General features: G+C 74.3%; 24 protein-coding genes and 37 pseudogenes. 38 read left to right on the top strand and 23 right to left on the bottom strand.

The features are described from left to right. Positions 1-1,174: 1,174 nt before the first annotated feature. From FF86_RS41545 to FF86_RS41620, 21 genes and pseudogenes are all read left to right on the top strand, one after another. Positions 1,175-1,382: pseudogene (locus FF86_RS41545) on the top strand (ABC transporter iron(III)/siderophore-binding protein); the annotation flags it as partial. Positions 1,383-1,415: 33 nt separating this feature from the next. Further along, positions 1,416-2,014: pseudogene (locus FF86_RS41555) on the top strand (ABC transporter substrate-binding protein); the annotation flags it as partial. Next, complete coding sequence (locus FF86_RS06080) at positions 2,004-3,068, top strand: iron ABC transporter permease (protein WP_044884074.1); 1,065 nt, start codon at positions 2,004-2,006, stop codon at positions 3,066-3,068. The pseudogene FF86_RS41555 and the gene FF86_RS06080, both read left to right, overlap by 11 nt. After that, the coding region (locus FF86_RS06085) for an ABC transporter ATP-binding protein (RefSeq protein ID WP_242418263.1) at positions 3,068-3,604 on the top strand (537 nt) is incomplete at its 3' end. The genes FF86_RS06080 and FF86_RS06085, both read left to right, overlap by 1 nt. 354 nt (positions 3,605-3,958) lie before the next feature. Beyond that, positions 3,959-4,894, top strand: a complete 936-nt coding sequence (locus FF86_RS06090; RefSeq protein WP_044884160.1) for a proline dehydrogenase family protein — start codon at positions 3,959-3,961, stop codon at positions 4,892-4,894. Between the two features lie 38 nt (positions 4,895-4,932). Then, on the top strand, positions 4,933-5,406 hold a 474-nt coding region (locus FF86_RS41560; protein WP_242418265.1), incomplete at its 3' end, for an aldehyde dehydrogenase family protein. Between the two features lies 1 nt (position 5,407). Continuing rightward, positions 5,408-6,738 (top strand): annotated as a pseudogene (locus FF86_RS06095) (aldehyde dehydrogenase family protein); the annotation flags it as partial. Between the two features lie 122 nt (positions 6,739-6,860). Next, positions 6,861-7,090: pseudogene (locus tag FF86_RS65420) on the top strand (hypothetical protein); the annotation flags it as partial. 63 nt (positions 7,091-7,153) lie between these two features. After that, positions 7,154-7,807 carry a DUF5134 domain-containing protein gene (locus FF86_RS06105; RefSeq protein WP_199865341.1) on the top strand — a complete coding sequence of 218 codons (654 nt, stop codon included), beginning with the start codon at positions 7,154-7,156 and terminating at the stop codon, positions 7,805-7,807. A 744-nt stretch (positions 7,808-8,551) separates the two neighbouring features. After that, positions 8,552-9,235 (top strand): AIM24 family protein, encoded by a 684-nt coding sequence (locus tag FF86_RS06115; RefSeq protein ID WP_044884070.1) that lies wholly within the window; start codon positions 8,552-8,554, stop codon positions 9,233-9,235. 979 nt (positions 9,236-10,214) lie between these two features. After that, positions 10,215-11,021 (top strand): CoA transferase, encoded by an 807-nt coding sequence (locus FF86_RS41565; protein ID WP_242418283.1) that lies wholly within the window; start codon positions 10,215-10,217, stop codon positions 11,019-11,021. Between the two features lie 1,806 nt (positions 11,022-12,827). Beyond that, positions 12,828-13,259, top strand: coding sequence for a response regulator (locus FF86_RS06130; RefSeq protein WP_044884069.1), 432 nt, complete (start codon positions 12,828-12,830; stop codon positions 13,257-13,259). Between the two features lie 402 nt (positions 13,260-13,661). Then, positions 13,662-13,752: pseudogene (locus tag FF86_RS41570) on the top strand (bacterioferritin); the annotation flags it as partial. Between the two features lies 1 nt (position 13,753). Then, a pseudogene (locus tag FF86_RS41575) lies at positions 13,754-13,955 on the top strand (ferritin-like domain-containing protein); the annotation flags it as partial. Between the two features lies 1 nt (position 13,956). After that, positions 13,957-14,144 (top strand): annotated as a pseudogene (locus tag FF86_RS41580) (ferritin-like domain-containing protein); the annotation flags it as partial. 828 nt (positions 14,145-14,972) lie between these two features. Beyond that, positions 14,973-15,082 (top strand): annotated as a pseudogene (locus tag FF86_RS41585) (superoxide dismutase); the annotation flags it as partial. 41 nt (positions 15,083-15,123) lie between these two features. Then, positions 15,124-15,242, top strand: a pseudogene (locus tag FF86_RS41595) (superoxide dismutase); the annotation flags it as partial. Position 15,243: 1 nt separating this feature from the next. Continuing rightward, positions 15,244-15,431 (top strand): annotated as a pseudogene (locus tag FF86_RS41600) (Fe-Mn family superoxide dismutase); the annotation flags it as partial. Between the two features lies 1 nt (position 15,432). After that, a pseudogene (locus FF86_RS41605) lies at positions 15,433-15,584 on the top strand (Fe-Mn family superoxide dismutase); the annotation flags it as partial. Positions 15,585-16,714: 1,130 nt separating this feature from the next. Continuing rightward, positions 16,715-16,802, top strand: a pseudogene (locus FF86_RS41615) (alpha/beta hydrolase); the annotation flags it as partial. 1 nt (position 16,803) lies between these two features. After that, positions 16,804-17,002: pseudogene (locus tag FF86_RS41620) on the top strand (alpha/beta hydrolase); the annotation flags it as partial. Between the two features lie 1,558 nt (positions 17,003-18,560). Here FF86_RS41620 and FF86_RS06155 read toward each other — a convergent pair. Further along, a complete protein-coding gene (locus tag FF86_RS06155) occupies positions 18,561-19,220 on the bottom strand; it encodes an HD domain-containing protein (RefSeq protein ID WP_082121718.1) in 660 nt (219 codons plus the stop codon). A 2,343-nt stretch (positions 19,221-21,563) separates the two neighbouring features. Between FF86_RS06155 and FF86_RS61920 the strand changes: the two are divergent. Further along, positions 21,564-21,745: pseudogene (locus tag FF86_RS61920) on the top strand (ABC transporter substrate-binding protein); the annotation flags it as partial. Position 21,746: 1 nt separating this feature from the next. After that, positions 21,747-22,364 (top strand): annotated as a pseudogene (locus FF86_RS06165) (transporter substrate-binding domain-containing protein); the annotation flags it as partial. Positions 22,365-22,425: 61 nt separating this feature from the next. Here FF86_RS06165 and FF86_RS41630 read toward each other — a convergent pair. The 7 genes and pseudogenes from FF86_RS41630 to FF86_RS61925 form a co-directional block, all read right to left on the bottom strand. Further along, a complete protein-coding gene (locus FF86_RS41630; protein ID WP_242418284.1) occupies positions 22,426-23,349 on the bottom strand; it encodes a tetratricopeptide repeat protein in 924 nt (307 codons plus the stop codon). A gap of 80 nt (positions 23,350-23,429) precedes the next feature. Continuing rightward, positions 23,430-24,231, bottom strand: a pseudogene (locus FF86_RS41635) (serine/threonine-protein kinase); the annotation flags it as partial. A gap of 30 nt (positions 24,232-24,261) precedes the next feature. Next, positions 24,262-24,762: serine/threonine protein kinase (locus tag FF86_RS41640; RefSeq protein ID WP_304438099.1), on the bottom strand; the 501-nt coding region annotated here is incomplete at its 3' end. Between the two features lie 573 nt (positions 24,763-25,335). Next, positions 25,336-25,593: a GlsB/YeaQ/YmgE family stress response membrane protein gene (locus FF86_RS06175; protein ID WP_041940742.1), complete on the bottom strand. Its 258-nt coding sequence runs from the start codon at positions 25,591-25,593 to the stop codon at positions 25,336-25,338. Positions 25,594-25,780: 187 nt separating this feature from the next. Continuing rightward, positions 25,781-26,632 carry an ABC transporter ATP-binding protein gene (locus tag FF86_RS06180; protein WP_370657254.1) on the bottom strand — a complete coding sequence of 284 codons (852 nt, stop codon included), beginning with the start codon at positions 26,630-26,632 and terminating at the stop codon, positions 25,781-25,783. Between the two features lie 107 nt (positions 26,633-26,739). Beyond that, the coding region (locus tag FF86_RS06185; RefSeq protein ID WP_242418267.1) for a siderophore-interacting protein at positions 26,740-27,447 on the bottom strand (708 nt) is incomplete at its 5' end. 1 nt (position 27,448) lies between these two features. After that, a pseudogene (locus FF86_RS61925) lies at positions 27,449-27,720 on the bottom strand (siderophore-interacting protein); the annotation flags it as partial. Positions 27,721-27,991: 271 nt separating this feature from the next. On the opposite strand from FF86_RS61925, the gene ddaH reads away from it, so the two are divergent. Then, positions 27,992-28,819: a dimethylargininase gene (ddaH, locus tag FF86_RS06190; protein WP_044884062.1), complete on the top strand. Its 828-nt coding sequence runs from the start codon at positions 27,992-27,994 to the stop codon at positions 28,817-28,819. 83 nt (positions 28,820-28,902) lie between these two features. Here ddaH and FF86_RS06195 read toward each other — a convergent pair. Then, positions 28,903-29,960, bottom strand: a 1,058-nt coding sequence (locus FF86_RS06195) for a PLP-dependent aminotransferase family protein (protein WP_396229783.1), incomplete at its 5' end; no start/stop codon positions are given. Between the two features lies 1 nt (position 29,961). Further along, positions 29,962-30,108: pseudogene (locus FF86_RS65425) on the bottom strand (PLP-dependent aminotransferase family protein); the annotation flags it as partial. Between the two features lie 623 nt (positions 30,109-30,731). Between FF86_RS65425 and FF86_RS31615 the strand changes: the two are divergent. The 3 genes and pseudogenes from FF86_RS31615 to FF86_RS41655 form a co-directional block, all read left to right on the top strand. Continuing rightward, positions 30,732-30,944, top strand: a complete 213-nt coding sequence (locus FF86_RS31615) for a keywimysin-related RiPP (RefSeq protein ID WP_082121717.1) — start codon at positions 30,732-30,734, stop codon at positions 30,942-30,944. Between the two features lie 242 nt (positions 30,945-31,186). Beyond that, a pseudogene (locus tag FF86_RS65430) lies at positions 31,187-31,893 on the top strand (FAD-binding monooxygenase); the annotation flags it as partial. Position 31,894: 1 nt separating this feature from the next. Beyond that, a pseudogene (locus tag FF86_RS41655) lies at positions 31,895-32,464 on the top strand (FAD-dependent monooxygenase); the annotation flags it as partial. Positions 32,465-32,530: 66 nt separating this feature from the next. Here FF86_RS41655 and FF86_RS41660 read toward each other — a convergent pair. From FF86_RS41660 to FF86_RS41670, 4 pseudogenes are all read right to left on the bottom strand, one after another. Then, positions 32,531-33,971 (bottom strand): annotated as a pseudogene (locus tag FF86_RS41660) (FAD-dependent oxidoreductase); the annotation flags it as partial. Between the two features lies 1 nt (position 33,972). After that, positions 33,973-34,214 (bottom strand): annotated as a pseudogene (locus tag FF86_RS41665) (mycofactocin system FadH/OYE family oxidoreductase 2); the annotation flags it as partial. 1 nt (position 34,215) lies between these two features. Further along, positions 34,216-34,546, bottom strand: a pseudogene (locus tag FF86_RS65435) (mycofactocin system FadH/OYE family oxidoreductase 2); the annotation flags it as partial. A gap of 183 nt (positions 34,547-34,729) precedes the next feature. Further along, a pseudogene (locus FF86_RS41670) lies at positions 34,730-36,676 on the bottom strand (mycofactocin system FadH/OYE family oxidoreductase 1); the annotation flags it as partial. Between the two features lie 197 nt (positions 36,677-36,873). Between FF86_RS41670 and FF86_RS41675 the strand changes: the two are divergent. From FF86_RS41675 to FF86_RS41685, 3 genes and pseudogenes are all read left to right on the top strand, one after another. Beyond that, on the top strand, positions 36,874-37,059 hold a 186-nt coding region (locus FF86_RS41675), incomplete at its 3' end, for a TetR family transcriptional regulator (protein ID WP_242418268.1). A 1-nt stretch (position 37,060) separates the two neighbouring features. Next, a pseudogene (locus FF86_RS41680) lies at positions 37,061-37,128 on the top strand (mycofactocin system transcriptional regulator); the annotation flags it as partial. Between the two features lies 1 nt (position 37,129). After that, positions 37,130-37,485: pseudogene (locus FF86_RS41685) on the top strand (mycofactocin system transcriptional regulator); the annotation flags it as partial. Here FF86_RS41685 and FF86_RS06220 read toward each other — a convergent pair. Next, positions 37,385-38,626 carry a hypothetical protein gene (locus FF86_RS06220; protein ID WP_110431422.1) on the bottom strand — a complete coding sequence of 414 codons (1,242 nt, stop codon included), beginning with the start codon at positions 38,624-38,626 and terminating at the stop codon, positions 37,385-37,387. The pseudogene FF86_RS41685 and the gene FF86_RS06220 sit on opposite strands and share 101 nt — an antisense overlap. Positions 38,627-38,645: 19 nt before the next feature. Between FF86_RS06220 and FF86_RS31625 the strand changes: the two genes are divergently transcribed. The 4 genes and pseudogenes from FF86_RS31625 to FF86_RS41700 form a co-directional block, all read left to right on the top strand. Continuing rightward, the gene (locus FF86_RS31625) at positions 38,646-39,212 is read left to right on the top strand and encodes a hypothetical protein (protein WP_242418269.1); all 567 of its coding nucleotides are present in this window, start codon (positions 38,646-38,648) and stop codon (positions 39,210-39,212) included. A gap of 10 nt (positions 39,213-39,222) precedes the next feature. After that, positions 39,223-42,030 (top strand): annotated as a pseudogene (locus FF86_RS41690) (cation-translocating P-type ATPase); the annotation flags it as partial. 1 nt (position 42,031) lies between these two features. Further along, positions 42,032-42,138: pseudogene (locus FF86_RS41695) on the top strand (hypothetical protein); the annotation flags it as partial. 1 nt (position 42,139) lies between these two features. Continuing rightward, positions 42,140-44,370: pseudogene (locus FF86_RS41700) on the top strand (cation-translocating P-type ATPase); the annotation flags it as partial. 462 nt (positions 44,371-44,832) lie between these two features. Here the strand turns inward: FF86_RS41700 and FF86_RS61930 are convergent. Next, positions 44,833-44,961 carry a hypothetical protein gene (locus tag FF86_RS61930; protein WP_255354284.1) on the bottom strand — a complete coding sequence of 43 codons (129 nt, stop codon included), beginning with the start codon at positions 44,959-44,961 and terminating at the stop codon, positions 44,833-44,835. 620 nt (positions 44,962-45,581) lie between these two features. Between FF86_RS61930 and FF86_RS06230 the strand changes: the two genes are divergently transcribed. The 4 genes and pseudogenes from FF86_RS06230 to FF86_RS41715 all read left to right on the top strand — a co-directional run. After that, positions 45,582-46,460: an undecaprenyl-diphosphate phosphatase gene (locus FF86_RS06230; protein WP_044884056.1), complete on the top strand. Its 879-nt coding sequence runs from the start codon at positions 45,582-45,584 to the stop codon at positions 46,458-46,460. A 353-nt stretch (positions 46,461-46,813) separates the two neighbouring features. Continuing rightward, a pseudogene (locus FF86_RS41705) lies at positions 46,814-47,183 on the top strand (cation-translocating P-type ATPase); the annotation flags it as partial. 1 nt (position 47,184) lies between these two features. Beyond that, a pseudogene (locus tag FF86_RS41710) lies at positions 47,185-48,771 on the top strand (HAD-IC family P-type ATPase); the annotation flags it as partial. 1 nt (position 48,772) lies between these two features. Further along, positions 48,773-49,378: pseudogene (locus tag FF86_RS41715) on the top strand (cation-translocating P-type ATPase); the annotation flags it as partial. Positions 49,379-49,943: 565 nt separating this feature from the next. On the opposite strand, the pseudogene FF86_RS65440 reads toward FF86_RS41715, so the two are convergent. The 7 genes and pseudogenes from FF86_RS65440 to FF86_RS06250 form a co-directional block, all read right to left on the bottom strand. Continuing rightward, positions 49,944-50,434 (bottom strand): annotated as a pseudogene (locus FF86_RS65440) (Na+/H+ antiporter NhaA); the annotation flags it as partial. Positions 50,435-50,513: 79 nt separating this feature from the next. Then, a pseudogene (locus FF86_RS41740) lies at positions 50,514-50,973 on the bottom strand (Na+/H+ antiporter NhaA); the annotation flags it as partial. Positions 50,974-50,988: 15 nt separating this feature from the next. Then, positions 50,989-51,155: pseudogene (locus tag FF86_RS65445) on the bottom strand (sodium:proton antiporter); the annotation flags it as partial. A 559-nt stretch (positions 51,156-51,714) separates the two neighbouring features. Continuing rightward, a partial coding sequence (locus FF86_RS41750) for a cytochrome c oxidase assembly protein (RefSeq protein ID WP_242418271.1) occupies positions 51,715-52,284 on the bottom strand: 570 nt, incomplete at its 5' end. Position 52,285: 1 nt separating this feature from the next. Next, positions 52,286-52,440, bottom strand: a pseudogene (locus FF86_RS41755) (cytochrome c oxidase assembly protein); the annotation flags it as partial. Between the two features lies 1 nt (position 52,441). Next, positions 52,442-53,460: pseudogene (locus tag FF86_RS41760) on the bottom strand (cytochrome c oxidase assembly protein); the annotation flags it as partial. Positions 53,461-54,161: 701 nt separating this feature from the next. Continuing rightward, positions 54,162-54,728 (bottom strand): copper resistance CopC family protein, encoded by a 567-nt coding sequence (locus tag FF86_RS06250; protein WP_255355719.1) that lies wholly within the window; start codon positions 54,726-54,728, stop codon positions 54,162-54,164. Positions 54,729-57,671 lie beyond the last annotated feature (2,943 nt).

Raw genomic sequence — 57,671 nt, forward strand, 5'->3', positions numbered from 1 at the left:
GTCCTCCTCCGGGCGCGCCGCGATGGCTCCGCCGGCCGCGCCCGTCGAGCCGAGGCCGGTCCGGGCGAGCTGGGCCGCGACGCCGGTGGGGCGTGGAACCCGCACCGTGGTCGCCGCGGGTCTGGCGGCCGCCCTCGCGGTAGCCGCGCACGTCATCGCCTGCGGCATGGTCCCGTCGATCCCGGTGGCTGCGGTTGGGACGGCCCTGGCCGGCCGCGTCTGCTGGGGATCGACCTCCGAACGTATGTCCCGACGGCGGCTGGTCGGTCTGGTTCTCTCGATCCAGGCCGGCCTGCACTGTGCGTTCAGCGTGTCCACTTCCGCCGGCCATCCGACCCCGGTTTCGCAGGTGCCGGGCATGAGNCATCCGGGAAACGCGGCCTCGATGTCCGAAGGCGCGATGTCCGCGGGGCGCGACCTGCTTCCGGGCGGACCGGCGATGGCCGTGGCACATCTGCTCGCCGCCCTGGTCCTCGCCTGGTGGCTGGCCGCGGGTGAGCGGCTGCTCTGGACAGTCGTACGCCGCACCGCCGCGGTGGCGCGGAGGCTGGCCCGGTGTCTGCGGCGTCGCGGATCGGCACGGGGCCCGATCACCATCACCGGGGTGCAGCCGACGTTTCGTCGAGGGTGCAACCGGCTCCCCAGCCTTCTCCGCCACGTGGTCGTCCACAGAGGTCCGCCGGTCGGCGCACCGGCCTGACCGCCTCCATCACATCGCCTTCGGTACCCGTGCTCGGATCCAGCGGCACGGGGCGATGACCGCTGCCCGGCAGTCATCTCGGTGGTCGGTCAGGTTGACGCGACCGCTACGCCCCGAGGTCGAAGCGGTCGATCCCCTCGCGCCCCGCTCGTCCGCGCGGCGCCATCCCCCGGCGATCTGGTCGCCCCGCGGCCGGTTCGCGGACGTCGTTTGCTCCCCCTGGAGGCACCTGTGAGATCACGCCATCCTTCCCGGCGCGCTGCATCCTGTGTCGTCGCCTTCGCCCTCGTCGCGGTGGTCACCGCCTGCGGGGGCTCGTCGTCGGACCCGGTTCCGGCGGCCAGCGTGGCGTCACCAACCCGGACGACCTTCCCGTTCACGATCGACAACTGCGGTCAGAAGGTCACGTTCACCCGGCCACCCGGGCGGGTGCTCATCCTCAACGGCACGTCCGTGGGTGAGGTGGAGAGCTTCGTGCTGCTGGGCCTGACCGACCGCATCCTGGCCAACGCGCAGTCCTACGGCGTGTCGGACGATCCGACCATGGTGGCAGCCATCCGCCGAATCCGCACGGGTGGGTTGCGGACGAACAACAACTTCGATGTTCCGGCGGAGCAGGTACTCGCCGCCAGACCGGACCTCGTCGTGTCCACCTGGTCCGGCGGTTTCGCGGCCAGAAGCGNCTTCGCGACCCGCGCCCAACTGGCCAAGGCCNGGATCAACTCGCTGGTCAACCCCGTGAACTGCGCATACGGCAAACCGGATGCCTCGCGGGAGGAGAAGGACGCCTACGCGAAACAGTCGATTCGGTCGTCGTTCGAGTTCATCACTCTGCTCGGCCGAATCTTCGACGTCCAGTCCAGGGCCGCGACGCTGGTCGGGCAGCTTCGGACACGCATCGACGCAGTCAGCGCCTCCCAGCCCAGGGCTGCTGGTAAGAAGGTGCTGATCGCCTTCCCGGGTATGTCGATGATGAACGACAACGGCCTGCCCGCGGTGATGACCGGCGGCATCTACGACGACGTGATTCGCGCGGCGGGTGGCGTGAACACCTTCGTAGGCAGGAATGCGGACACGACAGCCACCCTGAACACCGAGCAGCTCGCCGCGGCGTCCGTCGACGTCCTCGTCGTGGGCGCGTTCGAGCCCGGTGAGAATCCCGCCGCCGAGGCCAGGCGGCTGTTCGCGCAGTTCCCGCAGTGGGCGGCGGCACGTACGCACACCTACACCACCGTGTCGGACGGGGCATACCTGGGACCGATGAACGCGTGGGCGGTCGAGAAGATCGCCAAGGCGGTCAACGATGGTGGGTGAGACGCGCGTCGCCCGCTCGCGCGGCCCGCATCTGGTTTCGGGTCACGCGACCGGGGCTCTCCTGCTGAGCCTGATGGTCTCGCTGGTTGTGGCCTGCCTGGTGGCCGTGTCGACCGGTTCGGTGACCCTGCCGCTGACCGCGGTGTGGCGGGTGATCGCGGCCCACGTGAGCGGCCGCGACAGCACCAGCGCGCTTGACGACCAGATCGTGTGGGACATCCGCGCGCCGCGGGTGCTGCTCGCCGCGGTCAGCGGGGCCAGCCTCAGCGTGGCCGGTGTGGTCCTACAAGCGCTGGTCCGCAATCCGTTGGCCGACCCCTACATTCTCGGGGTGTCCTCGGGTGGGTCTCTCGGTGCCGTGCTGGCAGCAGCCCTGGGCACCGGCGCGCTGGGCGGGCTGGGCGTGTCCGGCGCCGCGTTCGTAGCCGCGCTGCTCGCCATCCTCGCCGTGTACCTGCTGGCGCAGCAGGGCGGGCGGCTGCTTGATTCGAGGCTGGTCCTGGCCGGGGTGGCGGTGGGTTACCTCTGTGCCGCGGCCACCAGCTACGTTCAGCTTCAGATCAGCCCGACCGAGCTGCAGGGGATGATGTTCTGGCTGATGGGCAGCGTCGCCGGCGCCACCTGGTCGGATCTCGGGCTGCCGACCGCGGTGATCGCGATGTGCATGAGCTACCTCCTGCTGCAGGCCCGCAACCTCAACACGCTCATGGCCGGCGACGACGCCGCAGCCGGTCTGGGGGTTTCCGTCGCCTCCTTGCGGATCACGCTGCTGGTCGTCGGCTCACTGCTGACGGCCACCGTGGTGAGCGTGGTCGGCGGGGTCGGGTTCGTCGGGCTGATGGTGCCGCACATGGCCCGCTTCGCCGTCGGCGCCGACCACCGCCGGCTGCTGCCGGTGTCGATGCTGCTCGGGGCGGTGTTCCTGGTCCTGGTCGATCTGATCACGAGGACCGTCGACCGGCCCAACGAGCTGCCGGTCGGCATCGTGACCACGGTGCTCGGGGTGCCGTTCTTCCTCTGGCTGCTGCGCCGCCGCGCGGGACGGGGAACCTGATGCGACTCGCCATCGCCGGTGTCCATGTCGAGATCGACGGCTTGCCCATCCTCGGCGACATCGACCTTATCGCGGAGCCGGGCGAGTTCGTCGGACTGATCGGCCCGAACGGCAGCGGGAAGTCCACCCTGCTGCGCACGATCTACCGCTCGCTGCGCCCGATCGCCGGGGTCGTGTCACTCGGCGGCGAGGACCTGTGGAAGATCTCCGCCCGTCGGGCGGCCCGGCACCGTGCCGTCGTGACCCAGCACGGCGGCGTGGACGGCGAGTTCACGGTCAGCGAGATCGTCGCGATGGGGCGCGGGCCCCACAAACGTCTCCTCGACCGGGAAGACGACACCGACCGCGAGATCATCCGAGCCTGCCTGGAGCGGGTGGACATGCTTCCCGCAGCCGAGCGGCTGTTCTCGACCCTCTCCGGCGGCGAACGTCAACGGATACTGATCGCGCGAGCCCTGGCTCAGCAGGCGCCCCTGCTCATCCTCGACGAGCCGACCAACCATCTGGATGTACGGGCTCAGCTCGGCCTGCTGGATNTGGTCCACGATCTCGGCCTGACCCTGCTGGCCGCACTGCACGACCTCAACCACGCGGCTGCCCACTGCGACCGCGTCGTCGTCCTGAGCCAAGGCCGCGTGATCGGCAACGGACCGCCGCTCGTGACGCTGACCCCCGAGTTCATCGAGACGGTGTTCGGAGTCCGGGCGCACATCGGACCGCATCCCATCACCGGACGCCCGCACATCGCCCTCGCCGCAAAGCCGCAATGACCGGTCCCGTTCCACGCCCGGCTCTGAGTCCGCCGCCNGCCGGTTGGACAGGACGCGCGGCCTGAGCAAGGCTACTGACCGTACCTTTGTCATCACCTGTTGTTGGGATCGGGGGTGGGGGTGATGCGCCGTTTCGTTCCCCGGCTGGTCGCCAGTCCGCCGGCGCGCGTCCTGCTCACCCGCGGACCGATCGCCGCCGGCATCGTCGACCGGTTCGTCGCGGGCCCCACGGACGCCGACGCCGTCGCCGCCACCGCGCGGCTGGCCGATCGCGGCCTGCGCGCGTCGGTCGACCTGCTCGGCGAGGGGGTCACCCGGCCGGACGACGCGCTCGCCACGGTCCTGGCCTACCTGCGGCTGCTCGACCTGGCCGACCGGGCGGGCATCGGCGCGGGGCTCGACGTGTCGGTCAAGCTGTCCGCCCTCGGCCAGGCCGTGCCGCGTGACGGCCGCAAGCTGTCCTACGAGAACGCCGCGGAGATCTGCGCCCGGGCGGCGGCGGTGAACGCCACCGTCACCGTCGACATGGAGGACCACACCACCACCGACGCGACGCTCGACACGGTGGTCGAGCTGCGCCGGGACTTCCCGTCGGTCGGCGCGGTGCTGCAGGCCCAGCTCCAGCGCACCGAGGGCGACTGCCGCGACCTGGCCCGGGCCGGTTCGCGGGTCCGGCTGTGCAAGGGGGCCTACCGGGAGCCGGCCGGCACCGTGCATTGCGGGCGGCCGGCCGTCCGTGTCGCCTACGCGCGCTGCCTGGGCATCCTGCTCGCCGGGCCGGGATATCCGATGATCGCCACCCACGACCCGGCGCTGATCGGCGTCGCCGGCCGGCTGGCCGCGCAGCTGCGGCGGGCGCCGGCGACCTACGAGTACCAGCTCCTGCACGGGGTGCGTCCCGGCGAGCAGCGGCGGCTCGCGGCGGGTGGGGCGACGGTGCGGGTGTACCTGCCGTACGGGCCGGACAGCGTGCCCTACCTGACGCGGCGACTCGTGGAGAAGCCCGCCAACCTGCTGCTGGCCGTGCGGGCGCTGGGCAGCCGGCACGGTTCGTGACGCCGCCGCGCCGGGCGGGCGGGGGGAAGGAGACAGCCGTGCTGGCAGGCGTGAGCGCGGGGTCGGTGCCCGTGGCCGACAACGAACCGGTGCGCACCTACGCCCCGGGGTCGGCGCAGCGCGCCGGGCTGCGCCGGGCCCTGCTCCGCCTGGGCGGTGACCACCTCGACCTGACCAACACGATCGGGGGGCATCACCGTCCCGGCGGCGGCCCGCCGCGCGACGTCGTCCAGCCGCACGCGCATCGTCGGGTGCTCGGCACGCTGCGGGAGAGCACCCACGCCGACGCGGCCGCCGCCGTCGCCGCGGCGAAGCAGGCCGCGGGGCCGTGGCGTGAGCTCGGCTTCACCGGTCGGGCCGCGGTGTTCCTGCGTGCGGCCGACGCGCTCGCCGGACCCTGGCGTGACACTGTGAACGCCGCCACCATGCTCGGCCAGTCGAAGACCTGCCAGCAGGCCGAGATCGACGCCGCCTGCGAACTGATCGACTTCTGGCGGTTCAACGTCATGTTCNCCGCCGAGCTGCACGACGCCCAGCCGCGCAGTGCCGCCGGCGAGTGGAACCGGCTCGACCTGCGTCCGCTGGAGGGATTCGTCTACGCGGTCACGCCGTTCAACTTCACCGCCATCGCCGGGAACCTGCCGACCGCGCCCGCGCTGATGGGCAACACGGTCGTCTGGAAGCCGGCGCCGACCCAGGCGTTCGCCGCGCACTTCCTCATGCGGCTGCTGGAGGCGGCCGGCCTGCCGCCCGGGGTCATCAACCTCGTCGGCGGCTCGGGGGAGCCGGTCAGCGACGTCGTGTTCTCCGACCCCGACCTCGCCGGCGTGCACTTCACCGGCTCCGTCGCCGTGTTCACCCGGCTGTGGCGGGCCGTCGCGGACAACCTCGACGGCTACCGTTCCTACCCGCGGATCGTCGGGGAGACCGGGGGCAAGGACTTCGTCGTCGCGCATCCCTCGGCCGACGTCGACGTGCTGCGCACAGCGCTGGTCCGCGGCGCGTTCGAGTACAGCGGGCAGAAGTGCTCGGCGGCGTCGCGGGCGTACGTCCCGGCGAGCCTGTGGCGGCGGATGGACGCCGAGCTCGCCGCGGCCACCGAGGCCCTGTCCGTCGGCGACGTCAACGACTTCGACCACTTCACCGGCGCCGTCATCGACGCCCGGGCCTACGCCCGGCTCGCCGCCGCCTGCACCCGCGCCGCCAGCGACTCCACCGTCACCGTGCTCGCGGGCGCCCAGTGCGATGACGCGGTCGGCTGGTTCGTGCGCCCGACGATCCTCGTCGGCACCGACCCGGGCCGGGAGTGGTTCACCCGCGAGCTGTTCGGCCCGATCCTGTCGGTCCACGTCTACGACGACTCCCGGCCGGGCGCCTGGGACGACGTCCTGCGCCTGGTCGACCGCACGTCCCCCTACGCGCTGACCGGCGCGGTCGTCGCCACCGACCGCGCCGCGATCGCCCGCGCCGAGGACGCGCTGCGCTTCGCCGCCGGCAACTTCTACATCAACGACAAGCCGACCGGGGCGGTCATCGGACGCCAGCCGTTCGGCGGGGCGCGCCGGTCGGGGACCGACGACAAGGCCGGCTCCGCCCAGAACCTCCTGCGCTGGGTCAGCTCCCGAGTGGTCAAGGAGAACCTGTGCCCGCCGGTCGTGCACGACTATCCGCACATGGGCGGCGGTGGTGTCGCCTCGGGTCTCGCGGCGACGGCCCGGGCAGCGGGCCGCGCGGCGGGCGGTGGGTCGAGCGGTGGGTCGGGCGGTGGTGGTGGCGTCGCGGACCGCGCGCCCGGCCCGGACGGCGCCGATCCGCCCGCCGACACGCGCGGCGGCTGTCCATGAGCAAACGTTAGTGAACAAAACGACAACTGCCGGAAACCTGATGAACGTAAGGACAACTGGATCTGTGGATCTCTAAACTGGCGCCATCGCTCCCTCCTCCGATCCAGGAGTCGACATGCCCNCAGTCGAGAACTCCCGCCACGTCCTGACCTTCTGCGGAAAGTGCAGTTGCGGCTGTCCGGAGCTGTTCGTCGACCACACCGCGTCCGCCGAGCGCCGCATCGTGCTGACGGACGACTTCGGGCAGCGGATCCAGATGAGCGTCGAGCAGCTCCAGGTCATCGTCGACGAGGCGCGCGCCGGCCGCATCACCGAGCTCGTCGACGCGGAACTCGCCCTGGGCGTGGGCTGAGATGCCCGGCGGCCTGCCCCGTAGGGGGAGCGGGTGGGTCGCGGGCCGGGGCACCGTCCGGGCATGCGGCCGGGTGTCCGCCACCTGCCGCCCGCCGCGGTGACGCACCATCACCCCGCGGCGCTGTCCTCGCAGCAACTTCCGACGGCCGTGGCGTTCGTCGCCGCTGTCGCGATGGGCATCGTCGCGTTGTTCCACGCCACCCGGATCGTCACCGACGAGGGCCGGGCGCACCACGTCCCGGCGTTCGTCCGCCAGGTGCTGCGGGGCCGGGCGGCCGCGTTCGTGCCGGTGGAGATCGGTCACACGATCGTCGCGGTGGGTATGGCGGTCATGTTCGTCGGCCCGTCCGGAGTGGCGTCCTCGGGGGCCTTCGCCCTGACCTATCTCGCCCTCGCCGGGGTGTTCCTCGTCCTCGTCCTGACGAACCCCGCCTGCTGCGAGCCGGCTCGCTGGTCGTGCTGTTCGATGCTGGTCGTCGAGGCGTTGGCGATGGCGTGCATGGCCCGCGCGGGCCGGTGGCCGGTGGGCGACCTCGGTGACCTCGGTGACCTGTCCGGCTGGTTCGCCGTCGTCTTCGCCGTCGCCGCGGTCGCGGCCGTCGGCGGCCCGCTGCTGCGCCGGGCCCGGCCGGCCTGGGACGCCGCCCCCGCCCCGATCACCCCCGCCGCGTCCCGGCTGATCATGGCCGGCGGGATGCTGCTCATGCTGGTCTGACGACGAGGTCCGCGCTCATCGCGCCGAGGTCGTGCTCAGCTCCGGTTCCGCCATCGGCAGGGTGGGCGGGTCCCCGGCCGTCTCCGGCACTGGCCAACGGGTCGCACCCGCCTGGCCACGCCCCACCGAGCCCCGACCATGGCAGACCCGGCAGCGGCGCCGGTAGGTCTCGCGCCCCACGCCGTAGAAGGCCTGCCCCTCGCCGCGGCAACGCGGGCAGTCCAGCTCGACGGCACCATGATGGCGGCCGGGGATCAGGCGGGCGGCGAGTCCGGCCGCCAGCGCGGCGAGGACGACCACCACCACGTATCCCCACCGACCGTCCGCGGCGGCCGCCCGGCCGACGATCCCGGCCCCGACGAGCAGGACGGTACAGAACGCGGCCACCNCACCCAGAGCTCGCATAGCACACCGTTTCATCGAAGGAACTTGATATCCCGTTTCTCCCCTCGTTCCGGGATGCGCACACCACCGACGCGACTGATTCCGTCGTGTGTAGAGCCGTCGTGTGCTGAGCCGTCGTGTGCTGAGCCGGTGGGCAGCTGCCGGTGCGGATTGCTCGTTGCGGTGCCTTGCACACGGTCTGGGCTCGGTCAACGGTGAGGTGTGGCGCCGCAGCCGGCCCTGGGCGGGGTGGGCACGGTCCCGTCGGCCGAGCCGATGCCGCTCCAGCCGGGGAGGGAAAGGCGTCCGGCATCGGGACGTACCGCCCGAACGGAGGGGGGCGGGGCGTTCAATGGAGGCATGACACACCCGCTGGGACACTTCGCGAACGGCCAGCCCGCGGGCCCACCGTTCGCCCTCGAGGAGGGCGACCGGATGCTGCGGGTCCACCTCGACGGTGGGCAGACGTACGCCAAGCAGGGGTCGATGGTGGCCTACCGGGGGCGGCTCGACTTCGCCTACAAGGGCCAGGGCGTGGGTGGCTTCCTGCGGCGGGCGGTGACCGGCGAGGGCCAGGACCTGATGAAGGTCACCGGCCGCGGGACCGTCTGGTTCGCCGAGTCGGGCAGCCATATCTCGATCTTCACTCTCGACCACGACAGCCTGACGGTCAACGGCCGCAGCCTGCTCGCGCTCGAGTCCGGGGTGCGTTACAAGGTGACCACGACCTCGGGCGGCCTCGGTGCGATGATCGCCGGCGGGGTGTTCAACACCGAGGTCTCGGGCACCGGCGGAGTGGCCGTGCTCTGCCTGGGTTCCCCGCTGGTACTTCCGACGGACGAACCGGTGTGCGTCGACCGGGACGCGGCCGTCGCCTGGACCGCGGGCGTGCGCACCCGGGTCGTGTCCACCTTCAAGATGGGCAACCTCGTGGGTCGCAGCTCCGGGGAGCTCGCGCAGATCGAGTACTCCGGTCGGGGGGGCTTCGTCGTCGTCCAGTGCGGCGAGACTCCGGCGGCCGGCACGACCCAGGAGAGGCACTGACCCGCCTGCCTGTACCGCCGCGCACGCACCGCAGAGTAGGACCGGCGCGCAGGGAATCGTGATTGTGCAGGGAGCCGAGATGTCGTCGCCAGCAACGCCTCCGGCGGGCGCCGCCCTGGCCGGACGAGCCGGATGGCCCGGACGGGGGACTCGCCTGGCGGGCTTCGTCGAATCCGCACCCGGCGTGCTGCTCGACGAGCTGCGATCGATGCTCGCCGGCCAGGGATTGCCGGTCGCCGTCGACNCGCCGGCGCCGAACACCGCCCGAGCCGGGGGGACAGCCGGGTTGCCCGCCGCGCTGGGTTGGGCGGCCAGCGGGCTGATGTGGCTCACGGGGCCGCCCGGACGGCCCCCGCTGGTTCCCGACGGGCCGGTGCTCGGCCGCGCCGAGGCGGCGGCCCGGCTGTTCACGGAGTTGTCCCGGCAGCTCGGCCGGGCCGTCCGGCCCGATGTGGCCACGCTGTTGGGCGGCCGGGCCGCGCTGCTGGGGCTGCACCGCCGCGGCACCTGGTCGGCGAACGGGAGCTGCCGCCTGCTGCCGGCCGCGGACGGCTGGATCGCCGTGAACCTCGCGCGGCCGCACGACGTGGACGCCGTGGACGCCCTTGTCGGTGCGCTCGGGGATCAGATCGGACTCGTGTCGGCCGACCCGTGCCTGCATCCCGTCGAGCAGGCGTGGACGGCACTGAGCGCGGCGGTGGCCGCCCGGCCGGCCGCGGACGTGGTCGACATCGCACGGCTGCTCGCCATCCCGGCCGGTGAGCTGGACGGCCCCCGCCGGCCCAGGCCGGTTCGGACCCTGCCGATACGGGTTTCCCGACCGACGGGGGTTTCCCGGTCGACACGGGATTCCCGGCCGACGGGGGTTTCCCGGCGGACTCGGGCCACCCGGGCTACGTCGTCTGCGCCGACATCGTCCCTGATCGGGGCCGCGGCAGGCGTCGGCGCCGAACCACCGCTGGTCATCGACCTGTCCGCCATGTGGGCGGGTCCGCTGTGCGCGCACCTGCTCGGCGAGGCCGGGATGCGGGTGGTGAAGGTCGAAAGCGTGCATAGACCAGACGGGGCACGCCGCGGCGACCCGGAGTTCTACGACTGGCTGCACGCCGGTCACGAAAGCGTGGCCCTGGACTTCACGACCCCGGGCGGTCGGGCCATGCTGCGTCGCCTGGTGGAGCGCGCCGACGTCGTCATCGAGTCGTCGCGGCCGCGTGCCCTGGCCCAGCTCGGGCTCGACGCCGCGGAGCTCGTCGCCGCCCGACCGGGGCGCACCTGGGTGAGCATCACCGGCTACGGGCGGGCCTACGCCGGCGCCCATCCGGGCCCCGACCCCGTCGCGTTCGGCGACGATGCCGCGGTGGCGGGTGGTCTCGTCGCGTGGGACCGCTCCGGCGGCGACACCGCGAGCCCGGTGTTCTGCGGCGACGCCATCGCCGACCCGCTCACCGGCCTGTTCGCCGCGCTGGCCGCGGCCGCCTCCGTGCTCGGCGGCGGTGGCCATCTGCTCGACGTCGCGATGCGGGACGTGGCCGCCTGGGTGGCCGCACCGCCCGACCAGGGGATGGACCCGCCCGACGGGGAGGTGGACCCGACCGGGCCGGTGCCGTGGACGGTCACCGGTTGCGATCGGGACGGCTGGACCGTGCACCAGGCGGGACGGACACAGCGGGTCCTGCCACCGCGTCCCCCGCAGGTGGGGACCGGCGCGAGGGAGACCGGCCGGGCGCGGGCCGCCGCCTCGGGGACGGACACTCGCGCCGTCGTCGACGCGCTGTGCCTGGGGTGACGGCCACGGGGTTCGCCACGGCCGCCGCCCCGGTCGTCCAGCCCTCTCGCGGCCCTGCCACGCTGGCGGCCGAACGCGGGCACGCACCCTGACCGGTCGCGCCGACAAGACGCCTCATCCTGTGGCCTCTCGGGGGCCTCTCGATCCTGTGGCCTCTCGGGCCGCCACGCCCGTCTCGCCCGTCCCACCCGTCTCGCCCGTCTCGCCCGTCTCGCCCGCCTCGCCCGCCTCGCCGGACCCGCCCTTCTCGCCCGTTCGGGTCCGGCGATCCTGCGGTGTTGATCGGGTGGCCCGGTCGGGGTGCTCGCCGGCGGGCACGTCGACCGCCGGGTCGGTGGGTGCGTCGTCGCCGAGCAGCCGACCCGCCGGCTGGGTGGCGGCGCGCAGCGGTCGGCGGTCGGGGTCGACGATGTCGCCGGCGTGCGCGCGATCAGCCGGGCCGGAGCCGCCGGGATCCTCCCGATGGGTGCCCCCATCGTCCGCCTGGTCCAGGCGGACTCCGTCGCCGTCGACGGCGGGCGGGTCCTCCCAGGAGATCTCGGTGGCCGCGTCGAAGAAGGCGTCGCCGGCCGACCTCGGCTCGCAAAGTCGAGTGTCGTGCCCGGCGACGGCCGCGGCGGGGGTCGGGCCCCCGGCGGGGAGGGCAATCGGGGGCGAGGGGACACCTTCGGGGTAGTGGGCGGCTCGGGCGGGCACGCTGCCGACGGGCAGGCCCGAGACGCCCCCGCCCGGATGGGCCCCGTCGTCACCCCTCCGTTCGGTGGGCGACGCGGGGCCGCCGGCCGCTGCCACCGCGGTCGGGTCCGCCGCGAGCAACCCGGGATCGAGATGCCCGACGGCGACCGCCAGCCCGACGAGCCACAGGTACCACAGAAACTCCCCGACGACGCGCCCGGTGACCGCGGCATCCACCCCGAACGGCAGCAGGACCCCGCCGAGCACACCCCCCGCGGCGAGGCCGCCCCAGCCCGTGAGAGCGATGGCGGCGACTCTCGGCAACGCGGGTCGGGCAGCCGGCCGCCGGATCATGCCGGNCCGCGCCGCGCGCGTCAGCAGGACGACCGTCCAGCTCGCCGTCAGCAGGCAGGCGAGGACCTCACCGATCATCACCCCGAACAGGGTGCGTGCGGTGTCGAAGACGGCGGACGCATGGTCCGCCTGGGCGGGGATCGCCGCGCGCCGGGCCAGCGCCGGCACCGTGATCAGCCAGAACAGCAGGCCGGTGAGGTGCGCGCCGCCGGCCGCCGCCCCCAGCACGGTCAGCAGGGGGCGATGCGGGCCGCGCGGCAGCAGACGGACGATTCCCACGGTGATCGGCAGCAGCAGACCCGCGGCGACGCCGGCAAGCACGACACCGACGCCGATCGCCAGCCAGTGCTCTCGCACCACCGCGAGGGTGTCGGCCGGAGGTGCGCTGAGCACCTCGGGGTAGTCGAGCGTATGGCGCAGCTCGGTGAGGCCGACCGCGCCGCACACCGCGCAGACCAGCAACAGGACGGCGGTGGCGCGCTGGCCCGTGGACATCGAACGCGGCTCCTCCCGACCGGCCCGAGCTGGCGGGGTGGCGGCCGGGCAGGCACCCGCCGCGCGAACCAGCCCCCTCCGCGCGGCGGAGGTCGTGGCGGGATTGTTACACCGCGTGACCTGCGGAGACGGGTGGCCCGCCGCCCGCCCGGGCCAGCCCGGCTATGGCCCGCGGACAGGACCGGTCGAACCGGGCACCCGGCGATATCGTGGGCGAATGCGCGTGAGCGCCGACCCCGCGCCGGTTCACCCGGGCCGACGACTGCCAGGAGAGGCGAACCAGTGCCCGCCACCGCCGTTCGTTCGTTCCGGATCCTGCTCGTCGAGGACGACCCCGGTGACACGCTCATGGTCACCGAGGCGCTGACGGACCGGGGGTTCGACCACGAGCTGCACGTGGCCGCCGACGGCGTCGAGGCGATGCGCTTCCTGCGCGATGCCGCGGCGCCCCGGCCGGACCTGATCCTGCTCGACCTCAACATGCCCCGGATGGACGGCCGGGAGGTCCTCATGTCGGTCAAGGAGGATCCGGCCCTGCTGACCATCCCGGTGGTCGTCCTGACGACCTCGGACGCCCCGACCGACGTGCTGCGCAGCTACAGCCTGCACGCGAACGCGTACGTCACCAAGCCCGTCGACTTCGACGCCTTCATCCTGGCCCTCCACCGGATCGACGACTTCTATCTCGGCCTGGTCCGTCTGCCCGGAAGCTGAGCTCGTCCCATCCTCCGTATTGGTGGGCGCGGCGGGGCATCGCAGGCCGATTCCCGGAGGTCGCCCNGCGGTGAACCCGGCTGTGATTGCGGTGGATCGTCCCCGCCGTGCGCACCACCTACGGGTAGCTTCTCCTAACTTCGGGCAGCCTTACCTGTATCGATGTTCCGATCGTTGTGACGGGTCGGGAGTGTCGGCTCGCTGCGAATTACGCATCCTTGTGATTTGCTGGTGCCTCGAGGTTCGTAAGCCTGCCCGGTCCGGTCGATCTGTGTCCCCGTNGTCGCAGATGGTCGGTGTCCGGTCGCGGGCCGCCGGGGTGACCGGAGCAGCCGCCCCGCCCTGCCCCGGCGCGGTGTGGGACGTCCGGCTGGAAACAGCCGACGGAAAGGTGTGGAACCGATGGCGACGCGTGGCGACACGGAAATCATAGAACTGCTCAACAGTGTGCTGACGAACGAGCTCACAACCATCAACCAGTATTTCCTGCACANCCGGATGCAGCGCAACTGGGGCTATCGGCGGATTGCGGAGCACTACTACCACGAGTCCATCGACGAGATGAAGCACGCCGACCAGCTCATCGAGCGTGTCCTCTACCTCGGCGGTCTGCCGAACCTGCAGCGGCTGCATACGCTGCGCATCGGCGAGACGGTCCCCGAGCAGCTCGAGATCGACCGGTCCGGTGAATTCGAGNCCGTCGACGTGCTGCGTGGCGGCATCGCGCTGAGCCGCGAGCGCGGCGACATCGGCTCGGCGGTCCTGCTGGAGCAGATCCTCGTCTCCGAGGAGGAGCACATCGACTGGCTCGACGCCCAGCTCGAGCTGATCTCCCAGCTTGGCGCGGCCAACTACCTCAGCCAGCAGATCCACGAGGACGACTGACACTCCCGCGGGTCACCCCGCCCGCGGTGCCGAACGCGGCGCCCCGCCACGCCCGGGCATGCGGGGGCGTCGCCGTCGCCCGGGCACCGCGGCGCGGCGGCCGGCAAGGCGTGCGAGGCCGGCAAGGCGTGCGAGGCCGGCAAGGCGTGCGAGGCCGGCAAGGCGTGCGAGGCCGGCAAGGCGTGCGAGGCCGGCAAGGCGTGCGAGGCCGGCAAGGCGTGCGAGGCCGGCAAGGCGTGCGAGGCCGGGAAGGCGTGCGAGGGCGCGGCGCCGAGGATGCCGGCAGGGCNGGTGTCGGCGCTGAGGGCTCACGACGCCGAGCCGGTTGGCTGGGGAGTCCGGGGGGCGGCCCGGCGGCTCCTTATCGCGTCCCGTCCGGCCGAGCCGCGCACGTGCGGGCGGGGCCGGACGGGCGGCACCGAGAATGCGCGGGACGTTCGTACGGGGTGGCACCCCGGCCGGCGCGCTCGACTGTTCGGTGGGTCACCGAATCCCGCCCTCCTCCTCGTTGCCGTCACCGGCTGTTATTGGTCGGAGCTATGGGTGATCCTTCCCGTGTGGCGGTGTCCGGTCTCGCTATGCAGGACCGATCCTTCTGGCGATAGTGTCCAGGCGGGCGTTCGCAGCACCTGACGTCGACGTCCACAGGGTGCCGTCTCGGCGGCTCGCCGGAGGAGGAGAGGGTCGATGGGCATCGCCAGGCCCCGCCGACCCCGGCTGCCCGGCCGGTGGCCGCCGACGTCGCCGGAACCGCCCACCTGAACCGTCGGGAGCCCCCGCGGGGGTGCCCCCGAAAAATCCCTTGCGAATGGAAAGGATCGTGCTCTAGTGGCGACGTACACGCTGCCCGACCTGAAGTACGACTATGGTGCACTGGAACCGTCCATCATCGGACAGATAGTCGAGCTGCACCACGACAAGCACCACGCGACCTACGTNAAGGGTGCGAACGACACCCTTGAGAAGATCGCGGAGGCGNGCGACAAGGGCGACTTCGGCGCCATCGTCGGCCTGGAGAAGACGCTCGCGTTCAACCTCTCCGGGCACATTCTCCACTCGATCTACTGGGAGAACCTCTCTCCGGACGGCGGCGACAAGNCGGACGGCGTGCTCGGCGAGGCCATCACCGCCGACTTCGGGTCCTTCGACGCCTTCAAGGCGCAGCTCAACGCGGCGACCACGACGGTGCAGGGCTCCGGCTGGGGGGTGCTGGCCTACGACGCCACCGGCCAGCGGCTGCTCATCGAGCAGGTGTATGACCACCAGAGCAACATCGGTGTCGGCAACNCCCCGCTGCTGGTGTTCGACGCGTGGGAGCACGCCTGGTACCTGCAGTACAAGAACGTCAAGGCGGACTACGCGGCGGCCCTGTGGAACATCGTCAACTGGGCCGACGTCGCCGAGCGCTTCGCGAAGGCGAAGGCCGCGGCGGCCGCCTGATCGCAGCACCACGCACCGCCCGGGGTCCACGCCCGCCCGAGTCCGGTCCGCCGGGCCCGGGCTGGTGGGGACGCGGGCCGAGGCGCGCGGCGGGGGTGAGCCCCGTCGCGGCGTCGTGGGCGAGTCACGGCAAGGGCATCACCCGCTCGGGTGGTGCCCTTGCCGTCGTTGCGCGCTCCGCCGCCTCGTGATCCGCGGAAGTGATGTAGGGCACAGCAAGAACCAGTTGACGGATGGCGGTACGACTACCAAGGGTAGTAGGCATGTCTGTGGACGCACGTCAGTCCGTTCGACTCGGGCACGAGGTCTCCCCGTCGCCGTCATCCTCCTCATGGCGCTGTCGCTGAGCTGATCCGCCGGGAGCCCTCGCCCGACCTTCGGCCCGTCGCCGAACCCTCATCCGTCGGACGAGGGCGGGCCACCGCCGAGAGACCTACCCGCCTTCCCCCGCGGCCGCGCTCCTCTGGCGTGCCGGCGCCGCTTCGTCCTTCGGCCGGTGAGCTGGTCGTGTCCCGGGAACCGGCGCCGTCGCGTTCGGCGTTGGGACAGGCGGGGGTCAGTCCACCGCCCGGACGCCCACTCGCGCGACCCGCCCGACCGGCCGTGACCCGCCCACCGGCTACCCGACGCACGACCTGCTCCCGCCGCGTCCGCGGCACGCCCGGTCCATCAGGCCGCGGCGATCCGTTTCCTCCAAAGGAGACCAGGCGCCGATGATGTCGCCGTTCCAGCCTCTGTCCCTCGCCGATCGGCAGGCGGGCACGTATCCCGCCGTCGCGGCGCCACGCTCCGTGCGCCCGCTCGTCGCTTCCACCGCGACCCCCGCCCCGCGCAGCCCCGTCGCGACGGCAACGCCCGTGCGGCCGCCCGCCCGCGCCCGCGCCACCGTCGCCCGCCGGGACATCCGGGCCACGATCGCTGCCCTGCCCGGCCGCGGGGAGGACCCGGCGATCTTCGACGCGCTCGCCGACCGACTGGCGCTCGACGGCTACCTGCTCACGGTCGTCCCCGACGGCGGTAACCGGGTGTCCGCCCTGGTCGAGGGACGGGTCCCGGGCACGCCGTTCGTGTTGCTCGGCTCCGACACCGGCGCGCTGGCGGCGCTGGCGATGGTCGGCTCGCCCGCCGTNCGTCCCGATGGCCTGGTTCTGCTCGGCCTGCCGCTGCTGCACCTGCCCGTGGCCGGCCTGCCCGTCGAGGAGCCCTCGCCGCGGGCCCNGCCCGACCTGCCGATCCTGCTGCTGCACGGCGCCGACGACGAGATCAGCCCGCTGCCCCTGGTGCGGATGACGACCCGGACCGCGCCGCGCGCCGAACTCGACGTGGTCCTCGGCGGTCACGACGTGCTCACCGGATCGGGACGGCGCAGCGTCGCGGCGCGCACCGTGCTGTTCCTGGAGTCCCTGCTGGACGCCTGAGCCCGTTCCCACTCCCGGCTCCCCACCGCCGGCTCCCATCCCGCGCCCCCGCTCCGCGCCCCCGTGCGGGGCGGTCCGGTGAGCATGCCGGTCGCGCCGACGCGGTGACGCTGGCCGGTCTCCCAGCGTGAAGGTGCCTGCATATGTCGGGCATACTGAGCGCACATCGGCCCGCCTGCGCCGCGGCGGTCGTCGCGGTGGGGGCCGGGGATCGGGGAGAGGCGGGGGTAGCGGGGTGTCGTCATCGTCGCCGCCACGGCCACGGCAGCGGTCGCGGTCGGCCGCCCTCGTGGCGGTCGGCCTGCTCGGAGCGTCGCTGCTCATCGTCCTGCTCGTACCGGGGCGCGGGAGCTCCCACGATCCGGGGACGCGCTGTCGCAAGGTGAAGATCTACACCGGGCAGGCGAACTCCCCGTACTGGGTCGTCGCCCAGGAGCTGGGCCGCGAGCTCGTCCGGCGCCATCCCGGCTGGGGGCTGACCGTCGACCCGGTCGCCACCGACGGCAGCGCCGACAACCTCTACCGGCTCCAGGGCGACGGGGCTGCGCCGTGCTCCCTCGCGCTGACCCAGCTCAACGTCGCCGTGGACGCCACCTTCGGTATCTACCAGTTCGACTACCAGAGTGNGGCCCGGTTCCGCCGCGGCACCCTGAACCAGGTCAACCGGCTGCGCACGCTCGGACCCGCCTACTTCGACCTCGTGCACGTCATCGTTCGCCGCGGCGAGGTGTCGAGCCTGCGCGACCTGTGCGGCAAGACCGTCTNCGGCGGCCTGGAGCTGTCCGGCTCCCTGCAGATGAACGACGTGCTGTTCGACAACGTGTGCGCGCTCACGCCGCCGGCGCTGCCGCTGCCCCACGTCGTCTACCAGACGCTCGGTGAGGCGATGGATTCGCTGACCGATCCGGCATCGTCCACGGACCCGGTGCGGGCGGTGGTGTGGGTGGCGGCGCCGTCGGGGATCCTCGACGAACGGATCCGCCGGCTCGGCGGCGCCGCCAGCGACCTGCAGCTCCTCCCGATCGACCAGTATCGGGAGGGTTTCGGCACGCACTGGGACCGGTACTACGGGCGGGTCGCCGGCGCCGGATTCGTCGGCCGCGACGGCGCGCCGGGCATCTTCGCCGACCGGACGATCGCCGCCGGCACCTACAGCGGGGTGAACCAGCCGACGGCGACGATCGGCGCTCCCAACGGCCTGGTGGTCCGCGACTCCGTCGACCCCGGGCTCGCCGTCGCCGCGGNGAGGATCATGGCCGACCGGTCGTGGCTCGCGGGCGTGCTGGGCCAGGCGGCACCCGCCGCCGTCGCCCACGCCCACAGCGACGCGCTCGAATCCGACACCGACGCGGGCGGCAGCGAGTACCGCCAGCTCTGGCGCAATCCGGTGTTCTGCCTGGTGCCGGTCCTGCCCGCCGTCGCGACCGCGCTGCGCGAGTACACCTCGCAGCAGCACTGCGGGCTGTCCTGACGGCTGCCTTCAAACGGCCGCCTTCGCATGGCCGCCTTCGCATGGCCGCCTCCGAGCGGGCGGCCCCGCCGTGGCCCGGGTGGGCCGTCAGGCGCGCAGGTACCCGCGGCGCACCGCCTCGTCGATCATGACGCGGACGTACTCCCACAGCGCCGGGGATCCGTCCTCGATCGTCTTCTGGTGGTTCAGCACGTCCGCCCTGGTCACCCCGTGCGGACGCCAGGTGCTCCCGCCGGTGTAGAAGTTCAGTAGCAGCGGCTGCACCCGGTCGAGCGCCCGGGCGAACCGGGCGTCGGGGGTGCGCCGTGCCTCGAACTCCTCCCACAGCGCCCGCAGCTCGTCCGCCTGGTCACCAGGAAGCTGCGGGAACAGCCGATCGGCGGCGGCCCGCTCGCGTTCGGCCTGGCCGGCCGCGGCCTGTGTGTCGTACAGGAACGTGTCGCCCGCGTAGACCTCCACCAGATCGTGGATCAGCAGCATCCGCACGACGCGCGCCTGGTCGACCTCCGCCGCCGCGTACTCGCCGAGGACGACGGCGAGCATCGCCAGATGCCAGGAGTGCTCGGCGTCGTTCTCCCGGCGGGACCGGTCGATCAGGTGGCTCTGCCGCAGCACCGACTTGAGCTGGTCGATCTCCAGCAGGAAGGCGATCTGCCGGGCGAGGCGCGCGTCGGTGATTCCCGGGGGCGGCTCGACCGGCCGTCCCACCGGACCCGCGGGCTCGTCGCGGGAGGGGGATGGGATCATCGACACGTCGCTGCCTGCTCCTCTCCCGGTGCCCCGCCATGGCCGCCGCCCGTCGCGGCGCCGCCCGATCGGGGGTCACGGGCTCGACCCGATCCTCCCAGACGGACGGGACGGGCGGGACGGGCGGCCGGGCATGGCGCCTCGCCGGCTCGGGTCGGGTGAAATCACCGCGCGAGGTAACGGGATCCGTGGGATACATATACGCTCGGTGACCGTGACGGTTGTAGCGTCGCCGCCGCCTGCTCCCAGCGGGGGGCCGGATTCCGGGCGCCGCGGGGGTGTCCGGCGAGGGCGCGAGGGTGGGGCTTGCGGGGCGCCGGTCCCGCCCGGCCCCGGCTGGTTCCGCCGGGCCGCGCGGCTGGCGCGTACCGTCGCCGCGCGCTGCGATGCCGGCGTCCGGCTGGTCGGGCTGCTCGGCGTGCTCGTCGTCGCCCTGGCCCTGTTCGGGCTGACCCTGCGCGGTGTCGTCGCCCACCGTCTCGACGCCACCGACGATCTGGTCACCCGGCAGGGGCGAGCGCTGGCCACGGCCCAGGAGCTGCGTGCCGCGCTGTCCCAGGCGGACGCCGCCGCAGCCGCCGAGTTGTTCGCCCCTGTCGAACTGCTGGTTGACAAGGGTGAGCCGGCGGCGGAGCTGCGGGCCCGCTACGACGGGATCAAGGCCGGTCAGCCCTTCGAGGCAAGCGTGGCCGAGGCGGCCCGCGACGTCCNCGACCTGCGCCGCCTCGACCCGAGGCTGTGCGCCACGGCTCCGGATCCCCGACTCGGCCCCCCCGTCCCCGCTGCGGCCGCTCCCGATCCGGTCGCCGCGGCGGGAGAAGGCGACGGCAGCGACGACGATGACCTTACGACCGCCCCGGACGGGCTGGTCGACGGTTCGGATCAGGCCGGCGGGATGGAACCACCCTGGTCCGCCCCGGGGGGTGCGGATGCGTCCGGTGGTGTGCGTCCGGCGGGCGGGGCGGGCGGCCTCGGCGCCGGGGGAGCCGGGGGAGCCGGGGGCACGCCGGGCGGTTCGTCGGGGGGCGTGGCGTCCGTGGCGTGCCCTCTGGACCTGCTGGCCCAGGGCATCCCCGTCTACAACGGGATGGTGGAGCGGGCCCGGGCGAACAACCGCGCGGGCCTGTCCGTGGGCGAGGCCAATCTGCGGGCCGCCTCGACGATGATGCGCACCGAGATCCTCCCCTCGACCGAGGTCCTCGTCGCCCGCTACGCCGACGCCGTCGACCTCGCCTACCAGCGGGNCACCGGTTCGCAGGGGGAATGGGCCATCGTGATCACCGCCGGCTTCGCGCTGGGCTCGCTGGTCGGTGTGCAGTTGCTGCTGGTGCGCCGGACGAATCGGTTGATCAACCCGGGCCTGGTGGTCGCGACCGGCGCGGTGCTGACGGCGGTCGTGTGGACGGCGGTGGCGTTCGGCACCCAGCAGACCCGCCTGGACACCGCGCGCGATGCCGGCTATCGGCAGATGACGCTGCTCGCGCGGTCGAAGACCCTCGCGCTGGAGGCCCGGGTCGACGAGAACCTGTCGCTGACCGCGTTGGGTAACGGCGTCCGCTTCGACGAGCACTTCGCCTGGGTGACCCGGGGGTTGGGCTTCGACTCGGCCGGCGACCGGCTGCCGCCCGAACCGGTCACCCGCCGCGGATCCCTCGTCGTGGCTCTCGACAGCCATCAGGGTGCGGACCTGCCACCCGGGCTGGAGGCGGACCTGCGTTCCTGGCTGCGGGTGCGCGACTCCGTGGTGAAGCTGCTGGCCTCCTCGCCCGACTCGGTCGTGGCCGCCGCCCACGGACCCGGGGACGCCGGCTCCGCCGGTGGGGATCCGCGCTCGTCCGACACGTTCGGCGAGGCCGTCACCCGCACGCTCGGGCCGGACACGGCCGCGTTCACCCGCTTTCTCGGCAAGCTGGACGTGGCCGTCGACACCGCCCGCGGTCGGTTCGAGGGCGACGTGCGCCGGGCCGCCGACGCCCTGCGGGCCCTGCGGCTGGCCGGCCCGGCCCTCGTGCTCGCCGCCATCGTCGCCGCCGCGGCCGGCATGTGGCCGCGACTGCGGGAGTTCCTGTGAGCCCCCGCGACCGCGTCCGGCTGGTCGCCGCGGGGCTCGCCTGCTGCCTGGCCCTGCTGGGCGGTGCCGGCTGCAGCACGGCGCGCAGCCCGCTGCCGATCGAGGCCGGCCCACTGCCGCGTTCCCCGGCGCCGCCGGTCGAGCCGACGTCGGCGCCGGCCGGGGCGGTCAATCCGGACGGCACCTGCCGCCAGGACGGCCGGCCGGTGCGCTCGACGCAGCCGCCGCTGGACCCGCTGCCGGCACCGGGGCGCATGCCGGCCGGCAGCCGGATGCGCGCGATCGCCCAGAACCGGGGCTACCTGCGGGTCGGCATCGTCACCGACGCACCGCCCGCGGGGCTGATGAACTGGCGCACCCTGCGGCTGGAGGGGTTCGACGTCGGCATCGCCCGCGCCGTCGCCGCGGCGATCTTCGGACCGGGCGACGTCGACGACCACATCCAGTTCCGGGCNGTCACCACGTCGGAACGGGAGGACCTGCTGCGTTCCAACATGGTCGACATGCTCGTCGCGACGATGACCATCACCTGCGAGCGCAAACGGCAGGTCCGGTTCTCCAGCGTCTACTACGAATCGACGCTGCGGTTGCTGGTCCGCCAGGAGGCGGGCTTCACCGACATCGCGGACCTCACCGGCCGGCCGGTGTGCACGTCGGCGGGCAGCACGGCCAGCGAGAAGCTCGCGCGGCTGCCGGCGCCCGCCCCGCGGGTGGTGACCCGTTCCCGCATCGCCGACTGCCTGGTCGCCCTCCAGCACGGCGACGTCGACGCGATCGTCGGTGACGACGTCCTGCTCGCCGGGCTCGCCGCCCAGGATCCCTACACGACGGTGCTCGGCCCGCAGGCGTTCGGGGCGGCGTTCGCCGCCGGCGGGCGACTCGACGAGCCCTACGGCATCGCGATGCCGATCACCGGTGACACCGCGGGGGACGACGGGTTCGTGGCGTTCGTCAACGGGGTGCTGCGCCAGATCATGCTCGACGGCACCTGGTCGCGGCTGTACGACGAGTGGCTGCGGCCCGGGCTGCGCGTCCCCGGCCGCCCGCCGCTGGTCGGCGCCGACACCTCCTGAGTCCGACGGGCGCCAGACCGGGCAGCCGGATCGGCCGGGCGGGCTGGCGCGGGTCCGAGCGTCAGAGCAGCGTGCGGGGGCGGGCATGGTTCGCCCGGTCGACGAGCCGGACGCGGCTGGCCCGATCGGGGGTCAGCCGGGCCATCTCGCGGTAGGTCTCGGCCAGCCCGAACCTCAGCTCGCGCTCGACCATGGCCCGACCGAGCAGGGTCGGGGGCCGCGGCGAGTCGGGTGGCGGGTGGCCCGCGGGGACCAGGGTCAGGGCGGCGGTGAAGATGTCGCGGCGCAGCTCGGCGCGGCGTCGTTCACCGAGGTCGAGCAGGGGGTCGGCCAGCAGCGCCGCGGCTCGCAGCAGCGCCGCGGACCCGACCGCCGGGGAGTCCGTCCCGGGGACGCGGGCGACCAGGACGCCGATCATCCGGACCCGCGACGCCGTGTAGGCGGAAGAGGAACGGGGCACCCGCTGGTAGGCGTCGATCTTGCCGGTCGGGTCGGTGCGGCAGCGCGCCAGCCCGAACGCGGCGCTGGTGACGCCGGGGTCGATGGCGCCGACGACGTCGAACAGCTCGCCCGCGCGCTCCCGGGCCGCCTGGCGCTCCCGCGCCGAGCCGGCGGTGGTCGCCACGTCGGCGAGGGCGGTGGCGAGGGCGAGGCGGGGGGCGAGCTCCCCGGGAACCTGCGAGTACACCCGGTCGAAGGCCGCCGCGGCCAGCCCCGGCCGCCGCGCGACCAGGGCGGCCAGTCCCCGGTACCAGTCGATGCGCCACTCCCGGGGGGCCGCCGAGGTCGCGGCGTCCAGGGCGTGGGCCGCCTCGCCGAGCTGCCCGGCGCGGATCCTCGCCCGGGCCAGCGCCAGGCGCACCTCCGTGGTCACCGGGACGATCGCGGCCAGCCGGGCGGCGAGTGCCGCCGGGTCCTCCTCCGGGCCGGCGGTCAGCGCCGGCGCGCGCGGGTCGTCCTGATCGACCCGCAGGTCCGGCAGCACCTCCCAGGCGGCGGGGGGCCCGGTCGGGCCGGCCTCCCCGGTGGGATGCCCGGCGGCGTCGAACCATCGGCTCGCCAGCNGCGGAACCGGCCCCTCCGTCCGGGCGACGATCTCGTAGAGCACGCCGACCAGCTCGTCGGCCAGTTCGGTGACGCTCTGGAAGCGCCGCTGCGGGTCGGTCGCGGTGGCCCGGCGCAGCAGCCGGTCCAGCGACTCGAACTCCCGCAGCGGTAGGTGGGCGCGTCGCGGGGGCAGCACGTGCCGGTAGGCGTCGACGAACCCGGGGAAGCGGCCGAGGACGAGCCGGGCCAGGGTCCGGGCGACGGCGAAGGTGTCCGTCGTCACCGACGGCGCGGCCCGCTCGACGCCGCCGGGGCGCTCGCCGTCGTCGTCGAGCTCGGGCGCGCGGTAGCCCGGTGTGGACAGGTACCCGGAGACCATGTCGTCCTGGCGACGGGCCCCGCCGAGGTCGATGAGCTTCACCCCGGACGCGGTGACCATCACGTTGTCCGGTTTGAAGTCGCAGTAGACCAGGCCCATCCGGTGCAGGTGGCCCAGCGCGGGCAGCACCCGCAGCAGATAGCGCAGCACGTCCGCGGGGGGTGGTGGGGCGGGCCGCCCGTCCGGACCGGGTGGCCCGGCGTCGGCCAGCCCGGTCAGGGAGACCCCGGGCACGTACTCCATCACGATGTAGTCCTCGCCCTCGTGGGTGACGTAGTCGAGGATCTTCACGATCGCCGGGTGGGACACCGTGGTGAGGATGCGGCGCTCGCCCTCCGCGATCCGCCGGGCCTCCGGGTTGGCCGCGTCGAGCAGGCCCTTGAGCACCACCCAGGCCTGTACGTCGTCGTCGCCGAGGTTGTCGTCCGTGGCGGCGTACACCCAGCCGAGGCCGCCGTGGGNGATCACACNGTGCACGGTGTACCGGCCGACGCGCTCGCCGGGGCGCAGCTTGACGGTGAACGAGTAGCGGTGGCCGCACCCCCCGCACGTGCCCTCGAGTGCGACCGTTCCCGACTGGCCCGGACGGGCCACCGGCGCGCCGCAGCCGGCGCACTCCCGCAGCCCCACGGGCACGCTCGGCGCCTCCAGCAGCGGTGGGGTGGCACCGGGCGGTGGTCCGATCCGGCGGGGCAGCCGCAGCGGGTCGCGGGGAACACCGGGCGCGGGGCCCCGGCGGGGGGAGGAGATCGTCCGTGGGCCCGGCACCGCACCGGCGCCCACGGCCCGCTCGCGGCCGTCCTCGTCGCCGTCGCCGGGGCGGGGCGAACCGGTGAAGCGGGCCCGGGTGGGCTCGGTCGGTTCGAGCCACCGGGTGGACCCGGCCGCGCCGCCGACACGGCCGTCCCTCGACGAGTCCGACCGGTCCCCGCGATGGTCCCCGTCGGGCAGCGTCGCGTCGTCCTGCGCCATGGGTGCCTCTCCGCCGACGTCCGCGGCCCGGCTGGGGCGCTGCCGTGCCGTGCCGTCAGCCTGCCACGGGCCCGTCCATCCGTCGTGGTGGAGCTCCCTTTGCTCCTGACACGGACGGTTCGGTCGCGGCGGTGCAACTCTGCCCCAGAGGTCGGCCGTATGCTGACGGCCTTCTGGGCGGTGACCCGGGCATGTCCTGCTTCGTCGGCTGGACCTCGCCTGGTGTTTTCCCGGTTGCGTGCGTGGGGTTCGGCGGTGAAGAGAACCGGGACCGGTGGGATACCCACCGCTCCACCCGGATTCCGGCCGACGGGTGCCCGGCGGACCGTTCACCGGGACCAAGGACCCTGTTTCCCGGCGGCGCGGTCCTCCGGCCGGTCGCCCCGGTCGGCCGGAATCGACGGCCGCCGCGCCAGGACGGCCACGGTCGCATCGGGCGCGGGGAATCGTTCGCGGTCGGATCCACACACGCCCGAGGGCCGACCGGATTGCCCGGTCGGCCCTCGAAGCAGCTCCCGGACCCGGAGCGACGCCGCTGGTGGGCGGGGTCGTCGGGCTCCGGCTCGGCAGAGGTCAGTGGTGCACCGGCCGACGGCCGTGCACGGCCCGGTAGATCAGCAGCGCGATGATCGCACCGATGATGGAGCCGATCAGCCCGGAGGGCTGGAACGCACCCTCGTCGAAGTCATGGCCGAACAGGAGGTAACCGAGGAAACCACCGATGAAGGAACCTACAAGGCCCAGGACAATCGTCGCCGGAATGCTCATCGCATCGCGACCCGGAACCACCAGGCGGGCGACCGCGCCAGCGACGAGCCCAAGCAGAATCATGGTGAGGATGAACCAGAGCACGAGAGCCTCCGCAATTTTGCCGTGGCCGGCGGCGGTGCCGGGGTGCGCCGCTTTCCTGTTCGCCGGGGTGATCGCGAGTGGTATCCCCGGTGCGGCTCCCGTCAAACTGTCCGATTTCGCAAAAGGTTCCCGGGCGCCCGCAGGTAAGTGAGGTCGAACCTTTTGGTCACCCCGTACGGCGCGGCGCGCGGGCCGACCACCGGCCGTCCTGGCGGCGGACCGCGATCGGATGGTCGAAACAGGTGCTGACCAGCTCGGTGGTCAGCACGTCGTCCGCCCGGCCGGTCGCCAGCGCCCGCCCGCCGCGCAGCAGCATGGCATGGGTCGTCGTGACCGGCAGATCCTCCAGATGGTGGGTCACCAGCACGCTCGCCAGCTCACCGAACTCCCCGGCCAGCGTCTCGACGCTGGTCAGCAGCCGTTCGCGGGCCGCGACGTCGAGGCCCGTCGCCGGCTCGTCGAGCAGCAGCAGCCGCGGCCGGGGCACGAGCGCCCGCGCGATCAGCGCCCGCCCCCGTTCGCCCTGGGACAGCGTCGGCCAGCGTGCGTGCCGGATCGCGGCGATGCCCAGCAGCCCGAGCAGCTCCGCCACCCGCCGCCGCTGGGCCTCGGTGGGCTGCCAGCGCGGAACGGGCTCGATCGAGCCGGTCGCCCCGGTCAGCACGACCTCCTCGACGGTCAGCGGCGAACGCAGCGGATGACGGGGGTCGACGTGCCCGATCCAGCCCCGCAGCGTCCGGACGTCGACCCGGCCCAGCCGGTGCCCGAGGACATCCACGCTGCCGCGGGTGGGGTGGCGCACCGCGCCGCACAGGCCGAGCAGCGTGCTCTTGCCCGCCCCGTTCGCGCCGAGCAGGGCCCAGTGCTCGCCGGGACGGACCGTCAGATCGACGTCGGCGAGCAGCTCCCGGCCCTCGCGCACCAGGGCGACGCCCGCACAACGAAGCACCGGCGGTCCCGACCGCGAGCCGATCACGGCGTCGACGGCTGACCGCGATGCAGGCGCCGCGCTGGTCAGAACGTCGCTGGTCAGGGCGCCGCTGGTCAGGACGTCGGCGGCGGGAGTGTTGCCGACGGGGGTGCTGCCGGCGGGGACGTGGCCGTTCAGCGGTGCGTCGGCCGTGGTCATCGGGTCCGACCGTCGCCGCGCTCGCGTAGCGCGGCGCGCACCTCCCTGGCGGCGTTGCGGGCGCGGCTCTTCAACGGCCCGAGCGTGCTACGCAGCCGGTCCCCGCGGCCCCCGCCGCCCCGGGCGACGTCGGCGAGGTCCACCTCACCGAAGTCGTGGTCGGGATGGTCCGCCGCTCCCAGCCGCCAGTAGCCGCGGGTCGAGATCCGGCCGCGGTCCAGTCCGGAGCCGAGCAACTGGCGGCGGATCCGGCGCACCGCCGAGGCCTCACAGGCGACCCAGGCCGCCGTGCCCGCCGGCAGGCTCGCCGCCGCGACGGACTCGGCGAGCAGCTCGCCGGCGACCCGCGTGCCGCGGTGCAACCAGGTGACCGTGGCCGCTGCGTTCACCGGCAGCTCGCGGCGGCGCCCCGCGTCGCGGACCTCCGCCAGCACCGTGACGCCCTCCGCCGGGGGCAGCCGTTCGAGGATCGTCGCCAGCGCCGGCAGGCCGGTCTCGTCGGCGGCGAGCAGGTGATGGGCCGCGCCGGCGGGGACCTCATAGCCACCCCCCGGACCGGCGATGGCGAGATGGTTCCCGGGCCGGGCCGCGGCCGCCCACCGCCCGGCCGGGCCCCCCGCGTGCAGCAGCATCTCGATGTCCAGCTCAAGGGCGTCGGGGTCGAACCGTCGCGGAGTGTAGGTCCGGACCACCGGGCGGGGCTGNCCCGCCGGGAAGACCGGCCGCCCGTCCGGTGCCCAGGCCGGGACGGTCGGCTCCCGCTGTCCGTCGACCGGAAGGAAGATCTTGATGTGATGCGCGGGCCGGGGCAGGGCGAACCCGGCCAGTGCGGGGCCGCCCAGGGTCACGGTGACCATGTCGTCCGCCAGCGGGGCCACCCGGACGACCTGCAGACGCCGCGGGGCGGGGCGGGTGCGTCGCGAGCCCGGCGCGCCGGAGGTGGCGGAACCGGACGGTTCCGCTTCGGAGGTCGACATCGCCCTCGTGTCCTGCCTTCCTGACCGCGGGGGATCGGACGGGGGTCCGCGTGCCCCGGCGCCACGACCGGCGCGGCCGCCGTGCGGTCGCGCACGGTGGCGACCACTCCGGACGAACCTACTTGCCTAGCCCGAACGGGGTGGCTGCTGTCCCTTCGGCCCCGCCGTGCTCGCGCAATCCACGAACCGATCCGGTCGGCGGAACGGCACCAGGCGATGGCGCGTTGAGCCGGACGGTGGACAGCGCACCTGTNGGGCCCGGGAGTCGCCGATGACGTCGTCGTGTGCCGGGGGTCGCCGGGCCCGCACGCGCCGGTACCTGATGTGCCGGCCGACCTACTTCGACGTCCGCTACGCCATCAACCCGTGGATGGACCCGCACCGCCCGGTCGACACCGCGCGGGCCTGCGCGCAGTGGGAGACGCTGCGTGCGCTGTACCGCGATCTCGGGCACACCGTCGAGCTGATCGATCCGCTGCCGGGCCTGCCCGACATGGTCTATGCGGCCAACGGCGGGCTCGTCGTCGGCGGCCGGGCGCTGGGGGTCCGGTTCCGCCATCCCGAACGGCGCGGGGAGCAGGCGCCCTACCTGCGGCGATTGGCGAGGCTGGCCCCGGACGGGGCATACCGCCCGGCGTTCTGCAACGAGGGCGAGGGCGACTTCCTGCCCGTCGGCGAGATGATCCTCGCCGGCACCGGATTCCGGTCGGAGCCGGCCGCGCATGCCGAAGCGGCGCGTGTCCTGCGCCGCCCGGTGCACTCCCTGACCCTGGTGGACCCGCGTTTCTACCACCTCGACACCGCGCTGTGCGTCCTCGACGACGATCTCGTCGCCTACCTGCCGACGGCCTTCGACGAGGCCGCCCGCCGGCTGCTCGCCACCCTGTTCCCGGACGCGATCAGGGTGAGCGAGGCCGACGCGGTGGTGTTCGGGCTCAACGCCGTCAGCGACGGGCGGCACGTGGTGCTCTCCGCCGCCGCTGAGGGGTTCGCCGCCGAACTGCGCAACCGAGGGTTCGAACCGATCGGGATCGAGTTCGACGAGCTGCGTCGCGGCGGCGGTGGAATCAAGTGCGCCACCCTGGAGATCCGTGCCTGAGCGCGGGCACACGCCGCAGCCCGGCTGGCTGGCCACCCGTCCCGGCACCCGTCTGGCCGGCACCCGGCGGGACGGGGGTGCCCTCACCCGGTCGCGGCCTGGCCGCCGAGGGCGCGGGCGAGGCGGGCCATCCCCTCGGCGATGCGTGCGGGCGCGTGCGTGGTGAACGACAGGCGCAGCGCCGCCGGGTCCGGCGCGCCGGCGAAGAACGGGGCGCCAGGGACGTAGGCCACGTCGTGGGCGACCACGGCGGGCAGCAGGGCGGTGGCGTCGTAACCCGCGGGCAGGCGAGCCCAGACGAACATGCCGCCTTCGGGCCGGTTCCAGGAGCTGCCGGCCGGCAGCGCCCCGGCGAGCCCGTCGAGCATCGCGTCACGCCGCTCCCGGTACACCGCGCACATGCGCGCGATCTGGGCGTCGGGGTCGGCGTCGGCCAGATAGCGGGCGGCGGCCGCCTGGTCGACGGTCGAGGTGTGCAGGTCCGCGGCCTGCTTGGCGATCACGCACGCGCGCCGCAGCGCCGCCGGCGCGCGCAGCCAGCCCAGCCGCATGCCCGGAGCCATGGTCTTGGAGAAGCTGCCGAGCAGCACCGTGCGGTCGGCCGCAGCCGGGTACGAGGCGATCCACGGCTGCGCCGTCCCCTCGTAGCGCAGCTCGCCGTACGGGTCGTCCTCGATGATCCACAGGCCTTGCCGGGCGGCGACCTCGGCGACGGCACGCCGGCGGTCCGCGGCCATGGTGCGTCCGGTGGGGTTCTGGAACGTGGGCACCAGGTACAGCAGCCGGGGGCGCTCCCGGGCGACGAGGTCGGCCAGCCGGTCGGGGATGATCCCCTCGTCGTCGGTGGGGGCTGCGAGTACCCGGGCCCCGGCGAAGCCGAAGCACTGCAGCACGGCGAGGTAGGTCGGGTCCTCCACCACGACGACGTCCCCGGGCTCGAGCAGGGCGGCGGCGAGCAGCGTCAGGGCCTGCTGGGAGCCGGTGGTGACCAGCAGGTGGTCGGGCTCGGTCGGCAGGCCGCGCCGGGCCAGGCGGGCGGCGACCGCCGCCCGCAGGTCGGGGTCCCCCTCGGTGGTGGAGTACTGCAGCACCCGCCGGGGCTCGTCGGTGAGCACCTGGTCGTAGGCGCGTCGGATGCCCTNGGCGTCGATCAGCTCGGGGGCCGGCAGACCGCCGGCGAAGGAGATCACCTCGGGCCGGGCGGTCAGGGCGAGGATCTCGCGCACCGGGGAGGTGCGCACCGCGCGGGCGCGGGCGGCGAGCTGCGGCGGGGCGGCGGCGGTCGTCATGGCGGCTTCTCGATTCCTTCTGCGTCGGCCGTGATCCGCCCGCAGGGCGTGCGGTCAGGCCGCCGCCCGGTCGGGTGCGCGGGTGGTCGCAGGTGCGGCGGGATGGCGGGTGTCGGGGTCGACGGCCCGCCCGCCAGGCCGGGTCGCGGCGGCGGGCGGGACGTCAGGGTCCCCGACGCCGGCCGACTGTCTCGGGCCGCCGGGGACACCGACGGGGGTGTCCCCTCAGGGGCCTCTCCCGGCAGGTGTCCCACCATCTGGGCTGGATCTCCCAGATGGTGGACTTCTCCATGGTAACCCCGCCGGCCCTCGCGCAGCCCCGGCCGTCCCGACTCCCGGCCGTCCCGACTCCCGGCCGGTCCGACTCCCGGCCNGTCCGACTCCCGGCCGGTCTGACTCCCGGCCGGTCCGCCGGACGGCGCCAGGCCGGCCCGGCGCGGCGAGACCCGCAGATGCCGTTGCAACCGGCTGCAACGAACCGTCGATGAACCCCTAGTGGACCCGGAAGAAGCACAATGGAAGTTGCTCGGTCGAAGGTCGTGTATCCGGCCTTGAACGAGGAATACCGAGGGCCGGGCATACCNGAGAGAAAGCATCCGAGTGCAGACGGGGGGAAACCCGGCATGAAGGCTACATATGAGGCACCGGCCCTTCAGGCTCAGGGATCGTTCCGGCAGGCGACCGGTTTCGTCGGCTTCTTCGTCGGCGGCTGGGGCGGGGGCTGGAGCAGCTGGGGTGGCTGGGGTGGCTGGGGTTGGAGTCGCTGGGGCCGCTGGGGTGGCGGAGGCGGCTGGGGTGGCTGGGGTGGCGGAGGCGGCTGGGGCTGGGGCTGGTAGCCCTCGGTTGACTCGCCGCGACCTGCGGCGGTCCCCCGGCCGGCCAGGCCATCGCCGGTAGTCCGGCAACGTTCCGACCAACTGTCACGACACCCACCACACGACACCCACCATCAGTGTTCTGTTCATCCGGGAACGAGGTGGCGACGAACCGCTCCGTATCGGTCGGCCGTCGCCATTTCGTCGTTTTCGGGCGGCGGCAGGGCACCGAGGATCAGGGGGTGCGGATCGGGAGGACTGGTATGCGCGTCGTCTGCGTGGGTGGTGGACCGGCGGGGTTGTACTTCGCAATCTCGACGAAGCTGCGCAATCCCGCACACGAGGTCACGGTGATCGAACGCGACCCGCCGGGAGCCACCTATGGCTGGGGGGTCGTCTACTGGGACAACCTGCTGGACGTCTTCTTCCGCAACGATCCCCCCAGCGCGCGCCGCATCCGGGCGCAGTCCACCCTCTGGCAGGAGCAGCGCATCAGCGTCGCGGGGGCGGGCGCGGCCTACCTGGCCGGATACGGCTTCAGCATGCAGCGGGCGGTGCTGCTCGACATCCTCGCGCGGCGCGCCGTCGAACTCGGGGTCAGGATCTCCTACCGCCACGAGGTCGCCGATCCGCGTCCGTACGCCGACGCCGACCTGATCGTGGCCGCCGACGGCGCCAACAGCCGGATGCGCCAGGGGGGCGGGAACCCGTTCGGGACCCGCGTCGCGACCGGGAGCAACCCCTACATCTGGCTGGGGACGGACAGGTTCTTCGACACCTTCGCCTTCGACTTCGAGCGGACCCCCGCGGGCTGGATCTGGTGTCACGCCTACCCGTCCAGCGCGGGCCTGAGCACGTGCATCGTGGAATGCACCCGGCGGACCTGGGAGGGGCTCGGCTTCGACGAGCGTGGCGACGCCGACACGTTGCGAGAGCTGGAGAAGATCTTCGCCGAGCCGTTGGACGGCCANGGTCTCATCAGCCAGTGCCGCGGCCGGACCGCGCGCTGGCAGCGCTTCACCGAGATCTCCAACGAGCGCTGGTACCACGACAATGTCGTGCTGCTCGGGGACGCCGCCCACACGACCCACTTCACCCTGGGATCCGGGACGGCGTTGGCGATCGTCGACGCGGTCATGCTCGCGCAGATCCTCGACGACAACGACGACGATCTGACAGCCGCGCTGCGGTCCTTCGACGCCCGGGGTCGGCTGGCGCTGCGCCCGGTGCAGGCGGCGGCGCGGACCAGCATGACCTGGTTCGAGCAGGCGGACCGCTACCTCGACCGGGACGGCGACGAGCAGGGCAACGAGGAGGGCAGCCGGGACGGCGACCGGGGCGCGGTGTCTTTCGCCTATGCGATGGCGGGGCGCCACGGTCCGCAGCCGCCGTGGCGCTACCGAGTGCACCGTGCCACCCAGGTCCCGGCGGTCCGCCGGGCGATGCGTGGCCTGCACTCGGGCAGCCGGTGGTGTCTGGCCCGCCGCCGGGGGGAACCCGCGCAGTCGCGGCCCGAGCGGCCCGAGCGGGCGGCTCGATGAGGACCTGCCTGGTCGCCTTGGGCTAACTCAGAGTAGGAGAGCCACCCGGTCACCCTCGAGGATGGNAGCGTGCGCGCGCCGTGGGGCCAGGCAGTCACCGACCCGATGTAGCTCGAACGGGGCATCCACCCGCAGCTTGGACCACAGAGCGTCCTCCGCTCGGGAGGGTTCGGTATGGACCACCCAGTCCACCGCGTGGCGCCGCACTGCCCCGGTGGGATGGTGTGTGACGCTCACCGTCAGCCCGTCTGCACGCCCGGAGCGGCCGGACGTACCCGGCGAATCGGGCGGAGCGGATCTGTGCGGATCCGGGTCGGCGTCGCCGACGGCCGTCACGACGAGGTCGCCGGCCTGTCGGACGCCGAGGGCGGCCGCTCGCCGGTTCCACCGCTCCAGATCCAGAGTGAGGCCGAGATCCTGGCCGACGACCATCGCGTCGCTGATCACCGTCACGTCGGCGCCGCGGGCGGCGAGCAGCTCCGCCACCGATGGGGCCTGGTGGAACCCCGTGCTGTCCACCACGAGCACCCGCCCGCGCGGGCGGGCCGCGCCGGTCAGCACCTCCCGCACGCCGACGATCCGTGGATCGTCGCCCGCCCAGTCGGGCCGGGCCGGCCGGGATCCGGTGGCGAGGACGACGGCGTCGGGGCCGGCAGTGTGCAGCAGATCGGTGTCGGCGACGGTGTCCAGCAGCACCTCGACGCCGAGCCCGTCGAGGCGGGCGGCGAGGTCGTCGACCAGTGCGCGTAGCCCGCCCCGGCCCGGCAACCGCGCGGCGAGGCGCACCTGGCCCCCGAGCCGGTCGCCACGCTCGACCATGGTGACGCGGTGCCCGCGTCCGGCCGCGGTGACAGCGGCCCGCAGGCCACCAGGGCCGCCCCCCACGATGAACACCCGCCGTCCGCGCCGGCGAGGCGGTGCCAGCGGCACCGCCTCCCGGCCCGCCCGCGGGTTGACCAGGCAGCCCAGCCAGCGATTGCGGCCCGTCCGGCCCACGCACTCCTGGTTGCAGGCCACACAGGTGCCGCCCTCGCGCCGCTCGCCCTGGCCGGCTTCGTCGCCTGCGCCCTGCTCGCCTCCGCCCCGGCCGTGCCCCCCTGCCCGGGCCGTCGCGGCGAAGGCGGGGTCGGCGATCTGGCCGCGGACCACCCCGACGAGATCTGCCTGACCGGCGGCCAGGACCTGCTCGGCCTGCGCCGGGTCGGTGAACCGGCCGACGGCGACGACCGGCAGGTCGACCGCCGCCCGGATCGCCGCGGCGATGTGCGCCGCGTAGCCCGGGCGGACCTGCATGCTCGGTATGATCAGCGGCAGCGTCGAGGTGGCCACACCGATGGCCGTGTTGAGGTAGTCGACCGCACCGGTGGCCTCGACCAGCGCCGCGACGGCGACCGCCTCGTCGAGGGTGATGCCCCCCTCGATCCCGTCGTCTCCGCACAGCCGTACGCCGAGGACCCGGCCGGGGCCGATCGCGGCCCGTGCCGCCTCGATGATCTCCAGCAGCAGCNGAGCCCTGTTCGCGAGCGGGCCGCCGTAGCGGTCGGTGCGCCGGTTCGTCGCCGGGGCCAGGAACCCACGGATGAGGGAGCTGTGCGAACCCTGCACCTCGACGCCGTCGAACCCGCCTGCCACGGCGTGTGCGGCCGTGCGGGCGAAACCGGCGACCACGTCGGCGATCTCGGACTCTGTCAGTGCCTTGGGCATCTCGCGGAACATCGGGTCCGCCACCGCGCTTGGCGCCCAGACGGGCNGCCGGGTGTAGGTCGAGGCGGACTGCCCGCCGTTGTGGTTGAGCTGGGCGAGAACCGGTACCCCGTGCGCGTGGACCGCGTCGGCGATCCGCCGTAGACCGGGGATTACCGCCGGGTCGAAACCGCGGATCATCTTCTCGTAGGGGCGGTCGCCCGGATGGGTGGTGAGCTCCTCGGTGATGACCATCCCGGTTCCGCCGGCTGCCCGGGCCGCGTAGTAGGCGGCGTGGCGTGCGTTCGGCAGACCCTCGTCGGCGTAGTTCGTCAGGTGTGCGCAGAACACGATCCGGTTGCGCAGCGTCAATGGCCCGATTTGCTGTGGGGTGAACAGTCCTGGATCTTCCCCTGTCCCCGCGCCGCCAGGCCCGGCGGGCCCGTACCTCGGCGGCCTCGGCGGCCTCGGCGACCTCTGCGGGCCGCCCGGGGCGTCATCCGCCCAGGCGGGCCGATCATGGTCGGGGCGGGGGATGCCATGGTCCACCCGGGGGGAGCCGGGCCGGCCGGCGCCGATCTCCAGCGCTCGCCGACGGCCTTCGAGGACGGCCGCCAGGATGGTCCGTGGCGCGATCGTGTCCCCCGCTCGGGGCAGGTCCGGGCGGTGGGTGTGCAGGGTGTCCCGCGGCAGCCGGGGACCGCAGTCGATGACGGCGGCGCAGCCGAGGATCTGCCGCTCGGCCGTCCACACGTCCTCCAGCACCAGACCGCCCGGACCGATCTCGCACACTCGGGACCGCGCCTGCCGCCGGACCCCGGCGCGGGCCAGCCGCACGTTCGCGGGCGCGAGATCGCCGGCGGCGAGACGGGCGCCCACCACCGGGTCGGGCGTCACGATCGTGACCGGCCGGCCGAGCTCGGCCAGCCATTGCGCGGTCGCCACCCCCACGGGTCCCCCGAGCGGGTCATGCACGACCACCGGCCCCGCAGGCAGGACCGCCGGCCCCGCCGTCAGGACGTGGACCACGTCGAGGACCTTGATCATCGCTTCGGCGTCGGGGGCGGGCAGGTCGGTCCGCGCGGCGGGCGGCGCCGGGACCGAGCCGGTGGCGAGCAGCACGGCGCCGCCGGTCGCCCGGTGCCGGTCGATCTCCTCGATGCCGATGTCGGTGTTCAGGCAGATCCGAACCCCGAGCCGGCGGCACTCGGCCGCCCACCAGTCGGCCAGCCCGGCGAGCCGGTCGCGCCCGGGCCCACGGGCGGCGATCCGCAGCGTCCCGCCGAGCCGGGCGCCGCGCTCGGCGAGTCGGACCTGGTGCCCGCGGGTGGCCAGCACGCGTGCGGCCTCCAGTCCGGCCGGGCCGCCGCCGACGACGAGGACGTCCACCGGCGCTGCGGCGCGTCCGTCGGGCCGGGGTTCGACGGTCTCGTGGCCGCTGGCGGGCTCGCCGATGCAGCTCACCACCGGGTTGCGGACATCCCGGACCTGGCAGGCCTGGTTGCACAGCACGCAGGGACGCACGCGGTGGCCCTGGCCCGCGCGGACCAGAACCACCAGGTCCGGCTCCGCGATGAGGGCGCGCGTCATCTCCACGACGTCGGCGGCCGCGGTGTCGAGGGCCTGCTGGGCGTCGGCGGCGTCCACCATGCTGCCCTGCAGGACGATGGGCACCCGGCCGGCGGCGGCGCGGCGCATCCGGCGGGCGAGATCGGTGTTGAAGGCGGGTGGGGTGGCCGCATCGGGCCGGTACGCGCCCGTCGCGAACGGGCCGCCACGGACGACGACGAGCAGGTCGACGAGGCCTGCGAGCGCGCCGACGTGGCCGGCCGCCAGGTCCGGGGTGATGCCCGCCCAGGGCGCCAGCTCGTCGCAGCACAGCCGGAGGCCGAGGATCCGCGCGTCGCCGATGGCCGCGCGGACCGCCGTGAGGACCTCCCGGGTCAGGCGGAGCCGGTCCCGGCCGTAGTCGTCGGCACGCTGGTTCGTCAACCCCGAGTGGAACTGCCGCAGCAGGGAGAACACCCCGGCGTCGATCTCCACTCCGTCGAGCCCGGCCGCCACCGCCCGGTCGGCCCCGGCGGCGAAGCCCGCGACGATGCCCGCGATCGCGCTCTGGTCCAGTTCGGCGGGTACCTCCCGGCTCACCACATCGGCCACCGGGGAGGGGGCCCACAATGGCTGTTGCGACCATGCGCTCGACCCCTGCCCGCCGGCATGGCCCAGGCCGGCGAGCAGCACAGTCCCGTGCGGGCGGATCGCCTGGGCCACAGCCGCCCACCCGGACCCGCAGTCGGCAGCAAGCGGAGCCCGTTCGTAGGGCCAGTCGTCGGGGGTGACCGAGGCGGTCTCGGTGACGATCACGCCGGCGCCGCCCGCCGCCCGCCGCCCGTAGTAGGCGACATGGCGTTCGGACAGCGCCCGTCCCCGGCCCAGGTTGGTCTCGTGCGGTCCGAACAGGACTCGGGAAGGCGCCCGCCGCCCGCCGCGCAGGACGATCGGCTGACTCAGCCCGGTGGGTGGGACCATCGCGCGGACGGGCGGTGCACCCGCCGGTTCCCCGGGCCGCATCGATCTCCTCTACGGTGATGGTGGGTAGTAGGTGGGGTGCGGCCCGGGGGCAGCAGGTCCGGCGTGCCGGCGACGCGGGCCGACCGGGCGTCGCCCGCCACCTCGGACACTAATGGCACTCGGTGCCGAAAGTGAAGTGGGGTGAGGGGCAAGTGATGCCCCCCGTTGTGACCATGGGCGCCGATGGTCGACGCACCGGCCGCCGGCCCGCCACCAGTGCGGCGGAGCTCGAGCACCTCGCCCTGCAGATCTTCGCCGAGCGTGGGTTCGAGGAGACCACCGTCGACGACATCGCCCGCGCGGCCGGGATCGGGCGGCGCACCTTCTTCCGCTACTTCGCCNCGAAGAACGACGTCCCCTGGGGCGACTTCGACGGCCAGCTCGAGGTCATGCGCGCGTCGCTGGCATCCNCCGCGGCGGGCGAACCGACGGTTGCCGTGCTGCGCCGGGCGATTCTCGACTTCAACACCTATCCGCCTGCGGAGGGCGCCTGGCTGCGCCGACGGATGACGCTCATCCTGCGCACCCCGGCCCTGCAGGCGCACTCGACGTTGCGCTATGCGAGCTGGCGCGGCGTCATCGCCGAGTTCGTCGCCCGCCGGGTCGGCCAACCGGCGGATGCCCTGACGCCGCAGGCGGTCGCAGCCGCGCACCTGGGGGTCGCGGTCACCGCGTACGAGCAGTGGCTGCGGGAGGAGGGCACGGACCTGGTGGCGATCCTCGACGAGGCGCTCGGGCTGCTTGCGACCGGTTTCGCGGCCTTCTGAGGGCTGGGCGGCCGCACCACCCGGCGGCGATCCGCCCGCGCGCGTCGCGACAAAAAGTAGTCGCATCATTGCGGTGAGCGGTAGCGCTTCGGCGCGGAAGCTGCGAGGCTGTGCACCCATCGACGCAGTCCGATGACTCTTCGGAGTTGGCGGCCGGCTGCTTGACGGGGAGGAAGCGCTTCATGGCAAGCACGAGCTCCAGGAACGGCGCCGGGCCGAGCAGCGCTGGTACGCGCGAGAGCACCATCGCCGGGACCTCGGCGACCTCCCTGTCTCCCTCGGAGCCGCCTGCCGGCGGCGCCTCGTCGTCGGGCGACGGCGGCTCGCGGCCGGGCCCGGCGTCCGCGGGGGCATCGGCATCGCAGGCCGGTTCGACCGGCACGTCCCCCGGCACCACCAGCGCAGGCACCACCGGCGCCGGCTCCGCCACGCCCGGCTCCGCCACGTCCGGGCCCGCCACGTCCGGCTCTGGTGCGTCCAGGACGTCTACCGCGAAGACCGGCACCGCGAAGACCGGCACCGCGAAGACCGGCACCGGCAGGACCGCCACCGAAGAATCCACCGCGGCCAAGTCCACCGCGGCCAAGTCCAGCACCGCCAAGTCCACCGCGGCCAAGTCCAGCACCGGGAAGGTAGGAGAGTCGGGGCCGGCGAGCGCGAAGTCCGCCTCCGCGCGCGCCAGCTCCACCCGGGCGAGCACGACTCGGGCAGCTTCGGGCCGCCGGTCCGCCGCCTCGGCGGCGCCGACAGGATCGGCCTCCGTCGGGACGACCACCGGGACTGCGGGACGGGCCGCGGGCACCCCGTCGACCACCGCGCGGGCGGGAGCCGCCCGAACGGGCCCCGCCAGCCGATCGACGCCGACCCGGGCGGCATCCGGGCGCGGCACCGCGGCCTCGGCCGCCGCCCCCCGAGGCACGGACAGGTCGGCGTCGGGCGAGGCCACCGCCGGCCGGTCGGCGGCGGCCGGCCGGAGCACCACGAGCCGGGCTGCAAGCAGTCGGGCCGCCGCGGCGACGCGTCCCGGGACATCGCGGGTCTCCGCGACCAGGCCGGCGTCGGGCCGGGTCACTGCGACGACGTCGGGCCGGGCCGTGAGCGGACGCGGCACCGTCCGGAAGGCCGGGGGCAGCCGGGTCACGGCCTCCTCCGCCGTTCGGGTGAGCTCCACCCCTGCGGGGGGTGCGGCGCAGATCCGTCGTCGCGGGGACACTCCAACCGAGCTGCGCACGGCGACTCTGCGACTGCCCTTTGTCACCGCCCACTTCGAGGTCTCCCCGCCACCCGCGCCGGGCGGCCAGGTCCGGTTGGGGCCGTTGAGCCTGCCCACCCCGGGTCGCACCGCCTACTACCTGGGCCTGGGCACTCTGGCCGTGGTCGAGCTGATCGAGTGGCCGGTGGCGTTGGCCATCGCGGCCGGCACCTACGTGGCCGGGCATGCGGTGGGACCGCAGGCTGCTCCTGCGCGGGAGCGGGAGGCCGAGGTCGAGATCAGCGCGGAGCTGCCCATCGGCCTTGGCCCGCGTGGGCTGTGGCGTCGGTTCCGGCATGCCGAACACGGGCTCGGCGGGCTGTCCGACCGCAACGGCCACAGCGGGAATGGCCGCCACGAGCGTGGTTCCGGGGGGCGTGGTTCAACGGTGCCGGGTTCTGAGCGACCTGGTTCTGAGCGACCTGGTCACAACGGTCTCGGCGGCGGCGCCGCTCGGCCTCGCTTTCGGGGATAACCCCCCGCGCGTGAGACTGCCCGGCCCGGCCGCGGCCAGGTCCGCGGCGGCGGTGCTCGTCCGGATGCTGAGCGCCGAGCTGACCCGGCCGGAGCGGCGACCGCGGCGAGTATGGACGCGGGACGGCGACGCGCACATCGAGGTTCATCCGCCGTGGTCCGAGGGCACGCAGCCGGATCCGGCGGTCGCCTACGTCCACCGGCGCCGACTGCACCGCGCCGTCGTCGCCGCGCTGCATCGATTGGACGGCGTCGACTGGGCCGAGGTCGACGAGGCCCTGGGGCGGGTCCTGGTCAGCTTCGACTCCGATCGGGTGGACGTGGCAGAGCTGGTCGAGGCCGTCGCCGCGGCGGAGGCAGGCCTGCGCCAGGGTGCCCTCGGCGAGCCGGACCCGGACGGGGGGCGCGCGCGGGCCGACGCCGAGGGCGAGCGGACCGGCATCAAGGGCGAGCGGGATGGCGCCGAGGGCGATCGGGATGGCGCGGAAGAGTCGGGTGCCGGCGCCGAGCGAGGTGCCACGGCGGCCGCCGTGGGGGCCGATGACTGGGACGGTGACGGGCGGATGATGCCCCCCGGGCGGGCCGCGCATCCGGGGGATCCGGGGCCAGTGGCGGCCGCGATGATCGGACTCGGCGTGGACACCGCGGCGCTCGGCGTCGCCGTGGCCGCCCGAGTCTGTCGGGTGCCCGCCGTGCCCCGCGCCGCGGGAGCCGTGGTGGCGCTCGTGGATCATCAACCGTGGGTCCGGCGGGCGGCCGAACGCCGCCTTGGCCAGCATGGCGCCGATCTGATGATCGGCCTGCTCGGCGCGGGCGCGGGTGCGGTGACCCAGAGCCCGGACATCCTCGTCGTCAGCGTTGCCCACCGGGCGGCGGCCGTCGGCGAGCTGCTCGCCGAACGGGCGGTGTTCATCCGCCGGCAGCCCGACCTGCTGCGCCGCACCGCCCAGGCGGACCAGGTACTCGCCTCGCCCGCGGTTCCGTCCGAGCCGTTCCGTGCGGTCCCCGACCGGCCAGCCCTCCCGGACGCCCTGCCGCCGGTGGACCGACCGAGTGCCGTGGAGCCGCCGAGTGCCGCGGAGCCGACGGCATCGGGGCAGCCGCCCGGCGGTCTGCCTGGCCTGTCCCGACTACCCGGCGAGCTCGGCGCCCGCGCGCGGGAGCGCCGGCCCCGCCCGCTTCCCGCCGGCCCGATCGAGCGTAGCGCCGAGCGGATGGCCGCTGTCGGGCTCGCCGTCGGCGCGGCCGGCCTGCTCGCGACCGGCTCTCCGCACATGGGCGGCGAGCTGGTGCTGGCGACCGTACCGCGAGCGGCCCGACTGGGCCGGGAGGTCTTCGCGGCCACGGCGGCGCGGCGGCTGTCCGCTCGGGACGTGCTGACCCTCGATGCCGCCAGCCTGCGCCGGCTCGATCGGATCGATGCTGTCGTCGTCTGCGCACCGGTCCTGCTGGGGCAGCGGATGCGGGTGCTGTCCGCCGCCGATGCGGCCACCTGGTCGCGGGCGGACCGGCTGCTCGACGAGGTGGACCCGCGGCGGGTGTTCCACCCGGGCGACGTCATAGCGCGGGAGGGGGCCGCCCGGGTGGTGGCGATGCACGCTCACGGACCGCGGTCGGCGCTGCACCCATCCGGGCTACCCGTCGAGCTGCGCGCCGGCCGCCACCGGACGCGTGCCGTCGTCGGCACCGAACTCGACGGTCTTGCCGAGGCGCTCCTGCGCGCGGCCCGGTCCTGCGGCACCGTCGTGCTCACCGCCCACGCCAGCACGGCCGAGCTCGCCGCACTCGTCGACACCGTGCTGCCCGCGGGCACGGCCGCGGACACCGAGGTCTGGCGTTTGCAGGCGGCCGGTCGGGTGGTCGCCGCCGTGGCCGGGGGCGCGCGACCGGAGGCGCTGGCGGTCGCCGACGACGCTGACGCGATGTTCCGCGCGGACGTCGCCATCGGGGTGGACGCTCCCGGTGCCCGGCCGCCCTGGTCCGCGGATCTGATCTGCGCGGACGGGCTGGCCGATGCCTGGCGGATCCTGCAGCTTCCGCCGGTCGCCGCGGCGGTCAGCAGTCGGTCGGCGACCCTCGCTCACTCCGCGTCGGCCCTGGCCGTCCTCACCACCATCGCCGGGCTGGGTCGCGGGGACGCCGATGTGGGCCACGGCCGGGCGGCGCTGATCCGGCCCGCGGCACTCCTGCGCGGCGGGCCGGTCAACGCCGCCGCGCTCGCCGCGATGGCCCTCGGCGCGCTCAGCGCGAGCCGCGCCGACCGGCGAAGCCCTCCGGCGCCCGCATGGCGCACCGACTGGCATGCCCTGTCGGCGGACACTGTGCGACGCCGCCTGGCTGCCGCTGCGCGGGACCCGGCGGGTCTGGCCGTCTCCCGCACCGCCGAACCGGACTCCGCACGGCCGGTCCCGCCCGAGGGGACCATGCCCGTGGAGGCGCCGTCCGCCGGTCCATCGTCGGCGGGCCAGCCGGCCGCGAGGAACATCGACTCCCCGACCCCCGGAGGGGCCCTGGGCTCGATGGTGTCCAGCATCCGTGGGCTCCCCGGCGCCGTGCTCTCGGACCTGCGCGATCCGCTCATCCCGGTGCTGTTCGTCGGGGCCGCCGCGAGCGCGGTGCTCGGGTCGACGGTCGACGCGGCACTCGTGGCGGGCGTGTCGGTGGCCAACGCGGTGGTCAGCGGGGCGCAGCGGGCCAGGGCCGAGGCAGTGATGCGCCGGCTGGTGGCCCGACACACCCCGCTGGCCCGGTTGGTGACGACGGCGGGGACCCTGGTCGTCGACGCGGGTGACCTGCGCATGGGAGACCTCGTCGAGGTANGTGCCGCCGACGTGGTGCCCGCGGACGCCCGGCTGGTCCACGCCGAGTCCCTGGAGGTCGACGAGTCCTCCCTGACGGGGGAGTCGGTGCCCGTGGTGAAGGACATCNCCCCGACGCCGGGAGCCGTGCTCGCCGAGCGGCGCAACATGCTCTATGAAGGGACGACTGTGCTTGCGGGGTCCGGTCGGGCGGTGGTGGTCGCCGTCGGCGCTGCGACCGAGGCCGGTCGGGCGGGGCAGGCCGCGGTCGGCCACGACCGGCCGCAGGGTGTGCAGGCCCGGCTCGCCGACCTGACCCGGCTGGCGATGCCGCTCACCGCGATCAGCGGGGTCGCCGTGGCCGGCCTGTCCTGGCTGCGCGGCACATCGTTGCGGTCCGCCGTCAACGCCGGGGTGGCCGTGGCTGTGGCTGCGGTCCCCGAGGGGCTTCCGCTGGTCGCCACCGTCGCGCAGATGGCGTCGGCGCGCCGCCTGGCCCGGCTCGGAGTGCTCGTCCGCTCCTCCCGCACCGTCGAGGCCCTCGGCCGCGTCGACACCGTGTGCTTCGACAAGACCGGCACCCTCACCGAGGGGCGGCTGGTGCTGCGTGACGTCGTGGTCCGCGCGGCTGTGGCGCGAGGAAGGTCGGGCGGTGCCGCGGGTGGGCCCGGCACCCGGTGGCGGCGGGTCGCCGCAACGGACCCGGCCGCAGCGGCGGTTCACCGGCTCGCGGCCGCGGCCAGTCCCGCGCCGGGTGGACCGGTGCCGCACGCCACCGACCGGGCGGTGCTCGACGCCGCCCATGGGCTTGCTCCGCTGGGGGAACGCCTGGCGGAGACGCCGTTCGAGACCGCGCGTGGATACGCGGCCACGCTGCTGCGTGGCCCGGACGGGACGGAGGCGCTCGCCGTCAAGGGCGCCCCGGAGGTGGTGCTCGACCGCTGCGGGCTGGGGTCCGTCCGGCGGCGCGCGGCGGCATCGGTCGCCGAGGACCTGGCCCGACGCGGGCTCCGAGTTCTCGCCGTCGCCCGGGCGGACCACCCATCGTCCGAGCGGACCTCGTCCGAGCGGACACTTCCCGACGAGACGTCGCCGGAACCGACGCCACCCGACAGGTCGTGGCCCCCGGGCACGCACCCGCGCTCGGGCGGGGGGAGCCCGGTGGGCGCGGAGCAGCTCCGCGGTCTGGAACTCGTCGGCTTCCTCGGCCTGGCCGACACGCCCCGACCGTCGGCGGCCCCAGCCGTGCGCCGGCTGGTCGAGGCCGGGATCCGGGTGCTCGTCGTGACCGGAGACCACCCGGTGACCGCGGGCGCGATCGCCGCCGAGCTCGGCGTCCCGGGGGCCGATCACATCGTCACCGGCGCGGAGCTCGCGGCGCTGGGCGACGAGGAGTACGCGCGTCGGGTCGAGGAGGCGACGGTGTTCGCGCGCATCTCCCCCGAGCAGAAGGTGCGCCTCGTCCTCGCGTTGCGCCGGCGCGGCCACGTCGTGGCCATGACCGGGGATGGCACGAACGACGCCGCCGCCATTCGCGCCGCCGACGTCGGCGTCGCCGTCCGCAGCCACGGGTCGGCGGCGGCCACCGGCGCCGCCGACCTCCTGCTCACCGACGCCGATGTCACCCGCCTGGTCGACGCTCTCGAGGAGGGCGCAGGCATGTCACAGGCGGTGACCGATGCGGTGTCCGTGCTGGTCGGCGGCAACGCGGGGGAGGTCGCGTTCACCGTCCTCGGCACGGCGCTCGGGGGGACGGCGCCGTTGAATCCGCGCCAGTTGCTGCTCGTCAACCTGCTGACCGACATGGCCCCGGCGATGGCGCTCGCCGTCCGGGGGCGCGCACCGCGGGGCGGGCGGCCCTCCGCCGTCGGCGGCGCCGAGTCCGCCCGGTCGGGCGGAGCTGTCGAGCGGGCGCTGCCCGGGACCGGCCCCGCCCGACAGGGGGGTGTCCGCCGCGGCGGCGTGGCGGCGACCGACTGGCTCACCGGCCCGCTGCGACGCATCCTGCTGATCCGAGGCGGGGCGACCGCGGGCGGAGCGAGCGCCGCCTGGCTGCTCGCCCGGGTGACCGGCACCCGGCGGCGCGCCTCGACCGTCGCGCTGCTCGCGCTCGTCGGGGCCCAACTGGGCCAGACTCTGACCCTCGCGGGCCGGGATCCGCTGGTCATCACGACGGCGATTGCCAGCGTGGTCGTGCTCGCCGTGCTGGTACAGACACCGGTGCTCAGCGCGCTGTTCGGGTCCCGCCCGGTCGGGCCGGTCGGCTGGTGCATCGCGCTGGGCGCCGCCGGCGCGGCCACCTTCGTGGCCTGGCAGGCGGCGAGGCGTCAGGGTTCCGAGATGCCGCCGGGCCCGCGTTAACCAGCCGGAGCTGGCTGGCCCGGCCGAGACGGCGGGTGTGCCGCCCGCCCGGCGCCCGCCCTCCCTACGACCGGGCCCGACCCGACTGGACTCGACCCGACCGGGCCGGGCCGGGTCAGGCTTGCTGGCCGGCCGGCACACCGAGCCAGCGGCGGACCAGGGTGGTCAGGACGAGGATGACGGCTGTCCCGACCACCTCGATGATCACTGCTGCGAGCAGATGGTTCATCATCGGACCTCCCGTAGCTGCCGTGGACGTGCCGCACGCGCGGATCCGAGTCCGTCGGAGCGGCTTGGCCGCCCGGGTCGACGCGGATCAGGGCATGCGTCGACGGACCCCGCGCTCCGATGACACCATGCGGTCCCAAGGTGAACGGAAGGCGAGATTCCCCGTTCGACGGTGTGACGTGATGGTGAAGCCGTCCGCGGTGAACGCCCGCGGACGGCGGCGGAGGGACCGAGTCAGCCGGTCGGGTCCGGGACGGCGGAGCGCGCGGCGTCGGACCGCGCTGCGAGCAGCGCGCCGACGGCGGCCAGTCCGGCCGAGATCGGGATGGCGACGGTCGCCGGCCGCGCCCCGGCGGCGTCCACGACCATTCCGCACAGTGGCGAGCTGACCGCCGCGGGTCGCCGGGCTGTCGGGGGCAGTGGGCGCCACGGCCGGCACTGGCGGTGCAGGAATGGTCCGAACGGGCGACGAGCCTGCCGGAACGGGCGGCTCGGCCGGCCTGGGGGAGGGGCGCCTCTGGGGGACGGCGTCGTCGTCGTGAGAAAGATTCATGGATGCGTCCGCGGGCCACAGCGCACAGCGGGCGCGAATCCGGCGGGGTGACGAGCCCCGGCAACGTCCAGCCCGCGGCATGGACGCCGACGCGGCGACCGTCCGGGCCGCCGACGCGCGGCGAACGCGTCAACGACCGCCGCCCACACCTGCCACGACGGCGGAAAACCGGACGGCGAGTTGCAACGCACCCTACCAGGCACGATGCGGGCGATTCGGGCGCGTCGCCGCGGTCACGGGCCCGATGGTGGCCGTGCTCCCCGCCCTGAAGGCGTGCTTCGTGCTCCGCTAGCGTGAGGCGCGTGGAGGGGTGCAGACGGATGACGCGACCAGACCGGACCCGACGCGCGAATGACCCGCTGACCGGCATGCAGCCCAGGCACGGACTGCAGTCCGGGCGCAGCGGGCCCGCGGGCCCCGACCGGCGCCCATGAACTATTTCGAGGGCACGGTTCTCGGGCTGGTCCAGGGGCTGACCGAGTTCCTTCCCGTCTCCTCCAGCGCCCACCTGCGGATCACCGCCGCGCTGGCCGGCTGGGACGATCCTGGCGCCGCGTTCACCGCGGTCACCCAGATCGGCACCGAGACCGCGGTGCTGATCTACTTCCGCCGGGACATCGCGCGGATCGTGCGGGCCTGGGCGCTGTCGTGGACCCGCCGGGAGATGCGCAAGGACACCGACGCCCGCATCGGTTGGCTGGTCATCCTCGGCACGATCCCGATCGGTCTGCTTGGCGTCACGTTGCAGGACGCCATCGAGGGCCCGTTCCGGGACCTTCGCCTGATCGCGACGACGCTGATCGTGCTCGGTCTCATCCTCGGCGGCGCGGACTGGTATGCCTCGAAGGGCCGCCCGCGCGGGCGGCACTCGCTGCCGCGGCCGCGCAAGACCCTCCCCGATCTGTCGGTGCGCGACGGCCTGCTCTACGGGCTGGCGCAGTCGGCCGCTCTCATCCCGGGCGTGTCCCGGTCGGGGGCGACGATCAGCGGCGGGCTGCTGCTCGGCTACACCCGGGAGGCGGCCGCGCGCTACTCGTTCCTGCTCGCGATGCCCGCGGTGCTCGCCTCCGGCGTGTTCGAGCTGAAGTCGATCGGCGGTGACGGCGAAGAGGTGTCCTGGGGGCCGACGATCGTCGCCACGATCGTGGCGTTCGCCACCGGCTACGCGGCCATCGCCTGGTTCCTGCGCTACATCTCGACCCGCAGTTTCGCGCCGTTCGTGCTGTACCGGGTCGCGCTGGGGCTGCTGTTGCTGGCGTTGCTCGCCGGGGGCGCGATCAGCGCGGACGCGGGTGCCGCGACCGACTGACGACCCGCGGACGGACCTGCCGCGGTCGCGTCAACTACGGTGGGCTCGCAGCCCATGCGGCGTATGGAACGCGACGCGCGGTGGGCGGGGGTGCGGGGTACCTGCTCGGCGCGGTGGCGGGGAACACGGCGCCGAGGAAACACGGCGCCGAGGAAACACGGCGCCGAGGAAACACGGCGCCGAGGAGACACTGCGCCGCGGGGACGCGGCATGCCGGGACGTGGCCGTCCCCGGGCACGCGCATGGATCCGCGGTGCGCGCGCCGACCGCCTGCCGGACCCGGGCCCAGCAGGCGATGCCCGACGCCGCCGCCGAGCTCTTGGTGGCGGCCGCGACGGAGCGTGGAGGACGCCATGAATCGGCCAGGGGTCGCGGGAGCGCGGCCGTCTCCGGGACGGCACGACGACCCGGACACGGCGACCGGCGAGGTCGCGGCGGGTGGCGAGGTCGCGGCGGGCGGTGACCCGGCGGACCCCGCCGAGGCCGCCGCGACAGGTGATCCGGCGGACCCCGCCGAGGCCGCCGCGACAGGTGATCCGGCCGGCGCCGCCGCCCCGACCGTGGGATCCGTCGCCGCCGCCGGGTTGACGGCCGCCGAGGTCGCCGAGCGGATCGCCGACGGCCACGTCAACGACGTGCCGCTGCGCTCCAGCCGGACCCTCGGGCAGATCGTCCGCGCCAACGTGTTCACCCGGATCAACGCGATCATCGGCGTTCTGCTGGNGTTCGTGCTCGTCGTCGGGCCGTTGCAGGACGCCCTGTTCGGCGGGGTGATCGTCGCGAACACCCTGGTGGGGCTGTTCCAGGAGCTGCGCGCCAAGCGCACCCTGGACCGCCTGGCGGTGGTCGGGGAGTCCCGGCCGCTGGTGCGCCGCGACGGGGTCGTGGCGCCGCTCGCCGCGTCCGAGATCGTCCTCGACGACGTCATCGAGCTCGGGCCGGGCGACCGGATCCCCGTCGACGGCGTCGTCGTCGAGGCCGAACACCTGGAGGTCGACGAGTCGCTGCTGACCGGCGAGGCCGACCCGGTGCACAAGCTGCCCGGCGACCAGGTCATGTCCGGCAGCTTCGTGGTCGCGGGCGGGGGTGCCTTCCGGGCGACCCGGGTGGGCCGCGAGGCCTACGCCGCGCAGCTCGCGGAGGAGGCCAGCCGGTTCACCCTGGTGCACTCCGAGCTGCGCGCCGGCGTCAGCACGATCCTGCGGGTCGTGACCTGGATGATCATCCCGACCGGTGTCGCGCTGATCATCAGTCAGATCTTCGTCAACAATGACGACCTGCCCGAGGCGATCCGCCGGATGGTCGCGGGCCTGGTACCGATGGTGCCCGAGGGGCTCGTTCTGCTCACCTCGGTCGCCTTCGCGGTCGGGGTGGTGCGGCTGGGGCGCCGCCAGTGCCTCGTCCAGGAGCTGCCGGCGATCGAGGGGCTGGCCCGCGTCGACGTCGTCTGCCTCGACAAGACCGGCACCCTGACCGAGGCGGCGATGGACGTCGCCGAGCTGCGCATCGTCGACGCGACCGCGGCGACCGCGGCGACCGATGCCGACGGCGGTCCCGCGACGGAGGCGGCCCGTCAGGTGCTCGGCGTGCTCGGCGCGGCCGACACCCGGCCGAACCCCAGCATGCAGGCGATCATCGACGCCTACCCGGCGCCGGTGGGATGGACGGTGCGCGCGGACGCTCCGTTCTCCTCGGCCCGCAAGTGGAGCGGTGCCACCCTGGCCGACCCGGCCGGCACCGTCGCCACCTGGCTGCTCGGCGCGCCGGACGTGCTGCTGCCCGCCGGCCACCCGGTGCTCACCGAGGTTGACGGCTACGGTGCGCGCGGGCTGCGGGTGCTGCTGCTCGGCCGGTTCAACGCCCCGCTCGACGAGGCGTTGGCCGACCCGGCGAGCGTCCCGGCGGCCGTCGTGCCGGTCGCGCTCGTCGTGATCGCCCAGCGGCTGCGGGCGGACGCGCCGGACACGCTGCGTTACTTCGCCGAGCAGAACGTCGCGGCGAAGGTGATCTCCGGGGACAACGCGCTGTCCGTCGGCGCGGTCGCTCGTTCCCTGGGCCTGCCCGGCGCCGACTCGCCCGTGGACGCGAGAACGCTGCCGACCGATCCCGTCGGCCTCGCCGACGCCCTGGAAACCCATTCGATCTTCGGGCGGGTGACCCCGCAGCAGAAGCGGGCGATGGTCGCCGCGCTGCAGTCACGCGGGCACACGGTCGCGATGACCGGCGACGGCGTCAACGACGTCCTCGCCCTCAAGGACGCCGACATCGGCGTCGCGATGGGTTCGGGCAGCCAGGCCGCCCGCGGCGTCGCNCAGATCGTCCTGCTCGACAACAGCTTCGCGACGCTGCCGTCCGTCGTCGCCGAGGGACGCCGCGTCATCGGCAACATCGAACGCGTCGCGAACCTGTTCCTGACGAAGACCGTCTACTCGGTGCTGCTCGCCATCCTGGTCGTCGTCACCCGCGTGCCCTACCCGTTCCTGCCGCGGCATCTCACGCTGCTCGGCTCGCTGACGATCGGCATCCCGGCGTTCTTCCTCGCGATCGCCCCGAACGCCGAGCGGGCCCGCCCGGACTTCGTCGGCCGGGTGCTGCGCTTCGCGCTGCCCGCCGGGATCCTCGCCGCGGTGGCGACCATGGCGTCCTACCTGGTGGCGCGGTCGATCTACGACGATCTGAACGCCGAGACGTCGATGGCGACCCTGACGCTGTTCCTCATTGCGCTGTGGGCGCTGGCGATCGTCGCCCGCCCCTACACGTGGTGGCGCATCGCCCTGGTCCTGACCATGGCGGTCGCCTTCGTGCTGGTCCTGGTGATCCCGTTCGGCCAGAAGTTCTTCCAGTTGTCGCTGGTGGGAACGACCGGCCCGTGGATCGGGGTGGGCATCGCCGCGGGCGCGGCGATCCTGCTCGAACTCNTCTGGCTGCTGACCCGCCGGCACCTGTCGATCGCGGCCTCCAGGGATGAGCTGGCCGCGGCGCGACGCCCGTCGACGACGCAGAGCAACGTGCGGACCCTGCCGGCGCCGTCGGCGCCCGGTGCCCAGCCCGCCGCGCCGAGCGCCGGGCTCGGCGCGGACGCCCAACCCGAGGCTCGGGGTGAGGTCACCGCGGAGGGAGGGACGCCGGGGGCTCGCGCCTGACACGTGCGCCGCGAGGCGAGGGCGGGACGGGAGGGGGCGCGCTGGCCCGTGGGCGCCGCTGCGCCGGTCAGAACCGGGGACGGGCGGCTCGGGCAGCGGACCTCCCGGTGACAGCCTTCCCCGTCGCGGGCTTCGGCGGCTGCTTTGACGGCTGCGTCGACGGCTGCGTCGGCAGCGGTGTCGGCAGCCGGCTCGCCGGGGGCGGCTCCTGCCCGCCGGCCGGGCCGCCGTCCGACTCCCGTCGGGTCTGCGGGATCGGTCCGGCCAGGCCGCCGGCCTGCTTGGCCGGCCTGCTCGACCCGCGGGTGCCCGGGGCGCCGACGGTCGCGAGCGGGGTGCGCAGGGCGGCGAGGGCGAGGGCGCTGGCCGCGGCGGAGGCGGTGAGGATGGCGGTGGCTGCTCCTTCGACCGCGGCCGGGTCGGGGAGGGCGAGGCGGGCGAGGAGCAGGCTGACGGTGTAGCCGATGGCGGCGAGCAGGCCGAGGGGGACGAGGTGGCGCCAGCGGACGCCGTCGGGCAGCCGCGCGAGGTGGAGGCGCACGGCGAGCCACGCCCCGGCGGGGACGCCGAGGAGCTTGCCGGCGATGAGCCCGATGGCCACCCCTCGGCTGATCGGGTCGGTGACGACGTGCAGCAGGGCCGAGGGGGCGAGGGACACCCCCGTGGAGGACAGTGCGAACGCGGGGAGGACCACGGCCGCGCAGAGCGGGCTGAGGTGCCGTTCGAGCCGGATGGCCGGCGCCTCGGGTTCGCCGGGGTCGGGTCGGGCCCGCACCAGCAGGCCGAGGGCGACGCCGGCGACGGTGGCGTGGAGGCCGGCGGCGTGCACGCNGACCCAGGTGGCCACGGCGAGNGGGANGTGCAGCAGNGGTGAGCCCCAGCGCCGGCGGTGGGCGAGGGCGGTGGCGGNGAGCAGGGCGGCGGCGGCGGCCAGCCAGCCGGGGTTGATGCCGTTGCTGAAGCCGACGGCGATGAGCAGGATGCCGCCGAGGTCGTCGGCGACGGCGAGGCCGAGCAGCACGGTGCGCAGCCCCGCCGGGGCCCGGTCGCCGGCCAGGGACAGCACCCCGAGGGCGAAGGCGATGTCGGTGGCCACGGGGATGGCCCAGGCGCGTCCGGCGCCAGGGGTGTGGTGGGTGAGGGCCAGGCAGATCAGGGCGGGGGCGAGCATGCCGCCGGCCGCGGCGGCGACGGGCAGTGCCGCGCTGGCGCGGTCGGCCAGGGCGCCGACGGTCAGTTCGCGGCGTAGTTCCAGGCCGACGGTGAAGAAGAAGACGGCGAGCAGGGCGTCGGCGACCCAGTCGGTGACGTGCAGGTCGGCCAGGTGCAGCCAGGCCGGGCCGAGACCGGCCGGCGTGGACCACACCGCGNGGTAGNNGCCGGGNGCGACGTTCGCCCAGACCAGGGCGGCCACCGTCGCACCGACGAGGAGCAGCCCGCCGGTGGTCTGCGCCCGCAGGAACCCGGCGAACCGGTCGCGATCTGCCCCTCGAGTGCCGCCGTGCAGTCGTCGCGGCCACCGGGCCGGATCTTTTTTCTGGCCTGGGACAATTGCCTGCTTCTGTGCAGTTCGGCGGCGGACTGGGCCCGGTTCAGGGGGCGGTTGCGACACGTGACTGCTCCTCCGTCGCGGCCGCCGCGCGACGGCACCTGCGGATCGGCGGCGGATTTCCGGCCGCCTGGTAGATCGTAACGAGGAATGCCTTCTGCTGTGGTGTCGATGGCGATGACGCCACGTCCGGACCCGTTGTCGAGGGCATTTCCGGGGGTCGTGGCAAGTCCGGGCGTACAGCCAGGCGACGGGCCATCGGCTCCGCCGACATTCCGCCGGTGACCTGCCTCGGCCCGGGATTTGCCGGGAAATGGGCTGCCAATACGGCGGGAACCGGCGATGTTCTATTCCGTGCACGCTTACGCGCCCGTGCCGGCACGCACCACTTTCGGCGGAAAACGGGTGCCGGGGCGACGGGTGGCGGCGAATGTCTGCCCGGCAGGGCACCCGGCGAGAACCCGGCGAGAACCCGGCGGTGGTCGACCGCCGCGATGCGAACGTGACGGCGGTGCGCGGTATCGTCGCCGGCCCGGCTGGCGAGACGCCGTCGTGGGCGCCGTCAGCCGCCGCCCCCGGCCGAAGCGCGCCCGCCGCCACCCTCGTCGTCGTCCGCGGCGTCCCGGGGCGCGGGAGGCGTGGTGGTGATCGGCCCCCCGGCGGCCGTGACCGCCGGGCCGATCGTCGCCGCGGTACGGCGGCGGGTCGGGCCGCCGGCGAGCCGGGCGAGGTAGGCGTTGTACGCGTCGAGTTCCGCGTCGACGTCGCCGGCGGCGGCGATCCGGCGCTCACGGGCCCGGGTGCGCCGGTCGTCCATCCGCGACCACTGGATGACCAGCACGATGAGCACGGCGAACGTCGGCAGCTCCCCGAACGCCCAGACGATGGCGCCGGCAGTGTGCTGGTCGCTGAGCGCGCTCACCCCCCACGGCCGCACCAGCCGGCCGTACCAGCCGGCCGCGAGCAGCGACGACTCACTCATGATCGCTATTCCGAGGAAGGTGTGGAACGGAACGGCGCTGAGCAGCATGATGATCCGCCCCGGATGCGGCAGCCGCCGCGGCAACGGGTCGACCCCGATGAGCAGCTCGAAGAACAACACGCCGACCGCGAGGAAGTGCACGTTCATGTANAGATGGCCGAGATGGTTGTGCATCAGCGTGGTCAGCAGCGACGTCAGGTACAGCGCGTAGAGGCTGCCGATGAAGTTCGCCGTCACCCACGCCGGATGGGTCAGCACCCGCACCGGCCAGGAGTGCAGCAGCGCCACCAGCCACTCCCGCGGCCCNCTGGGGTGCGGGGCCCGTGCGGGGTGCATCGCCCGCAGCGCCAGGGTCACCGGCGCGCCGAGGACGAGGGGGATCGGGGCGAGCATGCTCAGCAGCATGTGCTGGGTCATGTGCACGCTGAGCAGGACGGGCCCGTAGCGCCCGAGCCCGCTGGAGGTGGCGAAGACGACGACGGCCAGACCGGACAGCCAGGCGATGGTGCGCCCCACCGGCCAACGGACGCCCCGGGCGCGCAGCCGCAGCAGCCCGGCGAGGTACAGCCCGGCGGCGATCACCGAGGCGCTGAGGAACACCCAGTCGATCCGCCAGTCGGCGGCCAGCCGGACGGCCGTCACCGGCGGCGGCATCGGGTAGCCGAGCAGCGCCCGGGTCGGGTCGGCGGGGACGAGGGCGTCGTCCACCGGCGGCGCCGTGCGGGACAGCCCCACGGCCAGCCCCAACGTCGCCGTCAGCACGGTCAGTTCCACGCCCGCCAGGCGGATGAACCGACCGACCGTCCCTGCTGTGGTCCCGGCCTCTGCCGTGGCCCCAGCCCCCGCCGCCGTCCCGGCCGCCGTCGTGGTCTGCGGGGTGGCCGTGGCGAGCCGGGCGACGACGTGGCGGCGCAGCAGACCGCCCAGCACGACCGCGGCGATCAGGCCCACCGCCTTGAGCGTGACGAGCAGGCCGTAGCGGGTCTCCCACAGCGGCGCGAATCCGCCGAGCCGCAGCGCGGCCCCGCCGATCCCGCTGACCGCGGTCACGGCCGCCGCGCCGGCCGCGAACCGGCTGTGCCGCCGCAGCGCCGGCCCGAAGGAACCGGCGGGCAGCCGCACGGCGGACAGCAGTCCCAGCAGCCCACCCACCCACGCCGACGCGGCGAGGATGTGCACGGCGAGCGCCACCACCGCGATCGCGTGGTCACCAGACGTGGCGGCGTGCCCGGCGAGGACGGGCGGCAGCAGCCCGATGGCGGCGAGGGCGAGCAGCACGCCGGCCGCGGTCGTCGTCGTCACCGTGCGGCCCACGATCGCCACCACGGCGGCGAGCGCGGCGACGGTGAGCAGGGCGCGGCCCTGCTCGGTCGAGGCGANGAACGAGCGCAGCGCGTGCAGGTCGAACACGTCCCCGGCCGGCTGCGCGGAGACGTCGGACAGGGTGAACACCAGCTCCGCCAGCGTGGCGATCAGCCATACCACCGCGGCGTCGGCCGCGTACCGCCCGCAGCGGCGCGCGGTCGACGTCAACGGCCGCTGGCGGGACCCGGCCGCGCGTTCCGGCAGGGCGTCACCCGCGCGAGCCGTCGCCGCAGCCCCTGTGCGCGTCGCCGCGTCGCCGGCCCGCGTTGCCGTCGCGTCCGCGCTGGACGGCTCGCGGTCGCGGCGCACGGGGACGCGCCGGGCTGGAAGCAGGACCGCGGCGGCAAGCAGCCAGCCGAGCGTGGCGACCGAGGCGATCCGGCCCACCAGCCGGGCGAACGGCAACGCCCAGTAGGTGCCCTCACCCGACGAGGGCAGCCCGGGCAGCCGGAGCGGACCCGGGCCGAAACCGACGACGAGAGCCAGCACGGCACAGCCGGCCAGCACCGCGACGGGCAGCGCGCGGGCGACGGCACCCGCGGGCCGGGTGGCCCCCGGCGTCGGCGCCTGCGCCGGGAAGGCGTCCCCCGGCGGGCGGACCTCCGCGGCGACGGGGTCGTCGGTCGAGGTGGGCGGGCCCGCCGAGGCGGAAATGTCCATGGTCAGCGCGCTCCGGGTTGACGACGGCGCAGGATCAGGAAGACGAGCAGGCCGCCGACGATGATGACGACAACGGCGGCGATCACCACGAAGATGGCCCCGCCGACACCCCCGCCGTCCCCATCGTGCGCGCCGGTGGCGGGCGCGGTCGAGGCGGATCCGCCGGGGACCGCCGCGGTCCCCGCGCCAGGCGCGGTCGTGGCGGGCGCCGCGGTGGCCGCGCCGAGGCCGGGGGCCGCGGCGCCGCTTCCGGCCGGCGACGCGGAACCGGCGCCGCCGCCCTGCGGGCCCGCCCGCCCGGCGACGGTGAACGTGAACGTCCCCCCGACGGGATGGCCGTCCTCGGAGACGGCCTGGTAGGAGACCGTATAGCGCCCGCCGGCCAGCGCGGTGAGCGGCTGGCGGACGGCGGCGCCCTCGACCACGGTGGCGCCGCCGGTCACGCTCGTGCCGTCGGCGCTGGTCACGGCGACGTGGGTGTAGCGGGACGAGACGGACTCGTTGAAGGTCAACATGATCTCACTCGGCGCGGCGGGCAGCACGCTGTCCGCGGCCGGTGTGGTGGCCACGAGCCGGGAGTGCGCCGCGGCGGGTGCTGCCAGGGCCAGCAGCAGCGCGGGCAGGATCGCGGCGACGACGCCGACCGCGGCGGCGAGCCTGCTCCGTCGGGCGCCGCCGCGACGCGCGGAAGCCGTCTNCACCTGTCGTCGCACCGGCCAGATTCTACGCGCGGTAGAACGTACATCGTGGGCACTGCCGGGCGGAACTCGCGCACCAGCAGGGGCAACGTGTCCCCGTTGCAGGTTCTCGTCCCGCTTTGGCGCCAGTTCCTGGCACCAACTCGGTGCCACGGGAGATGCGGATCGCGAAGTGCCACCACCTCACCGGCTGCGTGGACTGGTGCGCAGGCGGACGGTGAGGAGGGTGAGGTCGTCGGTGTCCACCGCGCCGTTGGCGCGCTGCGCGGCGAGATGGTCGCGCAGGTCGTCGCGCGGGCTGCGGATGATCCGATGTAGCCCGGCGAGGTCGTGGAGGGCCAGAGTAAGCAGCCAGCGGGCGACGGCATCCGTGGCGAGCAGCAGGGTGTCACCCGCGGCCACCGGGCCCGAGGCCCGTTCCACCACGGCGGCGTCCATGCTGGCCGCGAGCAGGTCGGGCTGGNCCGGCACCAGTCGCGGGGTGTCGGAGAACTGTTCCGGGGCGTCCAGTGGGAAGGCCGTGAGCACACCGGCGGCGGTTACCTGCAGCAGGCAGGAGTCACCGATGGCAATGGCCTTCCAGCGTGCGCGGCCCTGATCGTCGAACAGGAGCTGCAGCCCGAGGAACGTGGCGTAGGCGCTGGTCACCGCGCCGGGACCCTCGTCGAGCCAGCTGGGCCCGACCGCCGGGGGAAGGGTGGCCGCGTGCTGCCTGGCCACGGCGAGGAACCATTCCCGCAGGTCGGCATCGCTGGCCTGCGCCGGGGGCGGCTGGCGGACGTAGGCGCGGACCAGCGCCTGCGCCCACAGGTGCACGTCGCGTCCGGCCGAGGCGCCGTCGGCGACGGCGAACCGGCCGTGGCGTTCGCTCGCGGCCGCGCCGTCCTCGATCGGGTCGATCTCGTTCTTCGGCAGCCGCAGGATCCGCGCACTGCACCGAGGCGGCGCCTGCGGGCGCGCGGGGTCCCGCCGGCTGGTGGTCACCGCCGGTCGTCGGTCAGGCTGGTGCCGACCCGCAGTGCCAGCACGAGGTCGTCGGGGGCCGCGTTCGCCACGAAACCGCGGGACCCGGCGGAAAGACTGACGTTGGTGGTGGACTCCGCCCGTGTGCGCATCTCCGGCGGGATCTCNCTGGAGGTGTCGAACAGCAGGCGAAGGAAGTCGTCGCCCGCGGGCAGCTCCGCGGGGCTGGCCGGGAAACGCACCGAGGCTGACAGTCCGTCGGAGAGGCTGACGTTGAACAGCAGCAGGTCCCCGTCCCGGGTGCGCAGCGAGCGCAGCCGGTCGGCCCAGGTGCGCACCTCGTCGCCGTCCCCGTCGGTCGCCATCCCGTCGGTGATGTTGATGATGATCGGCGGGTGGGACCGCTGGTGCCCCGAGGCCCAGCCGCTGGCCAGCCGACCGGCCTGGTTGAGAGCCAGGCACATCGGTGTGTGACCGGACGCGAAGGGTTCCACCCAGACGGGCTTGGAACGTCCGTCCCGTTCCTCGTGCCGCAGCACCGAGGAGAACAGCTCCGGGATCGACACCAGCCACTGTCCGGTCAGCGGACCGCCCAGCAGCGAGCGCACCTCCTGCCCGCAGTAGCCGAGCACGGCCAGGTCGTAGTAGGCCCGCGGTGTCGGCTCGGTGTGGACCTTCCGGCATCGCCGCATGATCATCGCGATGGTGTCGTTGACGATGTCGGCCAGCAGCTCGGCCCGCGACACGTTGGGGCGACCGCCGACCGGCAGGTTCATCGAGTCGGACTGGTCCAACAGGAAGATCACGCAACCCGGGGTGGTGCGGTCGATCGACTGGGAATAGGGCACGGACCGGCTCCTAGCGGTGGGACAGGGGTCGTGGAGGGGCGGGGGTCGTGGAGGGGCGGGGCGGTCCTCACGAGAGCAGTGCCCGCAGTAGTCCGGTGCGGTACACGACGAAGACGACACCGAAGACGGCGAGGAACACGGCGACGTAGACGAGCGCGCGCGCCGGGCCCGACCGGGCCGCGCCATCACCCTCGTTCGCGTCGCTGTGCTCGGCCAGCCCGGCGCCGACGTCCGCCTCGCCGGGCCAGGACCAGGTGGCGTCGGGATCCGGCGGGGCCGCCGCGGGCTCGTCCCACCAGCGGTTGACGTCGTCGTGCCCGGCGGGGCGGAGGAACGATGCCGGCCGCAGGAGCCCCTCCGACCGGGTCCGGCGATACCCGTCCAGCAGGCCGGCCAGGTCCCGGCCGGAGTCGGCCGGGCCGTGACAGAGCTCCCGCAGCAGCGCCACGAGCCGACGGACGTCCTGGCCGGGACTGCTGTTCAGCCGGTCCCACAGCGGGGTCTGGTCCGGATGCGCGAGATCGTCGTCGGTGAACACTAAGTTCTCGCCGTTGTGGTAAAGCCCCCAGAGGTCCGGCTCGACGGCCAGCGCGCGTAGGGAAAGGTAGATGACCAGGGCGGAGAACGTGTCGACGGTACGGCCCCAGTCGCCGCGCCGCCGCCGGGGATGCTGGTAGTGCCGATGACCGGTCTCGTCCGGCGGCAGGTGGGCGACGGCCGGCAGCCAGACGCCGTCCAGGTCGACTGCCTTCAGCTGCCCGTCCCCGGTGACGAAGATGTTGTTCTGCTGCAGGTCGCCGTGCGCCACGTCGGCCGCCCCGAGCGCGGNGACGAACTCGGCCCAGTTCCAGGCCAGGCCGCGCAGCCCGGCCGGGTCCTTCTCGAGCACGTGTTCCACCTCGCCGGCCAGTGACCGGCCCTCCACCCGCTCCATGACGATCACCGGCCACCAGGTGCCGTCGATCTCGACGCCCTGGTCGATCCACTCCGCCTCGGCGAGCGC

It is taken from the genome of Frankia sp. CpI1-P, assembly GCF_001421075.1.
Taxonomy (GTDB): Bacteria; Actinomycetota; Actinomycetes; order Frankiales; family Frankiaceae; genus Frankia; species Frankia torreyi.

Excerpts from the sequence above, each read along its gene's own strand:
- FF86_RS06080 (WP_044884074.1), top strand. The coding sequence starts at position 2,004 with ATGGTGGGTGAGACGCGCGTCGCCCGCTCGCGCGGCCCGCATCTGGTT.
- FF86_RS06105 (WP_199865341.1), top strand. The coding sequence starts at position 7,154 with ATGCGGCCGGGTGTCCGCCACCTGCCGCCCGCCGCGGTGACGCACCAT.
- FF86_RS06115 (WP_044884070.1), top strand. The coding sequence starts at position 8,552 with ATGACACACCCGCTGGGACACTTCGCGAACGGCCAGCCCGCGGGCCCA.
- FF86_RS41565 (WP_242418283.1), top strand. The coding sequence starts at position 10,215 with ATGTGGGCGGGTCCGCTGTGCGCGCACCTGCTCGGCGAGGCCGGGATG.
- FF86_RS06155 (WP_082121718.1), bottom strand. The coding sequence starts at position 19,220 with ATGATCCCATCCCCCTCCCGCGACGAGCCCGCGGGTCCGGTGGGACGG.
- FF86_RS06175 (WP_041940742.1), bottom strand. The coding sequence starts at position 25,593 with ATGATTCTGCTTGGGCTCGTCGCTGGCGCGGTCGCCCGCCTGGTGGTT.
- ddaH (WP_044884062.1), top strand. The coding sequence starts at position 27,992 with ATGACGTCGTCGTGTGCCGGGGGTCGCCGGGCCCGCACGCGCCGGTAC.
- FF86_RS31615 (WP_082121717.1), top strand. The coding sequence starts at position 30,732 with ATGAAGGCTACATATGAGGCACCGGCCCTTCAGGCTCAGGGATCGTTC.
- FF86_RS06230 (WP_044884056.1), top strand. The coding sequence starts at position 45,582 with ATGAACTATTTCGAGGGCACGGTTCTCGGGCTGGTCCAGGGGCTGACC.